Genomic DNA, 57,671 nt, shown 5'->3' with positions numbered 1-57,671 from the left:
GAAGATATACCCAAAAGTAATAAGCAAACAATGCCGCCAGCACCATGAGGGTGCCAAGAATAATGTACGAACGACGAGGCAGGTTAGAAAACAGTTTCATACTTAGGAACTTTGATTGAATCGCCTGTTTGCTTCTTTCAATAAATATATTCCGCTTTATGAATTAGTAGACTAACAATCTCTAATGTAACCCACTCAATCCAGAAACTTGGATAACTGCAATATCATAGCCCATATACTGTATTATTCCATGTATAAAGTGCTAAAATGACAGCCTGATCTCAGACTAGTTAAAAGCACTTAGCTGAATGTACGTAATTCAGCAGCCAATTTCAACTGATTAGTATTTACCATATTGCTTTATTTATTCCTATAAAGCCAATGCCTCTTCTTTGGAAGTGTTTATCATAGCAGAAGAAAGGTAAAACCAGCCTACCTCTCCTTATATCCAGACTTTACTCAGCCTGCAAGATGAGATGAGAAAGGCAAAAAGGAGTTTTAGTCTTCTACTTCACGTAGGGCTGTTACGGTCCGAAGCACTTCGTCCACAAACGCATGCAGATATTTGGGGATGGCATCTTTGTTGGTATCTATATAGTATTTGTGCATCGTGTTGCGGTGCACCGTTTCCACATAAATACCTCCCTGATCCATCACATCCGGCTCTCCGATTACCAGGCTGGTTTCGGCAAAGAGGTTTTCCGGTATATGCCTGATGAGGTCTTTGGCCAGTGCATATTGCTGCTCTGATACCGTGACAAAATGAATACCATAGGGAAAATCATTCACTTGGTAGGTGGGATATTGGGGCTCACTTGCTATATACAACTGTTTTTCATCAGGTCTCAGGCTGTAAATACTGACGCAATTGTCTGCACATTCTCCATAGTAAGTGCCAAAGGTCAGGTAATTTTCTATAGTAAGCCCACTGGCAGTCTCCTCTTCGCTACAAGCGCTCAACAGGATTACACTAAGCAGCAGAAAGCAGCACATCCATCTATTTTTCATTTTACTGAGATTATTTTTCACTTTAGACACGCTAAGTGTGGCTAAGGTTGGAAACAAAAAGGGAATAATTTGATTTCTTTTTCTCAAATTTCTTCTCCCCTGTCATCTCGCAGCAAAGTGCCTACCGTGGATCGGAGAGATCTTATTCGGCATGAAGATAAGTATTTGAAATTTCCAGGGGGTAAGGATGGCCTGAAACTCTTTCCCTTTTGATCATCCAAGCCTTTTTATTCCTCAATTCTTATAAGTATCGGTACATTTCTATATAACAAAACTTAAATATTACACGCTTCAAGATAAGTGTTATCTCAAATTAGGGGAATGCTGCCGGATCAGTATATTATAAATTTTTCAACAGATAAGGTATTTCATTAAATTTGATCACTTGAAATCCCAGAATTCATGCCATTTTAATGTTTAAATGCTTTTAATTCTACCCGATTCGTGGTATTTGAATGCTCAAATGCTTTGCTCACGTCAGAATTTGCTTCATTTGAGTATTCAAATGCGTTAATTCCTCAGCAAATCATTCCATTTGAACACCCAAATGCTCTTCTTTCCCTTGTTTTGGTAGCATTTGAACACCTCACTGCTTTTCTCTATTTCCTGAAATGCCCAATTGTCCACCTGAGTAACTGGCTCTTTTAGAAATTCCTCACATCACTCAATGTTAAATAAAAATAGTACAGTTATATATTAATAATATACTAAATTGTGTTGTATTTAAATTTATTCTTATATGACTGAATCTAATTTATTGTTTCTGGTGCCGCGTAGCATTTATGCCCTGCGCCAGGAAGCCGAGATCATGAAGCGGATGAACCAGCATGGCTGTGATGCCCGATTCATCAACGAAGGAGAAAAGATGCATCAGCTGGTGCAAAGCCTGGGCGAGCAGCAGGAAGATGCCCAGCGGAAGGCAAAGGAGGCTACCCAAACGCTCTGGGACACCCGCCAGTATATCCATGATCGTTATATGCTGCACCTGAAGCTGTCCAGGGTAGCCTTGAAAGATGATGCGGCCGCAGCCGAAAAGTTAGGCTTTAAAGGGATTCGCAAAACCAGGCTGAATGAATGGCTGCGGCAGACCAATCAGTTTTATCGTCACGCGCTGGAGTATGCTGATACCCTGGAGAAGTACAATATTCCCCGCCATGAGCTGGAAGAGAGTAAAACCCTCCTGGGCCAGTTAATAGCACTATCGGCTTTGCAGCAGAAAGCACAAAGTCAGGCGCAGCTCCTTACCCAGAAGAAGCAGGAGGAACTGACCCAGCTAGAGCGCTGGTACCGCAGGCTCATCCGGGTAGCACACATCGCCCTGGAAGATGAACCCCAGCAATTGGAAGCCCTGGGAGTGGTGGTCTGAGTTCCCATGCCACCGCACACCCTTTTATCCCTGAAGGGATTCAGCGCGCATTGACTTCTTCAGCATTTGATGGTGCGTAGGCTCCCCTCCCAGGGGATAAAGGGGTGTGCGAGGGGCAAAACTGATAAGCATCATGAATTTATTTAGCGCATTATGCAAAGAAAAATGTTTTACGGTGCCGGTCCTGAAATCTTTGCCAGAGCCAAAAAGCTCAGAGCGACATGCACTCCGGCAGAAATAGAAATGTGGAAGCATCTACGTGAAAGCCAATTGGGCTTAAAGTTTAGAAGACAGCATCCATTAGCCAATTACATTGCTGATTTTTATTGTCATAAGGTTAAGCTGGTGGTTGAGATAGATGGCTCCATTCATAAACTTCAACATATCAAAGCATACGATGAAGGTCGCACTTATGCGATAGAGCAGCTAGGCATCAAAGTATTGCGCTTTAGCAATGAGGAAGTATTTTCTGATATTGAAACAGTAATAGAGAAAATCAAAAATATAATGTCTGATCTCAGGCAAGAACCGGGCTAAGCTAAGCTGTTATTTTGAAGCTTAGAATCAGCGCTATTGATAGTATAGGAAGATAGCTACCCGTATATAAGACTGAAATACAAAAAAAGGTCTGCCGCAGCTATAAAGCCTTGACAAACCTTCATCATTAAACATCTATCGTTGATCTATTACATTGGCATTCTGCCGCCGGTAACTCCCATCACCTCACCGGTGATATAACTTCCTTCCTGAGAAGCCAGTAATACGTAAACGGGGGCAATCTCCGCGGGCTGTCCGGGACGTCCTAATGACGAAACCAAGCCAAAATTCTCAATCTTATCCTGGGGCTGTCCGCCGCTGGGCTGCAGGGGCGTCCAGAATGGACCGGGAGCCACCGCATTGACGCGGATTCCTTTTTCTGCTACCTGCTTAGATAGGGCTTTGGTAAAAGCCACAATAGAAGCTTTGGTTGGCGCATAATCCAACAGGTTGTCCGAAGGCTGATAAGCCTGAATGGAGGTAGTATTGATGATGGATGAGCCGGCATCAAGATGTGGCATGGCTGCCTTACATATCCAGAACAGGGAATACACATTTACCTTGAAGGTATTGTCAAACTGCTCGGTAGTCAGCTCATCAATAGACATCTGAGACGTCTGTCGTCCTGCATTATTGACCAATATATCCAGTCCACCCAGCTCATGCACTGCATCTTCTACCAACTGCTTGCAGAAGCTTTCATCAGCAAGATCGCCGGGTAGTGGAATCGCCTTTTTACCTTCCGCTTCCACCAGTTTGATTACTTCCTGCGCGTTTTCTTCTTCACTGGGCAGGTAGTTAATGGCAATGTCTGCCCCTTCGCGGGCAAAGGCGATCACCGTAGCACGGCCGATGCCCGAATCCCCTCCGGTGACCAGTGCTTTTCTGCCTTTCAGGCGGCCAAAGCCCTGATAACTACCCTCACCATGATCGGGCATGGGGTCCATTTTGTTGACTGAACCCGGAATAGGCTGCGGCTGGCGGGGGAAAGGAGGTTTGGGATATTGATCTACAGGATTTTGCTTCTCGTATTGGTTTTTTACTTTAGTATCACTCATCTTAAAAAATATATTTATGTTCAAAAAATAGCTGCATGCCTCATAGGACAGGTCAGCAAACTAATTTGTATAATACGATAGGACGATAATTGTTATCAGCATTTTCAAAAAAGGATGTATGTTTTTAAAATACATGTAAACGGCTGGCCTGATAATTCATTTTTCTCTATTTTGAGCCTATGAAAAGTAAAAAATTAGCACTCCCTGTCTTCAAAATATGCTTAAGTCTGATCTGCTGTATTTTTATCACCATTCCCATGCAAGCACAAACCTATGATGTATTGATTCGCAACGCCCGCATCATTGACGGGACCGGCAATGCCTGGTACGAAGGCGACATTGCCATTAAAAAGGACAAAATTGTCAAGCTGGGCGCATTGGGAGACCGCAAAGCCAAAAAGACAATTGATGCCAGCGGCTTGTATGCCGCTCCCGGCTTTATAGATGTGCATACCCATGTGGAAGAGAGCCTGCCGGAACGTCCTACTGCTGAAAATTTCCTATACGATGGGGTTACCTCCATCATCACCGGCAATTGCGGGGGTTCGGAAGAAGATCTGGGTGAATTTTTCCAGAAGATGAAGCAAAAAGGCATCTCGGTAAATCTCGCCTCCCTGGTCGGACATAATACGGTACGCAATGCGGTGCTGGGCTCTTCCAATCGTGCCCCTAGCGCCAAAGAATTAGGGCAAATGGAAGCTTTGGTAGCCAAAGCGATGGAAGATGGGGCGGTGGGGCTTTCTACCGGACTCATTTATGTGCCCGGCACCTATGCCGAGACTGATGAGGTAGTCGCATTGGCAAGGGTAGCTGCCAGATATCAGGGTACCTATGCCTCCCACATCCGCAATGAGGCCAATGAAGTATTTGAAGCCGTAGATGAAGCTGTGCATATTGGCAAAGAGGCTAATATTCCGGTAGAAATCTCCCATATCAAGATATCCAGTAAAAAAGCCTGGGGCAGAACTGACGAGCTGCTGCAAAAAATAGAAGATTATCGTGCTCAGGGCATAGATGTAACCGTAGACCAGTATCCTTATACCGCCAGTAGCACGCGATTAGGCGTATTGCTCCCTTCATGGGTCTTTTCGGGCGGTACCGATTCTTTGAGAGCACGACTGGCCGATGCTGAAATGCGCAAAAAGATCAAAGCAGAGATGCTGGAAACCTTGCAAAGTGTTGGCTTTGAAGATTACAGCTATGCCGTAGTGGCTAACTGCCCCTGGGAGGAGAAATACAGTGGCAAGAGCATAGCGGAGGTCAATCAGATGCTGGGCAATACTGCCGGAGCAGCAAATGAGGCAGAGACCATTATGGATATGATGGCTAAAGTAGAAGAAGGAGACCGGGTGCAGATGGTCTATCATAAGATGGACGAAAATGATGTGCAATACCTGATGCAATATCCCTTTACCATGATTGCCCGCGACGCTGGTGTGCCGGAAATGGGCAAAGGCGCACCCCATCCCCGTGCCTATGGTTCCTGCTCCCGAGTATTGGCCCATTATGTACATGAATTGGGTGTGGTAAGTCTGGAAGATGCCATTCGCAAGATGACTTCTTTGCCCGCCCAGCGTTTCCAGCTAAGAGACCGAGGCTTATTGCAGGAGGGCAAGGCCGCTGATATCGTACTCTTTGATCCGGAGAAGATCAAAAGCCCCTCTACCTTTGAAAGTCCGCATGCTTATACTGAGGGTATGGAGTATGTGATCGTCAATGGCAAGCCAGCGGTAGAAAAAGGCAAATACAATGGAGAAAGACCTGGCCAGATACTCAAAGGTCAAGGAGCTAAATAGTAAAACAGGGCTTATCAGAAAGATTTTAGGGTTTGGCTAAAGCGTAATCTTCTCTCTTTGCCATTTCTTTCTGTACTAATGCCTTAAGTTCCTGTTCACTCAGTGCTCCGGCATTTCTTTTTACCTCCTTTCCCTGATGAAATACAAGGATTTGCGGCAAGCCTTTAATTTTATAGCGTTTGATCAAATCTGCATTTTGGTCAGCATCTATTTTTCCTACAGCAATATGAGAGTTTTGTTGTGCGAAACTTTTCAAGGCAGGCTCCATCATCATGCAGGGACCGCACCAGGCTGCCCAGAAGTCTAAAACCACCCATTCATTCTCCTGCAAAGCCTGCTTGATATTTTGTGTATTGATCTGTAGCACCGTTTTGTCTTCCGCAGACACTTGGGAAGATGGCAGAAGCTTTTTCAACAACAGAAAGGGCAGCCGAAAGGCTGCCAGAAAAGTAGATAGAAAAAAAGTAAGATAGGCTATGCTCAACTTAAAGAAGTTTGGCAGGTTCTTTCGCGCCTGAAAGCGCTGTTCGGAAGTATTCTGGAAGTGTATGATTTTATCTCTAAACGAATTTGCCGTATACATGCTTGATTTTTTGGTTTCCAATCGTTTTCTTCTACCCTATTTGTATATAAAAAGGCTCAATTATTTCATAACAAATGGTTTTTTTTGAAAAACTCTTACAAAAGTCCACCGGTCACCAGCAAAGCTACAATTGTAGCTCTTGAAGATTATAGCGAATCTCTTTCACTTCCACTTTGTACCAATGGTAGTCGCCCTCCTTTAGTTTCCAATGGATACTTGCCCGGGCAGGCACAGCGACCCCCTCACATTCTTTAACTCCTTCCAGATGAATCACCCACCTTTCCAGGCTTGAACCACCTTTCTGATGGTAATAACGATCAGCTTCCACCCGAACTACATCCCCTTGTTCATTAAAAAAGAACAAAGCTTCGGCTGTGTTTTCTCCATAGTGCATGATGGCTTTGGCGGTCGTGGCATTTATACCTTCCCACGCAATATAATCACTCAGGGCAGCGGTAGGATACCATACCAGCTCACCCAGATAGCGCAACATAGCTCCCTGATCTATTTCTCCACCCTTCGCATCTTCAATTGGTACAAGTGAGAGTAACTTGATAAGCATATTTCCCTTCCCACTCGTATAATTATCCCGTGCGGCGATGGTCATTCCCATGGGCGCCTGCACTTCAGCCAGCCAGATAAAGCCTGCATCCTCTGTTCTGGTCCACTGCTTAGCTTCAAAGGGCGTCCATTTTCCCTCAGGACTTATGCGCATCTCCCCTGACTGCACAAAATAGGCTGATGTAATTGGATTTTTACCCAGCAGATGACTTCTTCTCAGCCATTTTTCCACAACCGGAGGTACATTGGCCAGCTGTTCGGCAGTAATCTTGCCTGTCTGCTCTGTTACCAGCGGAAAGAACCCTTTGACTTCCCTTTTGACAGAAGCATTAAACTGCCAATGGCTAAAACTCAGGACAATCCCAATCAGCAAAATGATATTCGCTACTGTTCCGAACTTGGCGTCTGACCAATAAAGGATGATGAGAACCTGAGAAAGTAAGAGAGCAAGTATACCAATCATCCACCACCATTCTTTTTTGAGCAGAAAAGCAATGGAAGTGACAATCAGGATTACCGCCGCCAATAGCCATGCGACTCCGGCAGCTCTGGAGATGTTCATACTCAGCTGACTGACTTCGGCAAGCTTAAAAGCTTTGACAAATCCCATCAGGTGGATCAATCCATGCAGTATCAATATGATGGCAAAAATGAGTCTCATAGCAGCAGAGTCTTTTACTTTCTTCTACGAAGCTACGGTATCAGAAAGAAGAAAAAAATGATATTCGTCAACCCTGCCTATGACATTTTGCTAGCCTTGTACCGTTCTAATACCCTGAGCAGATGCCCAGAGCCCCATATCCTGTTTTTGTAAAGCTGCCGCCATCAGGTCAGGAAACAAATCAGGGGAGCAGGCAAAAGCCGGAATACCGTGCTGTGCCAGAAATGCTGCATTTTGATGATCATAATAAGGTTTTCCATCATCATTCAAGGCCAGCAGAACCACTAACTGTACCCCAGCACCAGCCAGGGAAAGTACTTTCTTACGCATCTCCGTAGTATTACCACCTTCATACAAGTCAGTGATCAGCACCAGCACCGTATCGGCAGGACGTGTGGTAATCTGCTGGCAATAGCCGAGGGCAAGATTAATATCGGTACCTCCACCGAGTTGTACACCAAACAGCAGGTCAACCGGGTCCTGTAAATCTTCTGTCAGGTCCACAACGGCTGTATCAAACACCACCATTTTGGTACTGACCGCTGGCAAAGAAGCCATTACCGCACCAAAAATTCCTGAATATACGACGGAAGTTGCCATAGAACCACTCTGGTCTACACAAAGAATGATGTCTTTCATGGAAGAACGCCGCTTACGGCCGTAGCCAATCCTTACTTCCGGGATAATGGTTTTATACTCTTTCTGTAATGCTTTAGATTTTTGAGAATGGTAGCGTTCCAGTCAATTTCTGCATGGCGAGGTCTTCTGTTGCGTGCCGCACGGTTCAGGCTACCTGTGACAGCCTGTTGCATGGGTTGCGCCAGTTTCTGCATCAGTTGCTCCACTACTTTGCGTACTACTTCACGGGCAGTATCTTTGGTTTTCTCAGGGATCATCCGGCTCAGAGAAAGCAGGTTGGCGACCATGTGCACATCCGGTTCCACCAATTCCAACATCTCAGGCTCCATGAGAATACTTTTGAGGTTGAGTCTTTTGAAGGCATCCTGCTGCATCACCTGCACTACTGACTTGGGGAAATAGGTACGGATATCACCCAGCCAGCGGCTTACTTTGGGTGCAGAAGAACCCAGCCCACCGCTGCGTTCTCCTTCATACAGTGCTGCCAGCACCTGATCCATCTGCTGCAGATCGCCGCTCAGCTTGACATCTGTTCCATCGGCCTGATCACCACCCAGCATGAGGCGCCATCTTTCTAAATTTTTATCTTCCATCGTTTGATTTCATTAGCTGATGTTATTTCAATCCTAGCAGTTGTGCTACGGCTTGCATCGCCTGCTTTCCCCTCTGTTCATCTATGGCAATAACCTGCTCTACTTTAGCACTACTTCCTGCTGATCCGTGATGCTTGGCTTTCTCTCCCAGTTTTCTTCGCTCTATGGTAGAGAAAGTAGAGAAGTTTCTTCGCAACAGCGGCAGCAGTTCAATAAAAACTTCATCTTCCAAAGTGGATACCCAGTTATTGAGGATATTCCAAAGCCCTTCGTCCAGCAACAGAATGGTTCCGCTACCTTTGAGAAAGCCTTCCAGCCAGGCCGCCGTGAACCGGGGCTCCTGGGCTACCGAAAGCGCCATGCTGAATTTTCTTGCCACCTCATCTTCACTGTAATATTGTGCATCGTGCAGCAAGCGACAGGCTTTACCGGCAATGAGTGCATTGGTCTGGCTGCCTTCTGCAAGTTGGATCAGCGTCTGCTGCCAGTCTTTTTGTATTTCCTCTAACTGAAGGAGTTGAATGCTTTCATGTACGGCTGTCAGCTGACTGTACATCTCTTCTGCAGCCTCATCGTCCAGAGAAGAACAGGCGTTGGGTAAGCTGATACATATTCTGCTGACCATACTTTCTACAATTTGGCTCAACAATGACAGGTCTGATTGGCGCACGTTGCCATAACGGCTTACCTGTGCCAGGGGCGTAGTAGCTTTCATCAGCTCCAGCACATCTCCTGACACAGCCGCAGCCTCGTTGATGCTGTCCATCAGTTGGAGAATCACTTCAGGAAGTTCTGCGGGAATGGCTTCTTCCAGCAAAGCAGATAGTTCTGAAAGGGTGGTAGCTTTCTTCATCCGGTCTACCAGATAAGCGGAAGCGGCCAGTTCTACTGTATTGCCCCATACGCCCATCTCAATCAACCGTATCATCATCTCGGGAAACCAGCGAAGGCGCCACTGTTCTTTGAAGGTACCTTTGCCTGACACATATTCCTGCCTCCCCCACTCAATGTTTAGAAGACGCAAACGATGCAGTAGCATACTGCGCTCCAGGTCATTGGGTTTACGTAGATCAAGCACGTATACTTTGTCTTCGTCCTGAGCGGGGAGACGCAAGCTCTTTTGCTGTTTCTGAAAATCATGTTGCAGAGGAACGGCAGGCGATTCAGCAGGCACCTGTCCTATTCTGTTACTTACGATCAGCTCTTTCTGAATCAAAGCCAGCAGCTTTTCATCGCCAAAGCAGAGTACAGACACAGTGGCTTCATTGAGTTCCTGCAGGCCCGGATGAGGCAAATTACGAAGACTCGCCATCATCTCACTTAACCTTACGGCTTCAATCACGTGGGATACGGAGATGTCCAAACCTTCTTTGCGAAATACACGGGCCACTTTACTCAGCCAGCTTTCAGTGATGTCCTGCTGCTTTTTCCATAAATGATGGTACCATCCCGGAGAAGCCACTCCTGCACCATAACCACTGGCAAAGTCAGGCGGCTGTAGGTCCAGGGAATCCAGGTACAGTCTACTTTTACTTTGGCCAATCCTTTCAGCAAAAGTTTGTCTTCTCTCTGGGCAGTGGATTGCTGAAGGGCAGGAACATGCCATGCCCCACAGATGACCGCTATATTTTGAAAGCCCTCTTTCTCAGCCTCACGGATAGCCAGTCGCATATAGGCTTCGCGATACAGATCATTTTTACGGGTTTCCGGAAAAGCTTCGCGTAAAGCAGTGATTGCTTCGTTGACCGCGTCAAAACTATCACCAGCCTCCATCCTTCTTTCAAAGGTAGTCTCCCACCAGATTTCTGTATCCGAATAGCCCGCAGCTTCTGCCAGATAAGCGATAGGATGCTCGGCCACAACAGATTCTTCCTGAGCCGGTTCGGGCTGAATAGGTAGTTCATTCTCTTCTTCTGTTTTATCGGAGAATGTCAGTTTGTGAACCATCGGAAGATCTATAAACCTGAAAGGCAAGCCCTGTTGCTGTGCAAAGAGAATGGCCTGCCACTCCGGGGAATATTCCGCAAAAGGATGAAAAACTGCATGCTGAGGATTATCCTGCACATAGGTGAGCAGCGCTACCGGAGGTTTCATGGCAGGATCAGTAGCCAGCTTTAAAAGTGATTCGGCTTCAGGAGGGCCTTCTACCAGCAAAATATCCGGCTGATGGGTCACCAGAAAATCCCTGAGGCTACGTGCTGAGCCCGGTCCGTGGTGTCGTATGCCTAAATATGAAATGCTCATTTAAATCTGGTCTCGACAGGCACGATAGATATCTTTCCAACCCTCCCGGCCTTTCACTACGGTTTCCAAGTATTCCTTCCAGACCACCGCATCCTGCACCGGATCTTTGACTATTGCGCCAATGAGACTGGAAGCCACATCTTCCGCATTCAAACTCCCATCCCCAAAATAAGCTGATAAGGCTACACCACTATTGACCACAGAAATGGCTTCAGCTGTACTCATGGTGCCGGAGGGAGATTTGATTTTGGTTTTCCCATCCATGGTGATGCCTGCCCGGAGTTCTCTGAAGATGGTCACAATTCTGCGAATTTCTTCCAATGCCGGTGGCTCGGCAGGCAGTTCCAGCACTTTGCCCAGACTTTCTACCCGCTGTTTGACGATGGCTACTTCCTCATCCATACTAGCCGGTACCGGCAGGATTACCGTATTGAAACGACGTTTCAGAGCACTGGAAAGGTCATTTACCCCTTTGTCGCGGTTATTGGCGGTTGCAATTAGGTTAAAGCCTCTTTGTGCCTGGATCTCTTTGCCCAGTTCAGGAACGGGCAATGTTTTTTCTGACAAAATGGTAATCAATGTATCCTGCACATCTGCTGAGATTCGCGTTAGCTCCTCTACCCTGGCAATTTTTCCGGTCTGCATGGCCTTCATCAGCGGAGTAGGCACCACGGCAGCGTCAGAAGGACCTTCTGCCAAAAGCTTGGCATAATTCCAACCGTAGCGTATCGCTTCTTCCCCTGTTCCTGCCGTACCCTGGATCATCAGCGTAGAATTGCCACTGATGGCTGCTGCCAGATGCTCGGCTACCCACGACTTGGCGGTACCCGGCAAACCGTACAACAATAGCGCTCTATCTGTGGTGAGGGTAGCCACTGCGATCTCCATCAGCCGGCGTTCGCCTATGTATTTAGGCATAACCTGAAAACCATTTTTCAGTTTGCCTCCTATCAGATAGGTGACTACCGCCCAGGGAGACATATCCCAGTTGGGTGGCGCCTGCTGCTGATCCTGTTTTTTTATTTCTTCCAGTTCTTCGGCAAACTGTTGTTCGGCATGTTCTCTGAGTAATGTTGTCATATAAATTTGATCAATAGGGAGTTAAATTTTAAAAGCATTGTGGATAGAAGTACGCAGTTCCAGCGTACCGAAAAGTAATTCAATGGCTTCACGCCAGCTGGCTTTCCGTACCTGATCGGGGGGAAGAAAGCTGTTTTTTTCTTTCAGAATCTCGGGATGCAGGTACTTATGTAAAGCAGCCATTTTATCCCTTTCATAAGGATTGATACCACTTTCCATGTACTGACGATATAGCTGCTGTAAAGCTTTTCGGCTAAAGTCGGCTGTCCATGAAAAATCGCACAGCCGCAGATATTCCAGCAGGGATAAACCTGACCAGGAGGCAGGAAAATACCGTATCTTCTCCTGTTCGGTTAACACTCTGATGATTTCCTGAGACAGATACTGTTTGTCTTTGGGTAGGGTAATTTTGTTTTTTTGTAGATGCTCTGCAAATATGTTTGCCCAATGGGTATTCCTGTGCAAAACACTAGCTTCCATAAGGACAGGAATGAACTTGGTCAGCTTTTCTTCTTTCTGAAATGCCTGTAGGAGGGCTGAAGCTTCCATTTGAAAATGATTTTCCCAGTGGGCAGGATTAATCACCTCAATCAGCTCATAGGTATAATATTCTTCGTTGCTAAAATTTTTATCCAGGCTTTCCAGATTCACTCCGTATTCAGCCAGCTGACGATCCATAGATGTAGGTCTAAATGCTATAGCAGGACCTTTGAACCCAAAAAGTGATTTACTCTTTTTCACTTCCAGCATGGCCGAAGCCGCATGGAAAATCTTTTGAACGATGAAGGAGTCTTTCTGAAGCAGCAGCAAATTGAGTGCGGTGGATTTCACCTTTTTGCTTTTATCCAGCAGTGTTTCTTCCAAAAATGGTAAGTCATTGGCATTTAAGTTAATTTCCAGTAAAGTCAGAAACTCTGCCCGAAGGTCGGCACTTTCGCTTTTCCAGCTGGATTGTAAAAGGGATAATGCGGCCTGAGGATCTTTTTCCCTTAGGTTTTGAAGCAGGTATTTTCTTTCTTCTGTTTTGCCCTCCTCCCAGATTTGTTTATCGGTAGACAGTATATACGCCCAAGCGGGATTCATCTGAGCCAGCCACTTTCCTCGCTCACCCATCACCGCTTGTACAGATTGTCTTAGAGATAATTGATTTTTTCCCAGATTCAGGAGGCTGGGTAAGTGCTGAGGATATACAATATGCTGGCTTGCCATACAGGCTTCTAACCAATGCTGTACGAGGTCTGTAGATTTATCCTGTAATATGCGTTGCAAGAGCTGAGAAGCCAGTTTAGAACAGTATGCTCGTTGCTCTTCAGGGGCTGCTTTTATTGGCGTAGAGGAATGAGGAAATGTTTGTCCAGCTTCCTGAAAGCTGAACAGCAGTGCAGCGCTTTGAAGTAAAAAAGATTCAGCATCTTCTTTAGTAAACTTCTGAAGCTGTTCACTCACAGGCTGAGGCCAGTCAATACTATCTGTAGATGCCCTGCTGGTACCCAAAAGAGCTGTTTTAATCAGTTGGTCTAATGCTTTCATGCGTGGTTCAAGACTAAAAATTCATCATCCTGCCAGATCCCCAGGGGCAGCAAACTTCCCTCCTGATACATGCCTGCGATTTGTAAAGGCTTGCCTCCACTGAGCGCCATCAATAACCAGGCATGCTGGAAAGCAATTGATATGGGAAGCATTTTATGCGCTTTATCCAGCAGGAAAAACTGCTCATTCTGCTGGTAAGGAGTCATACCTTCCAGTAAAACAGGAAGCTGGGTTGTCCAGGGAAATGCAGTAAACTGATCGGTGATATGTTGTTCTAAGGCTGTCAATGAAGCTAATGCTCCCGGCCAAGTTTTGGTAGTCTGCGGATGCTGCTCCTTAACCAGCGCTCTCAAAGATTGTCTTCCCGGATAAAATACCAATGTAGCATCATACGTCATCCCTGACATCCAGGCTAAATCCGGCAGTTGCCCAGGTGCATAAAAGTTGATGATGAGTGCATATTTTTTATTTTGCTGGCTGTACAGCCAGGTACGCTGGATTGTCAGCCTATCTTCTATTTCCGTTTCCTGAGCCAGTACAAACCACTGATCGCGCAGACCTTCCTGCTGCTTAAGTTCATCTTTTTGTACAGACCAGCCAATCATGGACCGGATATCTTCCTGTAAATCCTGAGGAAGCTGTTCCAGGTTTTTAAATCCTTGTATCAGCAGGTAAATTTTAGATAAGCGTTTGAGCAATGTTTCCTGCCAATCGTGACCATAATAGTTGATCTGATCCAACGCCCTGAGCATATTGGCTATACCGGCCGCCTGTGCATCTACCATGCGTGCAGCGGGGGCTTGCCAGAAAGTATCAGCTTTTTCAGGAACATTTGCTAATCCCTGTCTGATAAGGTCCTGTAGCCAAAGCGAAACTTCTTCCAGGCCGGCGTGGACTTTTTCCAGGCGAGCTTCTGCACGTTTCGCCTGTGCTTTCTCGTCAACAGGTTTATCTTTCTTTTCTTTTTTCTGCTCTTCTTTTTGTTCGCGTTTGCTCAACCATTGTTCTACCCAATCGGGAGCCTCTTTGGATTGAAATTTTTCGGAAGAACGGGCATGGACAAGTGCCAGTCCCAAGCCATGTTTGCAGGGAAATTTCCGACTGGGACAGGAGCATTTGAAAGCAATCTGAGTAGTGTCAATAACTGCCTGATAGGGATTTTTTCCACTCCCTTTGATTTCGCCCCAGATTGCCTTTTCATTGTAATGCAGTGACAACCACTTTTCGACTTTCGCCTGGGCTTTACCTGCAGTGACAGAGGCCTGATCCGGAGCCATGGCCAATACCTGATCTTCGGTCCAATTCATACCTCTAAAATAGGGTGGACAACAAAAGTAAGGCGGCTAATAAATCTCTTTTTCTTATGTTGTAAGTGAGATGCTATTTAAACATAAAAAAGCCTGTCACCATTTGATAAAAACGAAGACAGGCTTGCAAAGTAAGAGTAACAAAATCTTAGACCTTATCTTTGGCGATCTCTACGCCTATTCCTTTTCCTTTGTGCGTTGCATGCTGTAGCGCATCCAGCACATCTTTTTCGTAGCTGCGGTCTACCTCAAAAAAAGAGAAATTATTCAAAATTTCTATCTGACCAATTTTTACATCATCGTCAGGCATATGTTTATTGACCATACCGATGATAACTTTGGGAGACATCTTATCTTTCTTACCCATGTTCATAAAGAAGCGGGAAAAAGTAGACCCATTGGTCTTAGCACCTTTTTTAGGCTTACGATCACGCTTTTCTTTGCGGTCTTTTTTTCCTTTTTCTGCGGAGAATGAAGCATTCAGGTCAGGAGAATTTTTATAATGCTCAAGCATCTGGTTGAATTCCATAGAAACGAAGTGCTTGATCAGATCATCTTTATCCAGCCAGGAAAGCTTGCTGATGATGGCAGGGAGAAACTGCTCTATCTCAGGGTTTACATCCACTTTCTCTACTTTATCAATAAGTGTAAAGAGCTGCTTTTCGCAAATATCTTTACCACTAGGTACTGCCTTCTGCTCAAATTTCTTATTGACCGTTCTCTCTATCTGTTTAAGCTTACCTTTATCTCTGCCATGTACCAATGTCAAGCAGATACCACTTCTGCCTGCTCTACCCGTACGACCACTACGGTGTACGTACACTTCCGGATCGTCAGGAAGGCTATGGTTGATCACATGTGTCAGATCATTAACATCCAGACCGCGAGCAGCTACATCAGTAGCAATAAGGAGCTGTAAGTTCTTCATGCGGAAGCGGTTCATTACTACATCACGCTGCGCCTGAGAGAGGTCGCCATGTAGAGCATCGGCATTATAACCGTCTTTCATCAGGTGGTCTGCAATCTCACGCGTATCATTACGAGTACGACAAAATACTATGCCATACATATTTGGATTGATATCCACAATACGCTTCAGCACCTCATAACGGTCTTTGGCATGTACTGGAATAAACTGATGCTGTACATTATCTGCACCGGCATTACGCTTGCCCACGCTAATTTCTTCCGGCTGATGCATATACTTTTCAGCAATTGCCATCATTTCTCTAGGCATGGTTGCTGAAAACAATAATGTCTGCTTATCCTGAGGCGTATTGCCTAAAATAGCATCCAATTCATCTTTGAAACCCATAGACAACATCTCATCGGCCTCATCCAGAACCAGGCGATTGATATTTTCTACCTTAAGCTTTTTACGCTTGATCAAGTCCAGCACACGTCCTGGTGTTCCTACCACAATCTGTGCACCGTCCTTTAGTTGTTTCATTTGCTTGGCGATGTCTACACCTCCATATACCGGCACCACATTGAGCCGCTTTAGGTATTTGGAGAAAGTAGCCAGGTCATTAGAAATCTGCAAGCACAGCTCGCGTGTGGGAGATAGTATCAGAGCCTGGGTTTGATCGCTATGCTCATCAATCAGTTGGATAATCGGTAGGCCAAATGCGGCAGTTTTACCGGTACCAGTCTGTGCAAAAGCAATCAGATCATTTTCAGAATTTAATACGAATGGAATGGCTTGTTCCTGTATGGGGGTGGGTTGTTCAAATTTTAATTCACTGAGTGATTGTAAAATTTCTTCGCGCAAACCCAGCGCTTCAAATCTTGTCATCAAAAGATAGTATGAGTGTGAACAGGCGCAAAAGTAGGCAAAAGAATCCGTCTTTTACGCACCACTGCACCTAAATATATCTCGTAGAAACGTAATACACTAGCATGCAGTTCCTGTAAGCTCTTTTATTTCCTAAAAACTATTGTCAATGAAGTCTGTTGGGATTATTGTATAGCAAAACATTTTTTCAACTTTCCAGAGCTACTTTTTATGCAGCAAAAGAATATACTGATCATTGGTTATAATGAATTCAACTTAGAGGAACTTAATACTATTGAAAATGCTGAGATCTACCATTTTATCCCTCTGTTTAAGTCTGGTATCCAGAAAAGTGAGGATATTCAGATAGAGAAATTAGTCAATGAGGCCCGGGAGGAATTAGAAAAAGATGATACCCCTATTGACGCTATCATCAGCTTTTTTGATTTTCCTTTCACTCTCATTGCCTTTTTACTCTGCGAAGAATATGGCTTAAAAGGACCAACACTTGTTCAGGGGCTTAAATGCGAACATAAATACTGGAGCAGGCAGGAGCAACAGAAAGCTATTCCTGAAAATATTCCAGCTTTTGATGCAGTCAATCCTTTTGAACCTACTCCATTTGAAGAACTTAATGTACACGCTCCTTTCTGGATCAAACCTGTTAAAGCCTTTAGTTCGCAGCTAGGCTTTAAAATTGAGGGTGAGTCTGATTACGAAAACTGTATGCCTACTTTCAGAGAAGAAATCGGAAGGCTGGCAGAACCTTTCAACTATTTTCTGGAAAGGGCGGGCCTACCTGAAGATATTCGCCAAGTGGATGGTAATTATTGCCTGGCAGAAGGACTTATTGGCGGACATCAATGCACTATATCCGGCTATGTATACGATCATGAAGTGTATAACTATGGCCTGATTGACTCGGTGAGATATCCTGATTCTCCTTCATTCTTTTATTACCTGCTACCAAGCACGCTCCCCGCACAGGTGCAAAAGAGAATGGTAGAGATTACAAGAAAGGTGATGCAACAGATAGGCTTTAATAATTCAGCCTTCAACATAGAATATTTTTATGATGAAGAAGATGACCAAATCTATCTGCTGGAGATTAATCCCCGCATGTCGCAGTCGCATAGTGATATGTATGGTAAGACCAGAGGACATTCTAACCATCAGGTGCTGGTCAAACTGGCATTGGGCAAAAAGCCACACTTTAAAGAACTGGAAGGTAAATATGCATATGCTGCCAAGTTTCAGTACAGGGTTTTTGAAGATGGAGTAGTTGAAAGTATTCCTGACAAAAAGAAAATCAGACAAATAGAGGAGCAGTACGATGATACGATCATCAAAATAGATGTACAGGAAGGCCAACGCTTATCAGAACTTCCTCTTCAGGATAGCTTTAGCTATGCTTTGGGTGCGGTGATGACCGGTGCTCAGACGAAAAAAGCACTACTTGAAAAGTATCATCATATCATAGAAACAATTGACATCAAAATAAAATAATCAGATTATGCAGGAAGTGAATGAATTCCCTTATGCATTTGAAGAAATAGAAAATACCTGGATTCCCATGCCCGACGGCACCCGTTTAGCCGCCCGTATGTGGATACCCGAAAAAGCTCATGAGCAGCCAGTACCCGCTATTTTTGAGTACATACCTTACCGAAAAAGAGATTTTAAGAGAATCAGAGACGAGATCAACCACCAGTACTTTGCAGGTTGTGGATATGCCTGTATCCGCGTAGACATTCGCGGCAGCGGAGATTCTGAAGGAGTACTTACCGATGAGTACCTGGAGGAGGAATTGTCGGATGGAGAAAATATTATTCAATGGCTAAGTGAGCAAAGCTGGTGCAATGGCAATGTAGGGATGATCGGCATCTCCTGGGGTGGTTTTAACGGATTACAGATTGCAGCGCGCCAACCTGAAGCGCTCAAAGCTATCATCACTGTCTGTTCTACCGACGACCGCTACAAAGATGATGTGCACTACATGGGAGGGTGTATGTTGGGGGATAATCTCTCCTGGGCATCAGTCATGTTTGCCAAAAACAGCCTTCCTCCTGACCCGGAAATTGTAGGTGACCGATGGAAAGCAATGTGGATGCAGCGGCTGGAAGGAAGTGGGCTATGGCTGGAGCAATGGCTTCGCCATCAGACAAGGGACGAATACTGGAAGCATGGCTCAATCTGTGAAGATTATAGCGATATAAAAATCCCCGTACTGGCGGCCAGTGGTTGGGCAGATGGTTATACCAATGCCGTCTTTCGTCTTATGCAAAACTTAAAGGTACCTCGCATGGGTTTAGTAGGTCCCTGGAGTCATAAGTATCCCAATATGGGTGTACCCGGCCCAGCGATTGGTTTTTTACAGGAAAGCATCCGCTGGTGGGATCAGTGGCTGAAAGGCGATGAAACGGGGATCATGGACGAACCTATGCTTAGGGTATGGATGCAGGAAAGCATGCCGCCCAGTACGCAATATAAAAACCGACCCGGATATTGGGTCGGAATGAATGAGTGGCCCTCTCCTATCATTGAAAACAAAAATTTTACCTTAAGCCAAGACCATCTTTTGCTGGAGCAGCATGAAGAAAAAGAAGAGCAGCCAGTTTCAGCTCCCATGAGCATCAGGTCTCCTTTGCGATTGGGGCTTTTCGCGGGTAAATGGTGTTCTTACAATGCACCACCGGATTTGCCCAGCGACCAAAGGGAAGAAGATGGAGGAGCTTTGGTATTTCAGAGCGAAGTATTTTCTCAGGATTTTGAAGTATTGGGAGCCACATCTCTTAATCTTAGCTTAGAAGCTGATGTGCCGGTTGCTTATGTGGCAGTGCGCCTCTCTGATGTAGCGCCTGACGGCAAAGCCACCCGGGTAACCTATGGTCTTAAGAACCTGGCACATCGCCATAGTCATGAAAATCCGGAACTCCTGGAGCCGGGAGAAAAGTATAATGTTAGTTTACAGTTGAACGAATGTGCTCATGTGTTTCCCAAGGGCCATCGTTTTCGTATTTCCATTTCCACTTCCTACTGGCCATTAGCCTGGACTCCTCCTGAAATCACCACTGTCAAGCTGCATGCTGAGGAAAGCCGTATTCAATTACCGGTAAAAATGAAAAGTGGCATTACTGAGCTTAAATTCCCTGAACCTCAAGGGGCTAAGCCTTCCTCAACTGTAAAATTGCTCCGCAATGGTGATGAAAAATGGCAGATTATCAGGGATTTAGTAGATGATAAGTCTACGCTCTGGGTCCTTAAAGACAATGGTACGCAAAGGATAGAAGAAATTGATCTGGATATGTCAGATTTTAGTGAAGAGAAGTACAGTATTGTCAATGATGATTTATCTACCGTACGTGGGGAAACACGTAGTCAAACCCTGTTAGAAAGGAAAGAATGGAAAGTTCGTACTAAGACTCATACCATACTCACTTCTGACAAAGATCACTTTTACATTCAGGCTACTTTAGATGCTTATGAAGGTGAGGATCGGGTATTTTCTAAGAACTGGCATGAAAAGATACCTAGAAAATTTCTTTAAAAGAGTCTCAGTAAATATTGTTAGAACTCCTAAGATGCAAATGAAAAAGGCTATCCGAAGATAGCCTTTTATGTAGGTTATGTAGTGTAAAATCTTAGGCGTAGTTGTTAAGCATCACCGGCATTACCAGCATCAGTATATCTTCGTCCGCCTCTGCATCCTTAGGAACAATCAGCCCGGCACGATTAGGCGCTGAGAGTTTCAGAATTACTTCGTCTGAATCCAGGTTATTCAGCATTTCTATAAGGAAGCGGGCGTTAAAGCCAATCTCAATGTCTTCTCCATCATGTTCACAATTCAATTGTTCGTTCGCCTCATTAGAGAAATCTAGATCTTCTGCTGAAATATGAAGCTCGTTTCCACTAATTTTCAGCCTCACCTGATGCGTGGTTTTATTGGCATAAATTGCAATACGCTTCAATGAGCTTAAGAATTCCAAACGATTGATTACCATTTCGTTTTTATTATCCTTAGGGATTACATTCTCATAATCTGGATAACGCTCATCAATCAGACGGCAGATCAGCTGGATATTGTTAAACTTGAAGAACACATTAGATGCATTGAACTGCACATTGACCGGCACTCTATCCGTAGGCAGCGTTGCTTTCAATAGACTCAGCGCTTTACGCGGAATGATAAGCGAAGTTTTGTTAGGCGAGTGTACATCAGAGCGCAGATAACGGATCAGCCGATGACCATCAGTGGCTACGAAGGTACTATTGTCATCCTTCAAATTAACATATACCCCTGTCATTGCAGGACGTAACTCATCTGTGCTGGTAGCAAAAAGTGTATTGCTCACCGCACTGGAGAGCACATCGGATGGGATTTCAACATCATAGCCATCCTCTACCTTAGCGATACTAGGGAAATCCGTAGCATTCTCTCCCGATAAACGATACTGCCCGTTGGCAGAGTGAATTTCTATATTATATGATGAACCATCAATAGTGAAAGTCACTGGCTGCTCTGGCAGATTTTTTAGCGTATCAATAAGAATACGTGCCGGAACCGCGATACTTCCGCTTTCATCTGCATCAACATCCATTTCAGTAATCATGGAGGTCTGAAGGTCTGAGGCAGTGATGGTCAACTTACCGCTATTCACCTCACATAGAAAGTTTTCCAGTATGGGCACAACCGGATTGGAAGCAATTACTCCGTTGATAGCGGATAGCTGCTTCAGCAAGGCGGAGGAAGAAACGACAAACTTCATAATACAAGAGTACTTAAAATCAACAAATTAACGGTAAGTTCTTAAACTAATATTTTAATGGGTAAATATATAAATTTATATGAGAAGATTGACCTGCCTTTCAAATTAAAACAATTGTCATCTTTTGTGCTTACTTTTTAAGATAAAAAAAGCCCGACAGTATATGCCGGGCTTTAATTTAACGCATTTAATAATTATTCACTTACAGAAACACGCTTAAATGCAGTCACTTTCATGCCTTTATTTACACTATCAAGATACTGGGCTACACTCATGCTAGGATCTTTTACGTAGGCTTGATTCACCAAAGTATTATCCTTGTAAAATTTATTCAGTTTACCCTGCGCAATCTTTTCAATGATATTATCGGGCTTTCCTTCCGCACGAGCCTGCTCACGTCCTATTTCCAGCTCGTGTTCAATAGTAGACTGATCAACACCATTCTGATCAAGTGCAACCGGGTTCATCGCAGCAATCTGCATACCTACATCACGTCCTGCATCTTCTGCCTCACCACCAGTATTCTCCAGAGCAACCAGTACGCCAAGTCGGCTACCCGCGTGGATATAAGACACTACCATTTCACCACTAAGTCTTTCGTAAGCACCTATATCAATTTTCTCACCGATTTTACCAACCAGTTCGGTTAGCTTTTCCTCTACGGTAAGCTCACCAAGCTTTAGCTTTTGAAGTTCTTCTACATTTGCCGGCTTTTCTCTGAATGCTACATCAAGGATAGCGGCTCCAGCCTGCTGAAATTCTTCATTTTTGGCTACGAAGTCAGTCTCACAATTTAGTGAGATCATTACAGCTTCCTTAAGATCATCACTTGATTTGACAAATACAGTCCCTTCATTTGTCTCACGATCAGAGCGAGAAGCTGATATTTTTTGTCCTTTCTTTCTCAGGATCTCTACTGCTTTGTCAAAATCGCCATCTGCTTCAACCAGAGCCTTTTTGCAGTCCATCATTCCGGCTCCTGTCATCTGGCGGAGCTTATTTACATCTTTTGCAGTGATAGCCATAACAGAATTTTTTTCTAGGTTTTATGAATTGTGTTAATTACTGTCTTTCTTATATAAAAAAAGAACATCGAGCTAAGGCCGATGTTCGTATGTATTAGATATTTTGAAGAAGCTTACTCTTTTGAGCCTGAATCTTTTGATTCCAGCTCTTCTTGTTCATCGGCTTTCTTCTTCTCGTTTTCCTCTTCCTTCAGTTTAGCTTCCTCTTTCTGCTGCTTACGTTCTATTAAACCTTCCTCTACAGCTTTACCCATATACTTCACAATGAGTGAAATAGATTTGTAAGCATCATCATTGGCAGGAATAGGATATTGAACTTCATTAGGGTCAGAATTGGTATCTACAATTCCAATTACAGGAATATTCAACTTCTGAGCTTCTTTGATAGCAATATGCTCACGCTTGATGTCCACTACAAATAATGCCGCAGGAAGACGAGTAAGGTCGGCAATACCACCTAATACTTTTTCAAGTTTGTCTCTCTCTCTGGACATCATCAGACGCTCACGCTTTGCCAGGTTCAGATAAGCCTCTTCTTTGGTAAGTTTATCTATAGAAGACATTTTACGCAATGACTTACGTATAGTAGCAAAGTTGGTCATCATACCACCCAACCAACGGTCGGTTACGAAAGGCATTCTAAGACGCTTGGCTTCTTCTGACACCACTTCCTGCGCTTGCTTCTTAGTAGCTACGAACATCACCTTACGACCAGACTTCACAATCTGCTTCATCGCATTAGCAGCATCTTCAAGGCAAACCAATGTTTTGTTAAGGTCTATGATGTGAATCCCATTTCTCTCCATAAATACATAAGGAGCTATTTTAGGATTCCACTTACGGGTAAGGTGTCCAAAGTGAACACCAGCATCTAATAGGTCTTTATATTCTAATTTTTCCATGCGAATGATTTTGTTGAGTTACTCAATTAGGAGCTCGTTAGGGCACAAACTCAAGTAACCACAAAAATAAAGTTTAAATAAAAATTATCGTTTACTGAACTGGAATGCTCTTCTTGCTTTTCTACGTCCGTACTTCTTACGCTCTACCATACGAGGATCACGGGTAAGAAATCCTTCTTTCTTAAGTGGTGGACGATGCTCGTCATCATTGGCTACCAAAGCACGAGAAACTGCCAGACGGATTGCCTCTGCCTGTCCTTTAACTCCTCCTCCACTTACAATAATCTTCAGGTCGTAACTTCCGTCCTGCTCAGTCAGCGTCAAAGGCTGTTTCACGATAGTTTGCAGGATTTCTGAAGGGAAATACTGCTCTACAGGCTTCTTGTTAATTACAATATTACCATTGCCGGGCTGCATGTACAGCCTGGCTACTGAAGTTTTACGTCTACCAATTGTATTAATAACTTCCATAGATGGGGTTCAAGCTTATAAGTGACTTAAATCTAATTTTTGAGGCTGCTGTGCTTCATGAGGATGCTCTGTCCCTTCATAAATATGCAGATTTTTGAAAACTTCTCTTCCCAAGCTATTTTTAGGAAGCATTCCTTTTATGGCCTTCTCTATCACACGAGTGGAAGATTTTTCCATCTCTTCACGAGGGGTAGAGAAACGCTGGCCTCCAGGATATCCAGTATGGCGGATATACTGCTTGTCATCTAACTTTTTACCAGTCAAACGCAGGCTGTCTGCATTAATCACAATCACTTTATCTCCACAGTCTACGTGAGGTGTAAAGCTAGGCTTGTGCTTTCCTCTTAAAATTTTAGCCACTTCACTACACAAACGACCTAGTGGAGCGTCACCGGCGTCAACGATATACCACTTCTTTTCTACAGTTGACTTGTTAGCCGATACCGTTTTATAACTTACAATATCCAATTTTATGTTATTTTTAGGTTTATCAAACCAATACTACTTCGCCTTTTTCTAAAAAGAACACAAAGGTAGCGGGTATTTCCATTAAATGCAACATGCCCTCAAGCTTTTCTATAGATTAGCTCAACTTTTCTAACTGTTTGAGGACTACAGCAAAATCCTTTGGGTAAGAGGCTTCTACAGAAACGTTATCTTTGTTTAATAGTTCAAAACTTATCGCCTGCGCATGCAAAGCTACTCTTTTGATCAGTGGTAACTCTTCGGCATCCTTTTTCAGGTTATAATTTTTTTTCAATTCCGACAAATAAAAAGGCTTACCCCCATACTGCTCGTCTCCACTTATGGGAGCTCCCATTGCCGATAAGTGAACCCTGATCTGATGCATACGCCCGGTCACCGGCTGACACTCCATTAAGGTGTGCTTTCTGTAAGCTTTTAGGGTGTTTGCATAGGTCAACGCCTCTTTTCCATCTCTTTTACTGATTTTTACTACACCCTTACTCGTTGCATGGATAGGTAGGTCAATCTTTAAATCATTGAAGTCGTGGATACCATCACAGACGGCATGGTATATTTTTTTTACCTTACGATGCTCAAACTGCATAGAGGCGGATCGGTAAGCCTCTGGGTTCTTAGCAATCAGCAATGCCCCTGAAGTTTCCTTATCCAGTCGGTGACAAACCTGTGCATCTGGAACATAATCACGAGCCATAGCAATGATACTAATATCATCATGACGATCATCCAGGGTTGATATAAATGCAGGTTTATTGATCAGTACATAATCTTCGTTTTCAAATACAACCAGATCACTAAAACTAACTTTATGTAACTGTTGAATGGCCTGTGCGGCATATGATTGACGTGATTCCATATCCATATGACTAAAAATGTAAGGTGAGGGTTACATAAAAAAGAAGAAACCGGTAGATAACTTAATTTTTAAGCCTGCTCTTCATCCTCAACATCTACGTAATCCTCTACTTTATCTTTATTACCTACCGGAAGCTTAAAGCTAAAAACCGATCCTTTGTCAACTTCGCTTGATACCCTAACTTTAGAATGATGCAGCTCTATGATGTGCTTTACAATGGCGAGTCCTAAGCCAGTACCTCCCTTATTTTTGGAACGGCTCTTTTCTACCCTATAAAAGCGTTCAAAAATCCGGTCAATATCTTCAGGGGGGATACCGCGCCCATAGTCCTTCACAAAAACAATTACGTTTCCTGCTTCGGCCTTGAAGTACACCTCTACTGAGCCTTCCTTTTTAGTATATTTAATAGCATTGCTGATAAGGTTCACCAGCACCTGATAGATGCGCTGATGATCTGCAAACACATAGGTGGCAGTTCTATTTTTGAGGATAAGCTCAATTTTCTTCTTTTCAGCCTCACTTTCAAACTGCTCAAACACCTCTCTTACCATTGCAGAAATATCAAAATGCTCATAATTCATTTTAATATCACCGGTTTCCATTTGCGAGAGAGTGAGCAGATCCTGAACCAGCATATCCAGTCCATCCAGACTTTTGCCTGCCTTCTTCAGAAATTTAAAGCGTACTTTTTTATTTTCAATCGCTCCATCCAAAAGGGTGTGTACAAAGCCCTGCGCAGCAAATATGGGAGTTTTCAACTCATGAGATACATTAGCAACAAACTCTCTTCTAAACTCTTCCATCTTTTTCAGGTCATTGATCTCCTTCTGCTTGTTGGCTGCATATTCAAAGATTTCTTCGTTGATCTGTTTCAGAGGATTCAGCGCACGTTTGCGCTCCCTTTCTCCAACGAACGAAAGATCCTTGCGCTTAAGTTTGTCAAGTACGTTATAGATCTTATTGATTTCTCTGAAGATCAAGAATTCCAGACTGATGTTGATAAGTATATAGGAAGAAGAAAAGGACAAGACAAAAGCTACAATAAGAGCAGTGAAGCTGACGCCTTCCACCAGGGACAAAAAGGCCGTGGTGACAATTGCAATTGAAATTCCCAGTAAAAAAGCAACACCTCTCGCATTGACCAACATATTATTCAATTTTGATCACTATTCTTCTACCCCAAACTTATAGCCTACTCCTTTAACAGTGACAATATACTGGCTACCCACTTTCTCACGGACCTTACGTATATGGACATCTACTGTCCGGGCAAGTACATACACATCTGCCCCCCAAATATTTTGTAATAGGTCATCACGACTATGGACTTTGTCGGGATTCTGGGCAAGGAAGTAGAGTAGCTCAAACTCTTTTTTAGGCAAGCTCACCTGCTCCTCATTGACCGTAACCATATAACTGGTCCTATCAATTGTAAGCCCTCCAATTGTAATTTTATCACTTTTTTGCTTTTTCTTGGCCTCCCTCCTGAACATCGCACTGATACGACTCATAAGTGCGCGAGGTTTGATAGGCTTAGTGATATAGTCGTCTGCTCCGGTATCAAAAGCAGCCACTTCAGAGTATTCTTCCGAGCGTGCTGTCAGGAATACAATATAGGTATTGTATAGATCCTGATTTTCGCGTAATTGTCGGCAGGTTTCCACCCCATCCTGATTGGGCATCATGATATCCAGAAGTATAAGATCTGGCAAAAAATTAGCGGCAATATCTACTGCCTTTCTTCCATTGGTAGCCGTCTTTACCTTATAACCTTCCTTTGCCAGGTTATACTCCAGCAGGTCTAAGATATCGGGTTCATCATCTACCACAAGCACTTTGTGCTGCTTGCTTCCCATAAGATTTTAGATAAAAGTTTAATTATCAACAATTTAGCTTAACTGCTAAAGTCATAATTTGTAGCCAAAAATAAAGACAAAAAACAGGAATAAAAAATAGGAAATTCTTTTGCAAATCAAGGCCTTCAGATTCTCAAAGTCTATGCTAATTTTTGTTAAATACTCTCTGTCATGGCAAATGGCCCAGCCTTAAGACTGGAAAGTATAAGAATAGTTGGCAAAGAAGTTCCAAAGTACCACTACTCCGATAGCAAAAAACTTTGCCATATAGAAGTTTTGTTCTTTTTTACTATGAAGAAAGAGCACAATTAAGTTATTAATTCCCAGTCCAATCGCACCGATGAGCATAAATGTCAAATATTGTTCAACTAAATTGGGATCGGTACTATGAAAAGTCCAGTGTCTGTTCAAAGCATAATTCATACTGGTACCCATGATAAAAGCGGTACTGTTCGCCAGGTATTTTCGCCAATGCATCTTTTCTTTTAGTACCCAGGTAATGAAAAAATCCAGAGACACGCCCAGTACTCCTACGATGCAAAAATGTAGAAACTGAATAAAAAGAGGATGGCCTAAAAAAGAATATATTTTAAATATTTTTATTAAAATTTATTAAATACAAATAAAAAAATACTAATAATTATATTTTTAATTAGTAAGATTTATTTTTTATTCATTAAAAATATGCTTAATGCAAAAAAATAAGTGAAAATAGTGAGCACTTACCGCCTCAATCGGTGAATATGCCTAGTGAAAGGAGACGCAAAAGATTCAGTAAGTTCGGAGCAAGTTTTTATCTTTGCGAAAGCTTAAAATTTTAGACTGAATTATATTATGTCGCTCTCTAGCAAATATAACCCACAAGCCGTAGAAGATAAGTGGTATCAGCAGTGGATGGATAAGAAGTTTTTCCACTCAACCCCAAATCCTGATAAAGAACCTTACACTATTGTTATCCCTCCCCCTAATGTGACGGGAGTGCTTCATATGGGCCATATGCTTAACAATACCATACAGGATGTACTCGTACGCAAAGCCCGTATGGAAGGTAAAGAAGCCTGCTGGGTGCCCGGCACCGACCACGCGTCCATCGCTACCGAGGCCAAAGTGGTAGCCATGCTCAAAGAAAGAGGCATCAAAAAGAGCGACATCAGCCGGGAGGAGTTTCTCAAATATTCCTGGGAGTGGAAAGAAAAGTACGGCGGAATAATTCTGGAGCAATTGAAAAAACTGGGTGCTTCCTGCGACTGGGACCGTACACGATTCACTATGGAAGATCATATGTCGGAGTCAGTAATTAAAGTCTTTGTTGATTTCTACAACAAAGGCTATATCTACCGTGGCTACCGTATGATCAACTGGGACCCACAGGGAAAAACAGCTCTGGCTGACGATGAGGTAATCCATAAGGATGTTAACTCCAAGCTTTATTATGTAAAATACCAGATTGAGGGTGAAGACAAATTTGTTACTATCGCCACTACTCGTCCCGAAACCATCCTGGGAGATACCGCGGTCTGCATCAATCCCGAAGATGAGCGTTTTCGTCATCTGAAAGGGAAAAGAGTCATTGTTCCCCTGGTAAATCGTTCCGTTCCGGTAATTGAAGATGAATATGTGAGCATGGAATTCGGTACTGGCTGCCTGAAAGTGACACCCGCCCACGATCCCAACGACTACGAACTGGGCATCAAGCACAAGTTGGAGACGCTGGATGTGATGAATGATGACGGTACCATGAGCGAAGCAGCACAGTTTTTTGTAGGTGAAGACCGCTTTATCGTCAGGAAAAAGATTGCCAAAGAAATTGAGAAACTGGGTCAGCTAGAGAAAGTAGAAGATTACAAAAATAGCGTGGGCTTCTCCGAAAGAACCGACGCAGTAGTAGAGCCTCGTCTTTCTGAGCAGTGGTTTGTGGCGATGAAAGAACTCACCAAACCTGCGCTGGAGCATGTATTGAATGACGATGTACAGCTACATCCGCCCAAATTCAAAAACATGTACCGCTCCTGGATGGAAAATGTACGCGACTGGTGTATCTCCCGTCAGCTGTGGTGGGGACAGCGTATCCCTGCTTATTATCTTCCTGATGGAGAATTTGTGGTGGCTGAAACTCCCGAAGAAGCCCTGAAACTGGCGCAGAAAAAAAGTGGCAATGCTTCCCTGAGTCTGGATGATTTACGTCAGGATGAGGATGTGCTGGATACCTGGTTTTCTTCCGGCCTCTGGCCTATCACCGTTTTTGATGGTATCCGTAATCCTGACAATGAGGATATTAATTATTATTATCCTACCAATGATCTGGTGACTGCTCCCGAGATTCTTTTCTTCTGGGTAGCCCGCATGATCATTTATGGCTACGAATATCGTCAGGAGAAACCTTTCCGCAATGTATACCTGACCGGAATTGTAAGGGATAGCCTCAGACGTAAAATGTCTAAGTCGCTGGGCAACTCCCCTGATCCGCTGGAACTCATTAAAGATTATGGCGCGGATGGCGTTCGTACCGGTATGTTGTTCAGTTCACCAGCTGGTAATGACCTACTGTTTGACATCAAACTTTGTGAACAGGGTCGTAATTTTGCCAACAAAATCTGGAATGCCTTCCGCCTGGTAAAAGGCTGGGAAGTAGAGGGTGAACAACCCAATGAACAAAATAAAACTGCTATTGCCTGGTTTGAGGCAAAATACAATCAGGCACTGATAGAACTGGAAGATCATTTTTCCAAATTCCGTATTTCCGATGCGCTGCAGGTAGTGTATAAACTGATGTGGGATGACTTCTGCTCCTGGTACCTGGAAATGATCAAACCGGAGGACAAGAAGATTGATCAGATGACCTACGATGCTACCATTCGTTTCTTTGAAAATATGGTCAGAATACTGCATCCCTTCATGCCATTCCTCACCGAAGAAATCTGGCATGAGATCAAAGAGCGAGATGAAAATGACTACCTGATCGTAGCCTCATGGCCTCAGCCCAATACTTCCGAAGATCGCCTTAGCGCCGACCAGACTTTAGTTAGCCATGGACAGGTGGCTATTGACATCATCAGTAATCTTCGTAACGTAAGAAGCAGCCGTGGCATTGCTAACAAACAGCCTCTAGAGTTCAGTGTGCGTACTGATTCTAAGCAAACCTTTGATCAGTTTGGCAGCATTATCCAGAAATTGGCAAATATAGAAAGCATTCAGTTTACCGATGATAAAATAGAAGGAGCTGCCAGCTTTATGGTCAATACGCCCCAGGGAAAGCCTAATGAATGCTTTGTACCTTTAGGCGACGCGGTAGATACGGAACAAGAAAAAGAAAGGCTGGAAAAAGAACTGGAATACAACCAGGGCTTTCTGGCATCGGTCAACAAAAAGTTGGGCAACGAACGTTTTGTGCAGAATGCTCCGGAAAATGTAGTGGCGATGGAACGCAAAAAGCAGGCTGACGCCGAAGCTAAGATCAAAGCGATTGAAGAGCAACTGACCGCCTTATCCTAAATCAAGGCTAAACCGTCATTTTACTACCAAGGCTATCCAATTAATGGGTAGCCTTTTCAATTAGTTAAGTCACTCCTTCTTATCTTAAAATTATTCCTCAAAACCTTCAAAAACATTCTTTCATAAATCATCGTTTTAAGCAATTATCATAGCTATGATCTAGCGCTTATAGTTTTATTATTGTCAATTTTTTGCAGGTCATAGCCAGATGCCACTTAAAAGTTAATGCCTTTAGGCATAGCTTAATTTTTTACTATATTTTTTTTAGCTATGGCAGAAATTCATGTCGAGAGAAAAACAAAAAAACCAGTCTGGCCTTGGGTAGTGCTCCTGATCATCGTACTGTTGATAGTGGTGGGGTGGATATTCTTTAATGACGCCTCCAACGATCAGCTTCCTGATGATGTAGAAATCAACTCCATTGAGCAAACAACACCAGAACGATCCATGGCTTATGAACTTAGGCCTTTCATTTTTTCAACTTAATTTTTTTCACCATGACTGAAGCAAGTTATCAACTCAGAAAATTGAGTAATCTTAAAGATTACCGTGTTGCCAAAGATGATCCTGATGTAAGAGGATGGTTTGTAGTAGGATCAGACATGTATAGGCTGGGACGCGTGAGCGATCTTATTCTGAATCCGGAGCTGCGAAGAGTTCGCTACCTGGAAGTTAAGCTGGAACCAGAAATTCTGGCTAACAAAGAGACCCGCCATATATTGATTCCCATCGGCAAAGCCCGCATAGACCGTGATGATGATATTATTGTCATTGATAGTCTGGATGTCAACAAAGTTAAATTTTATCCGGTATATAGTGGTGACCCTATCACTCGTGACTATGAACATTCTCTGAGAGAGGCTTTACACGAAGATAAACATCAACCTACCTCTCATCCCTCTACAGATAGCACCATGCAAATGCAGGATGAAGAACCCCTGCTCAAAATGCAGAGAGAAAGAGACATTGCTCGTTCAGAGAGAGATATTTTGCGCTCTGAAGTAGAAATGCTGAGGGCACAGCTTAAAAAAGCCCGCAAGGTGCTTGACGATGACTTTTATAATCATGAGAGTTTTGATGAGCAGAATTTTTATGAAAACCGCCACAAGCAGCATACCACGCCTGAAAGAACAGGAAATTTATAAATCACTGATTTAAAAAATTATTAATTACCATTATCACGCTCTGGACTTTTCAGAGCAAAGAAGGCAGTTCATACGATATGAGCTGCTTTTTTTATACCCATTCTCTTTTGATATAAGAGATTTTTACGATTGATAAACAAATGATTAGTAGGGATTTGAATAGTTTCTCAAAAAAAATCACGCCTTGATAAAAACAATACTCCGTAGAGATTTTGGGGTTGAAAAAAATTAAAAAAGTGGAAGTATAGTTTTAGGGTTGCGACACCTTAAACAACAACTTCCACCTATGAGCGTAGAGACACTCACAAGATTAATATTGAATAAAATGCCTGACATTGGCAATCGGACCGCCGATGCGGTGGCAACGAGATTTTATGATACATCTTATGCCTTTACTGCTGACCATTCGTGGTCGCCATAACTTTGAGAACTTTTCCCGTTATGGTTCATTTAACGAAGCGACCTATCGCGTACGTTATGAAGGCTGTTTTGCCTTTGAGCAGTTCAACGAAGAACTGATCCTATCCTTGCCCGAAGAAGAGCGCATCATCGCCTTTGATCCCAGCTATATATCTAAAAGCGGTAATCACACGCCGGGTACTGGGCACTTCTGGTCAGGGTGTGCCAATGCAACTAAGTACGGCTTAGAGATCAGTGGGCTTGCCAGCGTAGGTTTAGAGAGTCGTACGGCCATGCACTTGTACGCTAAGCAGACCATCGGTCAAGATCAGTTTGGCTCCCTTCTAGATTATTACGCCAGCATAGTCATAAATCAAGCGGATAGATTGAAAGCTGTTTCCGATATTTTAGTGGCAGACGGCTATTTTTGGCGCAGACCTTTTGTGGACGCAGTAACCCAAGCAGGCTTCATGTTCATCAGTAAACTGCCTAGCAATGCGGTATTGCAATATCCTTATTTGGGCCCAAAGCCTAAGAAAAGAGGCAGACCTCCTAAATACCAGGGCCGAGTGGACCTCCTCAATTTGGACAGTGCCCACTTTACTTTATGTTTACAAGATGACAACCTAACAGCTTATGAAGGTAAGGTCTATGTCAAGGCACTGGATCGTTTGGTCAAGTGCGTCATTGTGCATCTAGCCAGAAAGGATGGGACTTTGAGGGCCGAAGCTTTCTTTGCTACTGACCCTACTATGGACGGAGCCAAAGTATTGGAATGTTATCGATTACGCTTTCAAATCGAGTTCCTTTACCGAGATGCTAAACAACATACCGGCCTTATGCAATGCCAGGCCCGTAGTGAATCAAAATTTCATACGCATGTCAATGCTAGCCTCACTGCGGTCTCGCTGGCTAAAGCTGCACATGCCTGGCCGCAGGCAGGAGAGCAAAGAAAAGCCTTCTCACTCTCCAGCATCAAAACCCAATATTTCAATGAACATTTGCTAAACAGATTTTTTCGCGAGTTCGGGATGAATACCGAAACTCACAAAAATTCGCAGCAATACCACACTCTATATAACTATGGCTGCATTGCCGCTTAAAACTCTACATACTATTGTAAAAATTAATAAAAAATTATTTGAATAATTTTTCTTTTAACTACATTTACCAAGTTTTATAGGAAAGCTGACAATGCTTAGAAAGCACATTAATAGTTTCACCTTCATTTACCTTAGCCAAATATTATTTTGGCTTTTTTTGATTGGGGGCTTAGACAGACCACAAAACTCAATCAATGATTCCGCAGAAACTTATGTTGCTGAAGCTGATTTGTTTTTTCATACTTCACCTTCTGTCCCTTTACCTCCCGACATCAACACTTGTCTGGAAGGTGCTGAAGAGGAGGAAGACTCAGAGGATAAGGGTAAAACCTTCGCTACATCTTCTCATGTCAACTATCGCTGTCAATTTTCTTACAGTCTATTATCCTTAAAGCCCCAAAATCGCCCCTTTCGTAGTTCACTACTTTATGAGTTGAACTGCGTTCTTATTTGTTAGTCATTTTAATTTCTTAATAAATCCTTCTGGCAGTCCTTTAAGTCTGACCCAGTGCAAGATTTATCACTCCATTCCTTCTCAATATACCTCAGGAGTTCAGGATTTCATTTCCTGCTTTTGCCTGGACTAATCTGTATCCAAAACAGGATAACAAATTATTTATTAAAATGACTACTTCATTAAATAACGTATTCAAAAATGTAAAAAGAGATGCCCAGGCGGGCATTATCACTGGTGCTATGGCAATTCCTCTGAGTGCCGGAATCTGTCTTATGTCTGATTATCCTATACGTACCGGGCTGATTACTGTAGTATTTGCTTGTATCATCGGATTTATCTCATATCTGTTTAAACCAGGCAACTATGTAGGCGTACCAGGGGTAGCAGCAGGTCTGGCTCCTGCTCTGGCTTTAGGGGTACATTCATTTGGTATGGAAAATATGGCTTTTGTCATTTTTCTTACAGCTTCTATGCAAGCGCTCGCCTGGAAATACGAATTGCATAAGTATTTGCTGAGATATGTTCCTCATTACCTGGTAGAAGGTTTATTGGCAGGGGTGGGGCTGAAAATCGCGCTTAAATTTGTTCCCTTTTTATTTGATACCATTCATCATAAAATAAGTATCATGGACGGGGAATTCGTTACCATTGTATTCTTGTCTGGCATATCGCTGATGTTATTCATTTTTCTGTTCAGAAGATTCAGCAAAACATCTCCTGGCATACCATACTTTGCAATACTAATCGTAGGGATACTTGCCGCGTTATTTATTGACTTACCAAAGGTAAATGTAGACAATGTGCCTTTTAAACTTGCTTTACCAATCCCTCATTTTGAAGGCATGGAATCTTCTGCGATATTCTTTCTGCTTGCAAAAATGGTAGGCTTTTCCGCCATGCTGGCCACTATTGACATCATTGAGCAGGTAATGAGTAATGTTGCCATTGAAAAAATGGACCCTTTAAAGAGAAAGTGTAACACCAAAAACAGTCTCTTATCCATCTGGATTTCTAATATTGGCGCAAGCTTCTTCGGCGGTATGACTAACCTGGACGGCCTAGCCAAGAGTACTACCAATACCCTAGCCGGTGCTATCACCAAAGTATCAAATCTATTCGTAGCCCTGGTGGTATCTATCTTTATCTTTTTCCCCAATCTATTGAACTTCATTCCTGAATTTGCGCTGGGAGTGATCATGGTATTTACCGGCTGGAAAATGATAGCTGGCTTAAAGCATGTAATTCATGAAGGTGAGTACCAACTTATGCTGGCAATCATTTGTGGATTGCTGGTCTTTCAATTTGGCATATTTGAAGGTCTGCTCATTGCCCTGGCACTCAATGGGTTTATCAAAATCTCCAAGTACCTTACTGAAGAACAAGCCCATAAAAAGATTTATGCCCACATTCTACAAAGAGTTCAAGCTGATACACGACTGAATGAAAAAGAATATAAAGAGCAGACTCATACGAGTATGGTAGAATAGAAAATATTCATCCAGGCCTGAAGTTCTCTTATAAAAAAAAAGCGACACTTTATGCAAATTGTGTCGCTTTTTACTTTTTACCTACCAAGGCTTAGGGTTCACTTACCTCTACCCATTCTCCTTCCAATCCGGCATTAATGGTATTGTCATACATGGCTTCGCAGTAAATACTTGGCTGGTAAAAACGCCCTTCATAGCTGGCATTCAGCATGATGCGGAAAGTTTTTCTTTCACCAGCGGCTAAGTCAAAATAAGTATATACCCTGTCATCACGGATATCCTGATAATCAAAAGCTGACTGTTGGTTGAACTGCTCCATGTCCAGCAGCCGGGTGTTTAAAATTTCCCATCCTGACGGCACCAGATGAGACAGTACCAGTTGCTGGATATCGCCATTGGTACCGGGATTATGCACCATCACTTCTGCCACAAAATCGGTACCCTGCCTCAGGTTCTCAATCTCCACTGCTTCGCCATTGATGCCTTTGTAAACTACATTCATCTGCAAACCGTTATTCAGCGTCGTTTCTTCACCCAATGCAGGCTTCCCTCTGCTAATCACTCGGGCATACAACTCTCCTCCACCCTGGTTTACAACTTTTACACTATGTTCACTTCTTCCGTTCATGGCAATAGGGCGCTGTACTACCGATAGCTCCGACTGTAAATTAACCGGAGGCTGTCCGTCAATTTCAATGCTGGCATTGATACCTTCTCCCAACTCCATGCTCTCGGCAAATTTGGCCGTGGCCAGAAGTGCATAGGCAGTAGTCTGCGTACTCATCCAGTTTTCTTCATCGCTCAAAGCAGAAGAAATTCGGCGGAAAAGCGCTATTCCTTTTTCTCTCTGGTTCATCAGTGCCAAAGTCTCCAGAATCATAGCTTCATCCCTTAAGGCAGAGCCGTAGGTGCCTGCGGTTTCACGATATGTCTCCACTTCATTGCCCAAGCCGGAAATGAGAGATTCGGCCACTTCATTCTGTTCCAATAGCGCATAAGCTCCGGCAAGTCGCCATTGAGCAGCCAGGCTCAAATCGCTTAATTCTCTCATGCGGTTCATGGCTCCCTGTTCTTCCTGCCCGGCAAGCGCCAAGGTGTACAAACGATAAGCCTGTATCAGGTCTTCGCGAGCATATTGCTGGCTTCTGCCCCATTGAGTAGCTCTCCGTTTTTGGTAACTGATCCACGACTGAATAAGTCCGGCGGGCACAAAATATCCTTTCTGCTGAGCTTCCAGCAGAAAATGCCCGGCATAGCTGGTGCTCCATTCATCAGCATCATTGGAGCCCGGCCAGTAGGCAAAAGCTCCTTCATTGGTTCGGAAAGCGCTCAACCTTTTAATTGCCTGCTTAATATGCGCTTCAATCCTGGTCTGTTCCTCCGCCGACAATTCCTGCACATTGCTTAGATACAACTGAGGAAAGGCCGCAGAAACGGTTTGCTCAATACAGCCATGTGGATAGCTGATCAGGTATTCAAGGCGCTTGCCAAGATTAAGCGGTGGAATGTCGGACAGTTCTATCACTGCCTCATTGGTACCGGCCATACCGATGGTTTCAAAGCTGGCTTCCCAATTGTTACCTGCGCTCACCAAAGAACTCAGGGCTGTAGTGATCGGAGGATTGGGATTACGTACATCAATCTCTACATTGTAATCTGCTCTCACTGGTCCGGCAGCCGCATTGATTTCTACATTTCCTACTCCTACCTGGCTCCCTACCTGCAAATCAAAATCCACAATACGATCACCAGGATTAGCAAAGAACATTTCCTCCGAGCGTTTTCCCTGTAAACTCATCAAGTCACCGGTACCCACGCTCACTCTTACACTTTTAACTGAATTGTCCATCGCAAAAATGTCTACCGGCAACTTCAGGCTTTCACCGGGACTCAAAGCTCTGGGCATAGTACCCAGTACCATCAGCGGTTTACTTACCGGAGTGGTTTGCTCAGTATGGCCGTAGGCCCCTTCATAAGATGCTACGACCATGGTGCGCACGGATCCCACATAATTGGGCATACGAATGGTATGGATATTTTCTTCTCCATCTTCCAGAAAGAAAGGTCCCAGAAATTTTACGACCGGCTCAAAGCGGTTGGCACGGCGGCTTCCTTCTCCCCGTCCGGCTTCATCTCCGCCAATGGCCAGAATTCTTTCCAGTTCTCCTCCGTAAGCGCCAATCACATAATCATACATATCCCAGGTTTTGACACCCAGGGCCTCGTGGGCATAGAAATAATCATGGGGAGCGGGAGTCTCAAAGTTGGTAATGTCCAGCAGACCTTCATCCACCATCGCAATGGTATAAGCCATAGGTTTTTCGCTGGCTTCCGTAACCGTGATGATCACTTCTCCTTCCGGTTCAACTTTTTTAGGCATGCTGATGACCGGTTCCAGATAGGTTTCTGGATTGTTGACTTCCAACGGGATGACACCATACATCCTGATAGGCAGATCATTAGCAGTCTGTGCATGAGGCTGAAGCAGCGACACATGCACATAAATATTGGGCGTCATGTTCTCCTCAATTTCAAAAGTAAAAGGAGTCTCACCTTCTTCTTCCATCTCCACCCAGTAAGATTCCAGCACCTCTGTACCATTTTCTATGCTCACCAGTGCTCTGCCTTCGCCTTTAGCGGGAATGTTTACGGTGGCTTCCTCTCCTACTTCATAACTTTCTTTGTCTGCCGAAAAACTCAGCATGGCGGCAGCCTGAGGCGCATTACGTCCATCGCGACCGGCATATTCCGGCCAGTCCAGATAAATCACTTCACCGGTACAGTGCCCTGACTCAGCATCGCAGGCGCGCAGGTAGTAGCGTCCCCAGGCTTCTTCGTCTACGCTAAAGCTCCAGTCTGTTTTGCCGTTATTGACAGAAATCGTTTCCTGCAAAACAGGCTCCTGGTATTCGTTTCCTACGTAATTGGCGATGTAATCTTCCGACTGCTCCCACCACCAGCGCCAATCCAGTTTGTATAAGGACATTTCCAGTTCACGGCGGTTGAGCAGTTCGCCTCTTTCATCTACTACGACCAGACTTACCTGATGAGGCTCTCCGGTAAGCAATGCTCCGCCCATGCCTTCACCTTCGGGTACATCCATGCCTACAAAAGATGCATAAGGATAATAGGGTAGCGTGAAGCGGTCAATACTGAAATTCCCCCCTTCTTCGTAGACTCTGCCAAAGAAAGTGGCATTCAGTACGCCCGGTACTTCCTGTTCCAGATCCAGGTCTACAGTAAAGCTGGTACGGCCATTCTCATCTACTCTGCCATCAAAGACTTCTTTACGCTCAGCGGAAAAATTTCGCGCTTCATCCTCAAAAGTGTAGTTGGGATAATCTTCAAAGCTGGTCTGCCCGGGCGTAAGCTGCATCTCAAATACGGCACGTAAATTTCGAGCGGTCGCTCCGCTTAGCCAGCTTACATTCAGTTGCCCGCTGGGATTCGGATTGCGGGCGACGAACCTGTCCGTGCGGAAGTCCAGATCAATTTTCAGCCGATTAGGCCGAACGGTTTCTATGCGTAGATTTTTACTGAAAATAGCCCCTCCCACTTCTACATTAGCTGTCCAGTTGCCGGTAAGCGCATCTGCATCGGTAGCCGTACTGAAATTATAGATATCACCCACAGCTTTCGTTCTTACGATCCGCTGTACCATTTGTCCGCGAGGATTCTCCAGTTGAAAGATGACCGGATGGTTGGGAGGCAAAGTCCGGGCTTTATCTTCCAGCACAAAATTGATATGCAGTGAATCTCCCGGACGCCATACACCCCGGTCGCCATAGATAAAACCTTTCAAGCCATTGCGTACTTCCTGCCCTGACACTTCAAAGCTGCTGAGGGAAAGAGAGCTGCCATCATCCACTCTCAGGTAGCCACGCTGCTTTCCGTCAGAAGCGACCAGAAGATAGGGACGACGATCAGTGGGTATCAGCACTTCACCATCTCCATCGGTAGAAGCCTCGGCAATGAGGCGCTGCTGAAAATCATATACGTTTACATCTACTCCAGAAAGAGGGTCGGTAGTGCGCAGGTCGGTGACGGCCACATAGAGCTGGTCATTTTCTCCCCGCTTGGCAATGATACCCATATCGGAGGCCAGCAGATTAGTTTTGGCGCTACGGCGAAATCCGTAATAGGAAGGTGAACAGGGATTGTCTCTTTCTTCCCAATTGTAGTTAGGCGCATAATAATACTGGTTGTAGGCATCCCAGTAAATTTTGGAAGGATCATCCCAGTCTTCGGCGAGGTCATACTCTGTAAGATCATCATCGTCTTCTGTATCGCCTGTGACACAACTGTAAACCGACTGGCTGCGGCGAAAGCTCAAAACCACCTGATACAAGGCACCGGGATCTGTTTCAATGATTTGCGTCAGGTCCAGCGTAAAACGATTCCATTTGCTGAGATCCGTTGCGCCTGATGCGTTTAGTGGCACTTTTTTCTGGGCTACTGGACGGGCCACCCTTCGGATTTCCTGCTCTCCATCATACTGATTGACCTGAAAAAACTGATTGAGGTTGTCTTCAAAAATTTTAACGATGGTGACGTCAATTTCCTGCAGGTTAACTGCTTCAAAAGGCAGCATCATACCGTCAGTAGAAGGCAGGATTACTCCTTTGTTGACAAAGCGTACTGCTGGCTTGATAGGCTCAAATAACACATCTACTTCGGTAGTCTGCTCCAAACGCTCTCCATTGCTGTTTTTAATCCCTTCGTTGATGATTAGAGTAGAACGGCCGCTCATGGCTTCGGGAGGATATACCTGCAAAATATTGTTGTCAATGATCAGGCGCAGTTCCCCCTCTCCTACCTGCCGAATCTGGATCAGCCCTTCCAATTCCTGGTTCTCCTGCAAAGGATCAGAAAAACGCAATTCTACATACTGTTCGGGTTCTTCTATGATACGATGTCCGATCAGCGTAAACTGCCCCAGAGAGGGAATGGCAATTTCCTGTGCATCACTTTTATCCACCGCGATAGGCTCACCCGTGCTTGTCAGAAGAATGCTGGCTTCTCCTCCACTTAGTCTGCTGATATTTCTTATGGTAAACTGATGGCTGAGGGCATCATGCTGCCAGTCAATTTCCAGCGTATTCTCATCCTGAACGGCGGAGAGCATGTTTTCTACCGCGGCAGCCTCAGCCACATCGGCGGTCAAGAGTTTTCCCTGCAACACCGGGCTGGTAAGCTCTTCACGATCTTCGTAAGTAAGGCCGCTCAGTTCTACGGCATAATTTTGCTGCATGGTACGTAGTGCGTACTCAAAACTTTCCAGTTCGTCCGGTACATCAATCAGTTCTTCCAAAGCAAATTTTACCTGATATTTTTGTCCTGATTGCAGCCTTTGTTCCGGGATAAATTCAAGAGTGCTGCGATCTAACCAAAAAGTTTTTCCTTTGATAGAAGGATTGAAAGAAAAATAATCCTCATCCACCTCTTTGCCGAGTTGGGTAGAATCCGCCAAAGGCCGGTTAAACTGTATGCGAATAGATGACTCGGTGGAAATAATTCCGGCAGTGTAAGCAGAGATGTAGGCGCTGTAAGCTTCATCTACTTCTTCTGTGCCCTGAAAATCTTCATCCGAAACAAGCGATACTCCCCAAATCAAAAGAAAAACAAGCAAAAGGCCAGCACCTCCGATGATCCCCCTCTCTTTCCAGGTAGCTCTCACATACCAGGAATAAACCCAAGAATAGGCCTGACTGATCCAGTAAGAAATTTGATTAAGTAGTTGTAAAAGAAACGCTCTGACTTTGTTCATAATATCTGTGAAACGATATCAAATAAGCTAAATTTTATCACATAAAGAAGGATAATAAAAATCTCTGTCTATTCGTGTGCGTAAAAATAGGGATGGTTTTTTTGATAAAAAATTTTGAGGATGCAGGTGTAGGAAAGAAGGCCAATTTCATGACATTAGCCAATATGAATTTGTATATTTGAAGCTCGTAAAAAATTAAAAAGCTTTGAACCTTCTTGGTTCTTTTGTTGTAGAAAAGCTTGAGACGTTCTTTTAAAATATTTAAGATTACCCGCTTGGGTCTTGGACTCGTTTTCTAACTCCAACACTTATAACAATTCCGAGTGAAGCTTGCCATCAAAACCGGGCCTCACCCCTTACTTTTGTGAGGGGCTCTGGTGAATACCAGAGTTAACAGTGGATTGTTGCGATGGTCTAGCAGCTCAAAACCTGTCATATAGGGGGTTAGTAAAACCCTCCAAGCTCAAGTTGGGTATTTTTTATCAACTTTCTTCTCCTTCTCTCAGCCTTTCTGCTTCTGCCAGTGCTTCTTTTACCGTTACTCTTTTGCCATCAACTTTGGCAACGATGAAAGCATCCTGAATGCCCATTTTACGGATATCCTTTGCAAAATCCTGTGCCATATCCAGATCACGAAATTTGCCTAAAGTATACTGATCTATTTCTCCGGTGTAATCTATGTTGAGTTTGGCCAGACCATCCTTATACTTCTCTAAATCAAAATTTTCAAAGGCACCTATCTGCACTTCAAAAAATACGCCGGTGTAGTAGGGTGACAACTCTACCAGTAAGCTATTTACCCGATTGAGGCTATCAATTTCCGAGGTAAGCTTTTCATTTTTCAGCAGTAAATTTTGATAACGCTCGGTCATCTCAGGCCATCTTCCGAAAAAAGGAGGGTAGTATTCTATATAAATGATATAGCCCAGGGCAAGCAAGAGCAAAAACCCTAAGATACGCATCCAATAGATCAGTTGCTTATTGTATCTGCGCAAGGCAGTATTCTTCTTACTAAGTACCTGGTATTCTTCTGCCAGCGTCTCCATACTGTTTTTTGTTTGTGGTCTTTACGGACATTCTGAATTTTGCCCGAATAAATATTCGCTAAAAAAGCGTTTTTGGCTCTTTAATTTACATTAGCCGTATTTTATGCACAATTTGTTAAACTCCGTTTGAAAAATAAAGATAGGACTTTATATTTGTCGCACATGGTAAGAATTAACAAGACATACGTAAAAACTAACTGGTGGTGGCGCGCAAATCATTTTAGCGCGAACGGCTAGTTATTTAATGTCTTTATCTATAAAGCATGATTCATAGGCCTACTGTTCGCGCAGTAGGCTTTTTTTATTTTAAACAGAAAACCAATGCAAACAAAACCAAGCAAACACGCTTTTCATCTGGTGAGTGAGCACCGCAGAATGCTCGCCGATACCATTACACCGGTCAATATTTACCTGAAAATACGTGACCGTTATGATAATCCTATACTACTGGAAAGCTCCGATTACCATAGTAGCGACAACAGTTTCTCTTTTATCTGCTGTAGCCCTATCGCTTCATTTTCAGTAAAAAATAAAGTAGTAAAGCAAAAGTTCCCGGACGGCACTTCTACTGAAACCAAAACCGAAAAGAAGCAGGATGTTATTGAAATGCTGAGTCAGTTTGCCGCTGCTTTTAAGTTGGAAGACCATGAATATAAATTCAGCACCAACGGCATGTTTGGCTATATGGCTTATGATGCTGTGCAATACTACGAAGATGTGGAGATGGCTGCTGATTCGGAAAGAGACTATGGCATACCGGAAATTCACTATGCCGTTTACCGTTATGTCATTGCGATAGACCACTTCCGCAATGAACTATATGCCTTCCATCATGAAGTTTCAGGAGAAGAGTCCTCACATGATAAGCTGGCGGATTTAATTTCCCTGATTAACAATCGTAATATTCCCAGCTATCGCTTCCAGCGGCAGGGTGAAGAAAGCAGTAATTACTCAGACGAAGAGTTTCTGGAAATTATCCGCAAAGGTCAGGAGCATTGCTTCCGGGGTGATGTCTTTCAGATTGTGCTTTCCCGGCGTTTCCAGAATCATTTTAAAGGAGACGAATTCAATGTATATCGCTCGCTTCGCTCCATCAATCCTTCCCCCTATCTCTTTTATTTTGATTATGGCAGCTATAAAATCTTCGGTTCCTCACCGGAAGCGCAGATTGTGATTAAAGGTGGTGAAGCTAGCATCTATCCTATTGCCGGGACTTTCAGACGTACCGGGAACGATGCGGCTGATGCTGAACTTGCCAAAAAGCTGATTGACGATCCTAAGGAAAACTCAGAGCATGTGATGCTGGTTGACCTGGCTCGTAATGACCTGAGCAGACATGGCAATGAGGTGACGGTAGAAACTTTCAAGGAAGTGCAGTATTTCTCGCACGTCATCCACTTGGTTTCTAAAGTGACCAGTAAGCTGGCACCCGAAACTTCGCCTATACAAGTAGTAGCCGATACTTTTCCGGCAGGGACCTTATCAGGAGCCCCCAAGCATATGGCCATGCAGTTGATCAACAAATACGAAAGCACTAAACGAGGCTATTATGGTGGGGCCATTGGTTTTCTGGGGTTTGGCAGCGACCAGCAAACCGCTCAGTTCAACCATGCCATCATGATCCGTTCATTCATCAGCCAGAACAATACACTTTACTATCAGGCTGGTGCCGGAGTAGTTGCTAAATCTGTAGTGGAAAGCGAATTGCAGGAAGTCAATAATAAGCTGGCTGCGTTGAGAAGAGCCCTTGAAGTCGCAGAAAACATAACAAATTAAAAAATATAGTTAAAGGTTACAGGTTAAAAGTTGAAAGATGGGTAGCGCTAAAAAATTTGAAGAATTAGAGGTTTGGAATAAAGCATCTGATGTTGCTGTTGAATTTTATCAGCTTACATATAATCAACACTTTAGCCGTGACTTTTCTCTTCGTGACCAAATTAGACGTTCTGCTATTTCTATCTCCAGTAACATAGCAGAGGGTTTTGAGTATGGTAATAACAAAGATTTTATCAGGTTTTTGAAATATGCAAAAGGTTCAGCAGGTGAGTTGAGAAGCCAGCTTTTTGTCGTTCACAGGCTTGGGATGATTGATCATCAGCAATTTCAGGTCTTTGGTGAAAAACTAATTACGATATCAAAACAAATTTCAAGTCTGATCAAATATCTTCAAAATCACATTTAAATACTTCCAAAATCAACTTGAAACTTTCAACATTTAACTTTTAACCAAATTCATGAAAATACTAGTTTTAGATAATTATGATTCCTTCACCTATAACCTGGTGCATATCCTGCGGGAGTTGGGTTATGGCAATCAAATGGACGTAATCCGAAATGACAAGATTAGCCTTGAGGAAGTAGGCAAGTATGATAAAATACTCCTCTCTCCCGGGCCAGGCATTCCTGAAGATGCAGGCATCATGATGGATGTGATCAAAAAATATGCTCCTGAAAAAAGTATACTGGGCGTATGCCTGGGCCATCAGGGTATTGCCGAAGCCTTTCAGGCCAGACTCTATAACATGCCTACGGTGCTGCATGGCTATGCCGATAAAGTTACTCTACAGGACAAAGACGAATATCTCTTTGCAGATGTGCCCCAGGAATTTAATGTATGCCGCTACCATAGCTGGGCAGTAGAAGCAGCTTCTGTTCCTGAAGAATTAATCGTCACCGCTCTGGATCCAAAAGGAGAAGTAATGGGCCTGCGCCACAAAACTTTTGATGTGCATGGGGTACAGTTTCATCCTGAATCCATACTCACCGAACATGGTAAGCAGATGATCAAGAACTGGTTAGAACATTAAATGATCAAATTGTTAAATTATTGAATTGTTATTCGGATTAGTATTTAAACTATGGATAAGATGTATTTAAGTTTGAATGATATTGAGGCTTACCGAATAGCTTATCATTTGAGTAACAAAGTCTGGAATATCGTACTTCAGTGGGAACAATTCAGCAGAAATACTACAGGTCAGCAGTTTGTCAGGGCAATAGATTCGGTTTCAGCTAACATTGCCGAAAGATTTGGCAGATTTGGGAAAAAAGATAAGATTCGCTTTTATCGCTATGCTTCCGGTTCAGTGTACAAATGCCTGTACTGGAACGAAAAAGCCAAAGAAAGAAAGTTGTTGTCTCCGGAAAACTATGATTTTATCTTTCAGGAACTCAAAAAATTACCTAAAGCTATCAATGCGCTTATTAAGTACACCAATGAAAAATTATCCATATAAGGACAATAAAATCATTTAACTCTAAAAAAAGTCAATAATTCAACCATTTGACAATTTGGTCATATAGCCATTTAATCATTCAGCAATTCAATCCATGAAAGACATCCTCAACAAACTCATAGAATATAAATCTTTAGACAAAGACACGGCCCAGCAAATCCTTACCAAGCTGGCGCAGGGAGAGTATAACCAAAGCCAGATGGCTGCTTTTCTGACGGTTTTTCTGATGCGAAGCATTACCGTAGAAGAGCTGGAAGGCTTTCGCGATGCCATGCTGGAGCTTTGTGTACCGCTGCACATTGAAGAATACGATGCCATTGACCTCTGCGGTACCGGGGGAGATGGCAAAGACACTTTTAATATTTCTACCACTGCGTCTTTTGTAGTGGCGGGAGCAGGACAGCCGGTGGCCAAGCATGGCAACAAAGGTGTATCTTCCGTAAGCGGTTCTTCCGACCTAATCACTCACTTTGGATATGAGTTTACCAATGATGCTGATAAGCTTAAGAAAAGCCTGAAGGAAGCAAACATTTGCTTTTTGCATGCGCCGCTCTTTCACCCTGCCATGAAGAATGTAGGGCCGGTAAGACGTGAACTGGGTATGAAAACCTTCTTCAACATGCTGGGGCCTATGGTTAACCCTTCCTTTCCCAAAAGGCAGTTGGTAGGTGTGTTTAGCCTGGAACTGGCTCGCTTATATGCTTACCTGTACCAAAAAACCGACAAAAAGTTTGTCATTCTCCACTCTCTGGATGGTTATGATGAGATTTCTCTGACTGGTCCATTCAAGATGATTACCAATGAGCAGGAACAGGTTTTGCAGCCGGAAGATCTGGGCTTTTCCACGCACAAAGCAGAAGCATTGCATGGCGGTGAATCTGTAGAGGATGCCGCGCGTATTTTTATCAACATATTGGAAGGTAAAGGCACCAAAGCACAAAATGAAGCTGTGCTGGCCAATGCAGCTATGGCTATTCATTGCGGCAAACTTAGACTCAATCTGAAAGACAGTATCGCTGCCGCCCGTGAATCTCTGGAATCCGGAAAGGCATTGGAAACGTTTAACAAACTGATTGCTACACAGGCAACATAATGACAACATTTGTTTTCATTTTCACGATAAACATGAGGGCAATTCAACTTTTATGCTGTACTGGCTTAGCAATGAACTAAACTTTCCACCGGTAGAAGAAGCAGAAGACTGGGGAGGCCTGGCTTTGGGAGGAGATCTTTCTCCCGACAGACTACTTTTAGCTTATCGTTCGGGGATTTTCCCCTGGTATGACATTGGGCAGCCTATCATCTGGCATGCTCCCGATCCCCGCTTTGTCATGTTTCCTGATAAGCTGAAAGTTTCCAAAAGCATGCAGCCTATTTTTAATCAGCAAAGATTTAGGGTAACACTGGATACTGAGTTTAGAGCTGTAATCCGAAATTGCCAGAAAACCCGACGCAAAGGGCAACAGGGAACCTGGATTACGGACGAAATGTTGGAGGCATATTGCTATCTGCACGAGTTGGGCTATGCGCACTCCGTAGAAGTCTGGCAGAAAAACAAACTGGTTGGCGGATTGTACGGAGTTTCTTTGGGCAGTATTTTTTTTGGAGAATCTATGTTCAGTAAGCTTAGTAATGCTTCTAAAACCGGATTTATCACCTTAGTATGGGAGCTTCAGAAGAGAAAATTCAGCCTCATTGACAGCCAGGTGCACACGCCTCATCTGGAAAGTATGGGAGCAGAAGAAATTTCCCGTAAAAAATACATGAAACTGCTCAAGCAGGCATTAAAAGAAGTAACTCACAAAGGCAGATGGACCGACTGGATGAATGAAAAATGAGTTGCCACCTTAGCAGCAACTCAAGTAGAGAGGTATAATCAGGAGAAATCTTAACCTTCTTTTCTGTCTCTTCCCCGGCGATGTCCGCGCCTTTCGTGCATGTCTTCTTTAAGGGCAAGGTAATCTTTGATCTGTTCTTCTGACAATAAAGATTTTAGTCCTTCCTCCATTGTCTTCTGCTGCTCTTTTCTTAGAGCCATTCTCTCTTCCCTGTTGGACGCCTGCTCTGCTTTCTCTCTACCCTCTTTCATACTGTTGAGAAAAAGTGCTTTTACCTCAGTAGCCTGCTCTTCAGAGAGGCTTAACTTTTCAGTCAAATGAGCAGTCATCTTTTCTGCCCTGTCTTCAGGTGATCGCCCCCCTCTTTGAGCGAAAGCAGTGGCACTTATCAATATTCCAAAAGCGATTGCAATTAATCTTGTTTTCATGATTGTATATGTTTTCGTTTCTGGAACTTAGAGCAAGCTTACAAGCAAAGGTTTAAAACCTATCTCAAAATTTTTTCTAGCTAAAAAAACTTTTAACCTTCAGCTTTGAGCTTGTAACTCATTCACCACATCATAATGGCAAAGTTTCCTTCCATATGCTGGTAGTATAGTCTTGCCCTTAGTACATAGCGATGACCTTTAATAAGCCGGTAGCGAAGATGTGCATTATAATCTTTCCCGCTATCATCATCTGCACCACGATATCTCCATTCGCCCTCTTCATCTTCAAAGAGTACCAGAATAGTATCTGATTCACCAAAAGTACGGATGCTGTAGGTACGTGTTGTTTTAGGAACAATTACATAATCTACCTGGTCTCCTGCTTTGATACTGAGTTTTTTGGAATGGAAAGGTGAAAGTTCCTCCATCTCTTTTTCCAGAGGAGGATAAAATGTCCTGACCCATTGGATATCTCGTTCAGACAAGCCAGGGTCTGGAAATATTCCCTCCTCGCCATAAACTTCTGGGCGAAGAATCAGGCCGGGCCCGAAGGGATAATGCATGATAGAATTAGGATCCCAGTTGGAACCCTGTACCGTATCGGGGTCAAGCTTGCGAATAATGTTGTTATAGGTTTTATCTCTGGACCAATTGTTAGGCGGTTGGGCCAGCGCAGCATACACAGCCTCTTCATTCCAAACGATACCCGCATTAGGGTTTTGATGCTCGTGCGGCAAGCCTAGGGTATGTCCAATCTCATGCAAAGCTGTATCCAGGCCATCCTGACCAGATAAATTCCAGCCAAAATTCATGGTTCGCTGCCCGGCTCCAATATTCAGTACATAGGTTCCTAAATAAGACCAGGCTCCATCTCCCTGCATAAAACCAATTCTTACCTCAGCATCTTCCCGATTATCCACTTCCTGAAACTCCAGACCTATGCCTATCTCCTTCCATCTTTTAAAGGCTTCTCTAACTACATTTTGCTGGTCTTCCGGCCCTACCCAACTTCTCCAGATACGTTCTCCCCCCGGAGTAAATACATATTCACCATCCTCCTCCTGATCAAAAAAATAGTAATGAATCACGGTACCATTTACCCATTTATTGTCCGTGATGATAATAGCCGCGGCCCTAAAGGGACTGACATCAAAGTCAAAAACCCGAACCGGAGTCATCGGCATGGAACAATAATTTGTGGTAGGATTTTTTTTGGTGAGTTCCTCCTTTGATTTTGCTTTCTTTTTTGATTTGGCCATGGTTGTGCAATTTAGCTATGTATATCTTTAAGTGTCAATGACTTTATATAGAAACGCAATGCTTTTAGGTCTCATGTACGCAGAGCAATTATGAAAACAATAATTTAATAAGCTTCGGATAGCATTTGCTTGAAATACCATTAAAAAAGTAATTGCTCTTATCTGGATTTAAAAATTACGACAAAAAAATTTACTTCATTAATTACCAAAATAAAAAAAACACAATTCATGCTTAAAAATACTCAAGTAAAAACAAGGTTTTTAGGCTATTGATTAAAGTTAATTTTACATTTTCTTTAGAAACCTAACACCAGTGCTTCACTGACATTGAGAATAGAAATCCTTTTCTATGGGGCTAAAAGCATGTCTTCAGCAATTTTTTCAGTTGAATCCTATATTTTTTTACCCATACCTCACACAAACTTACATATGCAAGTAAAACTTGTTGTATTATTTTAATTTTTTATTAAACAAAATTTATATACATTTGTACTATATCAACATCATGTATAAAATATAAGGAATATGTTATCACAATTAGTTTATGTCAGCTTGAGAACACCAGCTTGTACTGAAGAAGAAATTCAGAAAATATTAGCTTCCTGCAAAAAAAATAACAAAGAGGAAGATGTAACCGGAGTTTTACTGTATTCAGATACACATTTCTTACAATACTTAGAGGGTGATTACAGGAATATCTCATCACTTTATGACAAAATCAAACTGGACAAGAGACATAAGAGTGCGCTTATGGTAAGTAGTGCTCCTATCAGTAAAAGATCTTTCCCCAGTTGGCAAATGGGTGCCAAAAAGTTTGACAAGCAGAACGTAGTATTTCAGTCTGAAATGAGTACCTCAGAGCAAGATGCTTTCCAAGCTTTGCTTAGCGGTCAGTCTGAAGATGGTCATCAGGCACTAGGCTTAATCAAAAAGTTCTTCAAATAAACTAAAGAGGCTCAATAATTTTTAGTACAAATATTTCCTCAAAAGCAAGAAGCGCGGTCATAAGCCGCGTTTTTTCTTTACCAGATGGTCAAACTTTTCCCTAAATGATGATCTCCCCTGCCGCCAAGCTGGTAGCTAAGCATCAGTTCACTGGTCTGCATGGCCAGCTGAGCTTTTCCAGTGGGCACTTCAAATGCATAACCCACCTGCAGATTTTGCAAGCGTAAGCCCAGGTTAAAAGAGTAGGCTAACTGGTTTCTGTAGCCTGCTCCTACCCAGAATTTATTTTGGAAAACACCTTTAAGCTGTCCCTCAGGGCTTCCTCCACGTTGCTGATCATATTGATAAAGACCATTCACCACCAGCCCAAACTGCTCAGAAAGCTGAGTTCTGTAGCCTCCCTGGATAATATGCTTATAGTCATAGACGATAAAGCTCATTTCTCTGTCCAGATTTCCCTGACCTTTGGTGGCATCGTGCAATGCATATCCCAGATAGAAATGCTCTCCGGCCAGCATCAGACCGAGATTAATATCCATACGTCCGCTTTTAGAATTTTGCATGTATTGCATTACGAACGGATCATTACTTTGCTCAAGGCTCATCTTATGGGCATTCATCCCTTCCATATTGTAAGTGATGCTGGTACCAGCCCTCAAACTAACGGACCTAGTAATCTTGAGGCTGGAGCTATAGCTGAGGTAGATTTGATGTTCAAAATAAGGACCGAAAGCATCTTTTAGGAATGATAGTCCAAACGCATGACTGGCTTTTGACTTAATTAATGCTTTATCTTCTTTCTCATCAATATTGTTTGCCTTCCATTCCTTCATATCTGACATATTAAGTTCGGTAGAAAGATAAAAAGTAGTGGGTGCTCCTTCTACGGACGACCATTGGCTGCGGTACAGGGAGTTAATCGCTGAACCTTCAAAGCCGGTAAGCGCAGGGTTAAAATACTGCTTGAAAAGAGGAAAGTTGGCGGATTGTTTTCTGCTTTGTGCCAGCAGATTCAGGCTCACCAATAAAAGTAGGCTTAGTACGTAGATTTTCTTCATGTTTTGGCTATTTGATGACGCTCAGCACGCCGCGTTTGCTCAGTTGAATATCGTTGATCGTAATGATGTAGTAGTAACTGCCTTTCTGGATGCTTCCGTTATTGCTTCCGTCCCAGCCCTGCTCAGGATCAGTGGTCTGGAAAATTCTTCTGCCCGAACGATCATATACTTCTATCAATACATCATCAAAAAACTTAAGGTCAGGAACCAACCATAGTTCGTTGATACCATCAGCATTGGGCGAAAAAGTATTGACAAAATTAATCGGCTCTGTTTGTTCGTAAGGCGTTTTGCTAAGTGTAAATACAGCTTCTATAGTATTGGAATATGCATCAGCACTTTGTACCCGGATAGAAAAGCTTTTTTGTCCTGACAGTCCGTTATCAGAACTTAGGAAAAGTTCATTTCCAAGAATTACAAATAGATCGTTATCTGTAGCTCCCTCACCTTCTACCAGCGCATATTGATGCACATCATCATCTGTATCTTGGGTAGTGAGGCTGGCAATGGCCTCATCCTGTGTAATAACCGGACTAAAGGTATTGGCAGAAAGTATAATCAGTGTAGGAGCACGATTTGGAGCAACTTCTAACTCAAGCTGGGCTTTGATGTTTTGGGTATTGGTACACCCTTCCAGTATTAGCTGACCTTCAATGGTATATGTTCCTGCTTCATGGGTATTGAAATCATCTGTAATCCAGCTTACTTCAAATGACTTCTGTGTTTTATCTGAGCAGTTGACAGTTACCGTTTCGGGAAACTCTACTGAGGCAATGCTTGTGGCAAAAGGAACTTGAATACTTGGCACAGACTCTACACTGACAATATCCACTATGGTTTTTTGAGGAGTAGCGTCATAAAGCAGAATCAGACTTTCGGAAGAAGGCAGATTTACGTTTCCAGCTACATCCTGCGTAACTGCCCCAGCAATGGCTATTGTTACTTCACCATCCTGCTCAGCTACAATTTGGGCTACAAAATTCTGATTGTTATCTGTTTGTAGCTGTGCAACTGTACCATTGCTGACACTAATATCTTCTGCTGAAAAGTCAGTAACTACTTCGCTAAAATCTATATTGATGTTAAAAGCAGCGTTGAACACATTTGCTGAGGCTGACAAACTCACTTCTGGCGCAGTGCTATCATAAGTTTTGCTCAACAATTCAGAAGCCAGATTAGGATTAGATGCTGCGTCTATTACTACACCATCAGCTATTTCCAAGCTTACTAGCCCATCTGAATTTGGCTGTATGCTCAGGCTATAGTGCTGAGCGCTTTTTAGCTGTAATTCCGAAGCAGTCGCGTTTTCTAAAACCAAATCATGGGTAGTAAAGTCACTTACAGCTTCGCTGAAATGTATGTTGACAATAAATGCCTCTTTGACTGGATCATGTTCACTGGTAGTAATGCTCACTGTAGGTCTGCTGCAATCTTTGTAAATCTCGTCAGTAGTTACTTCTCCAGTATTTCCTGAAGCATCCGTGAGACTTAGAGAAAGTATAAGTTTACCATCGGCAAGACTACTTACATCAACTGCACTTACTTTTTGTGTTGTTGTCTTGATACTATCAATCCCACTTACCAAAGTTGCTCCATTGCTAGTTTGTATGGAATACTCGTAAATGCTTCCCGGCTCAGCTCTCTCAATGGTAAAATTGAGCGTCGTCTGGTTTTCAAGATTAACGACACTTTCATCAAAGGAAACAGCGTAACCTTCGGGAGCGGTTATATCTACCACGGTAACAATGGCAGTAGCTCTACCCTGGTTTCCACTTTCATCTGTAGCAGTAAGCGTAACTGAATTTTCACCCAAATCCTTAATACCAAATTCTGACTTGCTTAGATTGAGGGTAAGCCTGCCAGAACAAGCATCTATAGAACCACCATCAATTTGCTCGGCACTGACACTGGCTTTACCCTCTTTATCTAATTGTATAGTAATGTCTTTGGTAATAACTTGTGGGGCAGTAAAATCATAAATCGTAACTTTGGCCGCGGCTGAAGATGAGTTTCCGGCATTATCACTTACTGTAAGGGTAACTGTATTTTCTCCCAGATCATCACAGGTAAAAGTTGTTTTATCTACCGAATAAGTAAGCTCACCACAATTATCACTGCTCCCTCCATCCAGGTAGTCAGCAATTAATTCTGCCTGGCCATCTTCATCCAGTATCAAAAAGTAATCTTTAGTACTCGCTTCCGGAGCTTCTTCATCAATTACTACATCATAAGTTATTGCACTGGAGTAGATCGCCCCTTCAGTGTCTGTCACTGTACAGCTTATGTTTTTGGGACCTTCTACTTCAAAAAGAGTTTTCAGCGCCTGCGCTTCATAAATTTGACCATCACCAATATCCCATTGATATGACTGTGCTTCTTTCAGCACCAAAACCGAAATATCATCCATTCCCCAGTTATCGTAGCTGGAGCCTGAATTGGAAGGCTGGAACCAGCGAAATCTCGTGCTCGTTGTCTTTGCCTCTTCCGGTATGACTACAGAAAATTGTGTCCAGCTATAGAGGTCTACACCCTCGGGAGATAAGGTACCAATCTGGTAAGGCACCCAGTATTTTATAGTGCTCCAATGTAATCCTCCATCGGTAGAATATTGCAGGTACACTCCTTCGCTGGGTTCATCAGGATTCTCGCAACCGCTACTGGGATCATCTCTTCCAAAGCGCATGCTGAAAGTAATTTGCCCTCCTATTTTTACATTAAGGTCATTGGTAGCTACAAATCGCTGTCCGTTACTATCATTAATGGTTGCCCAGAAATAATCAGAATTGTCAGGAGTATCGGAAAAGATGCCTGAGCAGGCTTGCCCGAGATTATAAGGGCTGGAGGACCAGTCGTCCGGCATACGTCCTGAATCGAATGAATAGGTTGTGCCTACCTCAATAAAGCCTGCTTCAAAGCTTACATGCTGATTGCCACAGCTTCCGCTTTCTTTATCGGAAGTAATGGTGAACTGCTGTGCTTGCAGCGATAGACTGGTTTGCCAAATGACAAATATTGCTAATATCCTGGTCAATGTACTTTGCATGAGCGGCTATTGGCTAGAGGAGGTAAAATTTGAAATCAGTGAAATAAGGCGCGGCTGACCTGGCACTGGCCAGTACCATCAGATGATTATTGGCATAGCTGCCGCAGTTTCCCTGCATCACTTCTCCCGGAGCCAGTATGATGCTGACATAATTTTCATCACTGTCACTTTCAGGACTGCTGTACCACTGTAGGTTGAGCTCCTTATCGGATTTATTTTCCAGGCGGATGGCGAAAAAGTAAAACGCGACACCGTTCATAATGTCATCACAATGCACCCGGCGGTAGCTGATACTGTAAGTTTCTTCTTCTTTGAAAGTAGTCCACTCATCAAGTGCCAGTAGATCGTGGGTCATCATAAAAAATGAACAGAGGCACAGCAAACAAATTCTTTTCTTACTCATCAACATGCATTCGTGGTTTGAAGTAGAGGCAATGCTGATTCAGCACTTTGTCTTTACCATAGTGCTCTTCAGCGCTTAATTTTAATGATTCCGAAAGTTAGGTAGGCAGCTTCTAAGTTGTGGTGCGATGGGATTGGCTAAGCTACGTTCGTATTGTTTTCTCTTTTTTCAAGGAAGCTCTCACTTAAACTGCAATATTTAGGAAGAAGACTGCGTATTCTTATTGTTTCATCTTTGTGCGTAAATTTGAACCAATAACCTAAAAATATAACGCATCAAAGTATGATTATCACTTATCCAAAATACCATTAAAAATCTGCTGCTTAATATCCATTTATGCTGATAAACTCTAGAAAGAGATAAGCGTATGCTTAAAAAATATGTACTTGGAAATGCAAAATCTTACGCATATTGATATTTAGTAGAAAGTAAAAATTTTGCGTAAAAGCTGCTAATTTCACCACCTTATCAAAAATATTAGGATGAAATACAGAAAAAAGCCGGTAATCATTGATGCCATTCAGTGGAAGGATGCCGATCACCAAACTGTAAAAGCCTGGTGTGAAAGTTTTGGAGATCGTTTTGAAGACCACTTTCTTATGGATGATGGTTTCAAAGTGAAAACCCTGGAAGGCAGTAGCTACAATATTAGTCCGGGAGATTATATCATCAGAGGAGTAAAAGGAGAATATTATCCCTGTAAGCCTGATATTTTTAAAGAGACTTACGAAGCTATTTAATCAGTAAGCTCATCCCTCTTGGAAAGACTCTTTTGGGTTAAACTATCTTCTCAATTTCCCCTTGCGTTTTATTTTCTAAGCTTCTATAACTAATTTTCCATCTTCCTTAATATTAAACTACTACAGCCGTCATACAGACATGAAACATATAGCCTCATTACTATCCTTTTGCCTCTTAATTTCTACTGCCCTATGGGCGCAGGCACCTGAACCTTATGGTCCTGTTCCTTCCGAGCGCCAACTGGCCTGGCAGGATCTGGAGTATTATGCCTTTGTCCATTTTAATATGAACACCTTTACCGATATGGAATGGGGCTATGGCAATGAATCGCCTGAGCTGTTTAACCCTACTCAACTAGACTGCCGGCAATGGGCCAGAATAGCCAAGAAAGCGGGTATGAAAGGTATTATCCTCACTGCCAAGCATCATGATGGCTTTTGCCTCTGGCCGTCGGAATACACCGAGCATTCAGTTAAAAACTCTCCCTGGAAGAATGGACAAGGGGATGTACTACAAGAACTACGAGAAGCCTGCGATGAATACGGGCTGGAAATGGGCATTTACCTTTCGCCCTGGGACAGAAATCATCCTGACTATGGCAAGCCTGAATATCTGACGTATTTCAGGAATCAGTTGAGAGAGTTGCTGACCAATTACGGAGATATATTTGAAGTCTGGTTTGATGGCGCCAACGGTGGCGACGGATATTATGGCGGTGCTAATGAAGAACGTAAGATTGATCGCAAAACCTATTATGACTGGGAAAATACCTACAGGATTGTAAGAGAACTGCAACCAATGGCCGTACTCTTTAGCGATGCCGGACCGGATGTACGCTGGGTGGGTACAGAAGAAGGATTTGCCAACAAAACCAACTGGAGCCTGCTGCGCCGTGACGAAGCCTGGCCCGGATGGCCCCGCTATCTGGAGCTGCGCTCCGGCCATGAGGATGGTACCCACTGGCTGCCTGCAGAGGTCAATACCTCTACTCGCCCCGGCTGGTACTATCATGAATCGGAAGACCATAAGGTCAAAACTTTGCCCGAACTGTTGGATATTTATTATCACAGCATAGGTCGTAACGGTACTTTTCTGCTCAACTTTCCGGTAGATACCCGAGGACTTATTCATGAACAGGACTCAGCCCATGTGATGCAACTGGCTGAGCAGATCAAAAAAGATTTTGCCAATAACCTGGCACTTGATAAATCTATAGAGGCAAGTCAGGTCAGAAATGGAGGAGATGCTTACGCTGCCAACAAGGTAAATGATGGAGATGAAGAAACTTACTGGGCTACTGACGATGGTGTAACTTCTGCTTCCCTCACCATTGATCTGGGTGAACCCACTTTTATCAACCGTTTTCTGGTACAGGAATACATTCCGCTGGGCCAAAGGGTGAAAGCTTTTACCGTAGAAGGTTTACAGGATGGTAAATGGAAGCCTATTGCTGAAGAAACCACCATTGGTTACAAACGTATTCTTCGTTTTCCTGATGTGGAGGTATCCAAAGTGCGTTTCACTATTGATGAATCCAAAGCTTGTCCGCTGATTTCCAACCTGGAACTGTACCGAGCCCCTAAAGTGCTGAGCGAGCCACGGGTTTTGAGAAACAAAGAAGGAGTAGTGGAGATCATTTCTCCCGATCAGGATGCCAAGGTATATTATACCACCAACGGTCAGGAGCCTACCGCCTCTTCTACCCCCTACACCGAAGCATTTGATTTTGCACAAAAGGGAACGGTAAAGGCTATCATCATAGATGCTCAAACCGGAAAAAGCAGCCCGGTAGCTTCAGTAGATTTTGACATCAGCAAGGCTGACTGGAAACTGATAAAGCCTAAAGGCAAAGCTGAAGAAGTGAACGCCATCTGGGATGGCAAAGCTTCTACCCAATGGGGCGTAGAAGATGTAGACTTTCCCGCTGAATGGATCGTTGATCTGGGAGAAAGCTATCGCCTGAAAGGTTTAACCTATCTGCCCGATCAGAGCCGGTATGCGACAGGTATTGTTTCCAACTATGAAGTATTTGTGAGTGAGGATGGCAAAAACTGGGGAAAGGCCCTGGCTGAGGGCGAGTTTTCCAACATTCGCAATAATCCCATAGAGCAGCAAATCAATTTCCAAACCAAGTCAGGTCGCTTTGTGAAATTTGTAGCTACCAAAATCACAGATGGACAAAATGGTGTAAAAGCCGCAGAATTGAGCGTGATTACCGAGTAAAAGGTAGTCAAAAAGTAAATTGATGCGTCTTGAAAATTTTGATGATCAATGCTTCATCTTTGGGGTCAAATACATATAAGCTGTTTAATCTTTGTCCATCACCTGCATCAAGATAGACAGAGAGCCTTATTTCTCCATCCAAATCACCTTGCCTTCGTTCTTTATGAATAATGGAGGGCACATCATTGATTTTTAATCTCTGAAAAAAGATTGTCTGCTCATTCTTGATAACGTTTTGAAGACTACCAAAACTAAGATATCCCTGATCAAAATAAATGGTATCTTCAGGACCAGCAATTCTACCAATGTAGGTGTCTATGCCCTGGTCTTCTATTAAAGTCCATCCTTCGGGTGTATTTAGGGTAAAGGTGCTGGCATTTACACGATTTGATAATTCATAAGATTCATCTTCTGACGAACAACCCAGTAATACGAAAAGCATTACAGTTAAGATGCTATGTAGAAAAAACTTCTTCATATTGACTCATTTTTGTCTGTAATAAAC

General features: G+C 43.4%; 49 protein-coding genes and 1 pseudogene (2 of these 50 only partly in view). 20 read left to right on the top strand and 30 right to left on the bottom strand.

Annotation, left to right across the window (positions count from 1 at the left end; all coding sequences use genetic code 11):
- Positions 1-100: the 5' end (the start) of a PDC sensor domain-containing protein gene (locus WJR50_RS13355; RefSeq protein ID WP_341293785.1), read on the bottom strand. It extends 4,010 nt beyond the left edge of the window; the window shows 100 of its 4,110 coding nt (coding positions 1-100); the start codon lies at positions 98-100; its stop codon lies off the left edge, out of view.
- A gap of 398 nt (positions 101-498) precedes the next feature.
- Positions 499-1,008, bottom strand: a complete 510-nt coding sequence (locus WJR50_RS13350; RefSeq protein ID WP_341293784.1) for a hypothetical protein — start codon at positions 1,006-1,008, stop codon at positions 499-501.
- A 739-nt stretch (positions 1,009-1,747) separates the two neighbouring features.
- Here WJR50_RS13350 and WJR50_RS13345 point away from each other — a divergent pair.
- Together WJR50_RS13345 and WJR50_RS13340 are read left to right on the top strand one after the other, a co-directional pair.
- A complete protein-coding gene (locus tag WJR50_RS13345; protein ID WP_341293783.1) occupies positions 1,748-2,374 on the top strand; it encodes a PQLLE family protein in 627 nt (208 codons plus the stop codon).
- Positions 2,375-2,527: 153 nt separating this feature from the next.
- Positions 2,528-2,911, top strand: a complete 384-nt coding sequence (locus WJR50_RS13340) for an endonuclease domain-containing protein (RefSeq protein ID WP_341293782.1) — start codon at positions 2,528-2,530, stop codon at positions 2,909-2,911.
- A 149-nt stretch (positions 2,912-3,060) separates the two neighbouring features.
- Here the strand turns inward: WJR50_RS13340 and WJR50_RS13335 are convergent, their stop codons facing one another.
- A complete protein-coding gene (locus tag WJR50_RS13335) occupies positions 3,061-3,969 on the bottom strand; it encodes an SDR family oxidoreductase (protein ID WP_341293781.1) in 909 nt (302 codons plus the stop codon).
- A 257-nt stretch (positions 3,970-4,226) separates the two neighbouring features.
- Between WJR50_RS13335 and WJR50_RS13330 the strand changes: the two genes are divergently transcribed.
- Entirely contained in the window at positions 4,227-5,765 is a 1,539-nt protein-coding gene (locus WJR50_RS13330) for an N-acyl-D-amino-acid deacylase family protein (protein WP_341293780.1), read from the top strand.
- 25 nt (positions 5,766-5,790) lie between these two features.
- Here the strand turns inward: WJR50_RS13330 and WJR50_RS13325 are convergent, their stop codons facing one another.
- From WJR50_RS13325 to WJR50_RS13285, 9 genes and pseudogenes are all read right to left on the bottom strand, one after another.
- Entirely contained in the window at positions 5,791-6,348 is a 558-nt protein-coding gene (locus WJR50_RS13325) for a thioredoxin family protein (protein WP_341293779.1), read from the bottom strand.
- A gap of 124 nt (positions 6,349-6,472) precedes the next feature.
- Positions 6,473-7,570, bottom strand: coding sequence for a DUF6544 family protein (locus WJR50_RS13320; RefSeq protein WP_341293778.1), 1,098 nt, complete (start codon positions 7,568-7,570; stop codon positions 6,473-6,475).
- Between the two features lie 90 nt (positions 7,571-7,660).
- Complete coding sequence (locus tag WJR50_RS13315) at positions 7,661-8,239, bottom strand: vWA domain-containing protein (protein WP_341293806.1); 579 nt, start codon at positions 8,237-8,239, stop codon at positions 7,661-7,663.
- Positions 8,240-8,241: 2 nt separating this feature from the next.
- Positions 8,242-8,802, bottom strand: coding sequence for a hypothetical protein (locus tag WJR50_RS13310; protein WP_341293777.1), 561 nt, complete (start codon positions 8,800-8,802; stop codon positions 8,242-8,244).
- Positions 8,803-8,824: 22 nt separating this feature from the next.
- Positions 8,825-11,046 (bottom strand): annotated as a pseudogene (locus WJR50_RS13305) (DUF5682 family protein).
- A complete protein-coding gene (locus WJR50_RS13300; RefSeq protein ID WP_341293775.1) occupies positions 11,047-12,126 on the bottom strand; it encodes an ATP-binding protein in 1,080 nt (359 codons plus the stop codon). It abuts the pseudogene before it with no gap.
- Positions 12,127-12,147: 21 nt separating this feature from the next.
- Positions 12,148-13,656, bottom strand: coding sequence for a DUF5691 domain-containing protein (locus tag WJR50_RS13295; protein WP_341293774.1), 1,509 nt, complete (start codon positions 13,654-13,656; stop codon positions 12,148-12,150).
- A complete protein-coding gene (locus tag WJR50_RS13290; RefSeq protein ID WP_341293773.1) occupies positions 13,653-14,963 on the bottom strand; it encodes an SWIM zinc finger family protein in 1,311 nt (436 codons plus the stop codon). The genes WJR50_RS13295 and WJR50_RS13290 overlap by 4 nt, the downstream gene beginning before the upstream one ends.
- 148 nt (positions 14,964-15,111) lie before the next feature.
- Positions 15,112-16,758 carry a DEAD/DEAH box helicase gene (locus WJR50_RS13285; protein ID WP_341293772.1) on the bottom strand — a complete coding sequence of 549 codons (1,647 nt, stop codon included), beginning with the start codon at positions 16,756-16,758 and terminating at the stop codon, positions 15,112-15,114.
- 210 nt (positions 16,759-16,968) lie between these two features.
- Between WJR50_RS13285 and WJR50_RS13280 the strand changes: the two genes are divergently transcribed.
- Positions 16,969-18,243, top strand: coding sequence for an ATP-grasp domain-containing protein (locus tag WJR50_RS13280; RefSeq protein WP_341293771.1), 1,275 nt, complete (start codon positions 16,969-16,971; stop codon positions 18,241-18,243).
- Between the two features lie 7 nt (positions 18,244-18,250).
- Positions 18,251-20,284, top strand: coding sequence for a CocE/NonD family hydrolase (locus tag WJR50_RS13275; RefSeq protein ID WP_341293770.1), 2,034 nt, complete (start codon positions 18,251-18,253; stop codon positions 20,282-20,284).
- A gap of 94 nt (positions 20,285-20,378) precedes the next feature.
- Here WJR50_RS13275 and dnaN read toward each other — a convergent pair whose 3' ends face one another.
- From dnaN to WJR50_RS13230, 9 genes are all read right to left on the bottom strand, one after another.
- Complete coding sequence (dnaN, locus tag WJR50_RS13270; protein ID WP_341293769.1) at positions 20,379-21,503, bottom strand: DNA polymerase III subunit beta; 1,125 nt, start codon at positions 21,501-21,503, stop codon at positions 20,379-20,381.
- Positions 21,504-21,697: 194 nt separating this feature from the next.
- Positions 21,698-22,528, bottom strand: a complete 831-nt coding sequence (gene tsf / locus WJR50_RS13265; protein ID WP_341293768.1) for a translation elongation factor Ts — start codon at positions 22,526-22,528, stop codon at positions 21,698-21,700.
- Positions 22,529-22,641: 113 nt separating this feature from the next.
- On the bottom strand, positions 22,642-23,430 hold the full coding sequence (rpsB, locus tag WJR50_RS13260; protein WP_341293767.1) for a 30S ribosomal protein S2: 789 nt from the start codon (positions 23,428-23,430) through the stop codon (positions 22,642-22,644).
- Positions 23,431-23,514: 84 nt separating this feature from the next.
- Positions 23,515-23,901, bottom strand: coding sequence for a 30S ribosomal protein S9 (rpsI, locus tag WJR50_RS13255; protein WP_341293766.1), 387 nt, complete (start codon positions 23,899-23,901; stop codon positions 23,515-23,517).
- A 15-nt stretch (positions 23,902-23,916) separates the two neighbouring features.
- Complete coding sequence (rplM, locus tag WJR50_RS13250; protein WP_341293765.1) at positions 23,917-24,369, bottom strand: 50S ribosomal protein L13; 453 nt, start codon at positions 24,367-24,369, stop codon at positions 23,917-23,919.
- 115 nt (positions 24,370-24,484) lie between these two features.
- Complete coding sequence (locus tag WJR50_RS13245; RefSeq protein WP_341293764.1) at positions 24,485-25,240, bottom strand: RluA family pseudouridine synthase; 756 nt, start codon at positions 25,238-25,240, stop codon at positions 24,485-24,487.
- Positions 25,241-25,308: 68 nt separating this feature from the next.
- Positions 25,309-26,388 carry a sensor histidine kinase gene (locus WJR50_RS13240; protein WP_341293763.1) on the bottom strand — a complete coding sequence of 360 codons (1,080 nt, stop codon included), beginning with the start codon at positions 26,386-26,388 and terminating at the stop codon, positions 25,309-25,311.
- A gap of 18 nt (positions 26,389-26,406) precedes the next feature.
- Positions 26,407-27,096, bottom strand: a complete 690-nt coding sequence (locus WJR50_RS13235) for a response regulator transcription factor (RefSeq protein WP_341293762.1) — start codon at positions 27,094-27,096, stop codon at positions 26,407-26,409.
- Positions 27,097-27,285: 189 nt separating this feature from the next.
- Positions 27,286-27,633 (bottom strand): GtrA family protein, encoded by a 348-nt coding sequence (locus tag WJR50_RS13230; protein ID WP_341293805.1) that lies wholly within the window; start codon positions 27,631-27,633, stop codon positions 27,286-27,288.
- Between the two features lie 297 nt (positions 27,634-27,930).
- On the opposite strand from WJR50_RS13230, the gene WJR50_RS13225 reads away from it, so the two are divergent.
- From WJR50_RS13225 to WJR50_RS13200, 6 genes are all read left to right on the top strand, one after another.
- On the top strand, positions 27,931-30,588 hold the full coding sequence (locus WJR50_RS13225; RefSeq protein ID WP_341293761.1) for a valine--tRNA ligase: 2,658 nt from the start codon (positions 27,931-27,933) through the stop codon (positions 30,586-30,588).
- Between the two features lie 270 nt (positions 30,589-30,858).
- Complete coding sequence (locus tag WJR50_RS13220; RefSeq protein WP_341293760.1) at positions 30,859-31,074, top strand: hypothetical protein; 216 nt, start codon at positions 30,859-30,861, stop codon at positions 31,072-31,074.
- A gap of 11 nt (positions 31,075-31,085) precedes the next feature.
- Positions 31,086-31,733: a PRC-barrel domain-containing protein gene (locus WJR50_RS13215; protein ID WP_341293759.1), complete on the top strand. Its 648-nt coding sequence runs from the start codon at positions 31,086-31,088 to the stop codon at positions 31,731-31,733.
- A 353-nt stretch (positions 31,734-32,086) separates the two neighbouring features.
- Positions 32,087-33,235, top strand: coding sequence for a transposase (locus WJR50_RS13210; protein WP_341293758.1), 1,149 nt, complete (start codon positions 32,087-32,089; stop codon positions 33,233-33,235).
- 157 nt (positions 33,236-33,392) lie between these two features.
- Positions 33,393-33,692 (top strand): hypothetical protein, encoded by a 300-nt coding sequence (locus WJR50_RS13205; protein ID WP_341293757.1) that lies wholly within the window; start codon positions 33,393-33,395, stop codon positions 33,690-33,692.
- Positions 33,693-33,859: 167 nt separating this feature from the next.
- Positions 33,860-35,179 (top strand): SulP family inorganic anion transporter, encoded by a 1,320-nt coding sequence (locus WJR50_RS13200; RefSeq protein WP_341293756.1) that lies wholly within the window; start codon positions 33,860-33,862, stop codon positions 35,177-35,179.
- 91 nt (positions 35,180-35,270) lie between these two features.
- On the opposite strand, the gene WJR50_RS13195 is transcribed toward WJR50_RS13200, so the two are convergent.
- Both WJR50_RS13195 and WJR50_RS13190 read right to left on the bottom strand, forming a co-directional pair.
- Positions 35,271-40,946, bottom strand: coding sequence for an alpha-2-macroglobulin family protein (locus WJR50_RS13195; RefSeq protein ID WP_341293755.1), 5,676 nt, complete (start codon positions 40,944-40,946; stop codon positions 35,271-35,273).
- Between the two features lie 482 nt (positions 40,947-41,428).
- Positions 41,429-41,992 (bottom strand): SPOR domain-containing protein, encoded by a 564-nt coding sequence (locus WJR50_RS13190; protein WP_341293754.1) that lies wholly within the window; start codon positions 41,990-41,992, stop codon positions 41,429-41,431.
- Positions 41,993-42,313: 321 nt separating this feature from the next.
- On the opposite strand from WJR50_RS13190, the gene WJR50_RS13185 reads away from it, so the two are divergent.
- The 6 genes from WJR50_RS13185 (at position 42,314) to aat (ending at position 47,066) form a co-directional block, all read left to right on the top strand.
- Positions 42,314-43,768, top strand: a complete 1,455-nt coding sequence (locus WJR50_RS13185; RefSeq protein WP_341293753.1) for an anthranilate synthase component I family protein — start codon at positions 42,314-42,316, stop codon at positions 43,766-43,768.
- Positions 43,769-43,805: 37 nt separating this feature from the next.
- Positions 43,806-44,174 (top strand): four helix bundle protein, encoded by a 369-nt coding sequence (locus WJR50_RS13180; protein WP_341293752.1) that lies wholly within the window; start codon positions 43,806-43,808, stop codon positions 44,172-44,174.
- Between the two features lie 52 nt (positions 44,175-44,226).
- Positions 44,227-44,799 carry an anthranilate synthase component II gene (locus WJR50_RS13175; RefSeq protein WP_341293751.1) on the top strand — a complete coding sequence of 191 codons (573 nt, stop codon included), beginning with the start codon at positions 44,227-44,229 and terminating at the stop codon, positions 44,797-44,799.
- A gap of 51 nt (positions 44,800-44,850) precedes the next feature.
- Complete coding sequence (locus WJR50_RS13170) at positions 44,851-45,228, top strand: four helix bundle protein (RefSeq protein ID WP_341293750.1); 378 nt, start codon at positions 44,851-44,853, stop codon at positions 45,226-45,228.
- Positions 45,229-45,322: 94 nt separating this feature from the next.
- Positions 45,323-46,321, top strand: coding sequence for an anthranilate phosphoribosyltransferase (gene trpD, locus WJR50_RS13165; protein WP_341293749.1), 999 nt, complete (start codon positions 45,323-45,325; stop codon positions 46,319-46,321).
- A 52-nt stretch (positions 46,322-46,373) separates the two neighbouring features.
- The gene (gene aat / locus WJR50_RS13160) at positions 46,374-47,066 is read left to right on the top strand and encodes a leucyl/phenylalanyl-tRNA--protein transferase (protein ID WP_341293748.1); all 693 of its coding nucleotides are present in this window, start codon (positions 46,374-46,376) and stop codon (positions 47,064-47,066) included.
- Positions 47,067-47,116: 50 nt separating this feature from the next.
- On the opposite strand, the gene WJR50_RS13155 is transcribed toward aat, so the two are convergent.
- Both WJR50_RS13155 and WJR50_RS13150 read right to left on the bottom strand, forming a co-directional pair.
- Positions 47,117-47,494 (bottom strand): DUF4890 domain-containing protein, encoded by a 378-nt coding sequence (locus WJR50_RS13155; protein WP_341293747.1) that lies wholly within the window; start codon positions 47,492-47,494, stop codon positions 47,117-47,119.
- Between the two features lie 122 nt (positions 47,495-47,616).
- The gene (locus tag WJR50_RS13150) at positions 47,617-48,753 is read right to left on the bottom strand and encodes a M12 family metallopeptidase (RefSeq protein WP_341293746.1); all 1,137 of its coding nucleotides are present in this window, start codon (positions 48,751-48,753) and stop codon (positions 47,617-47,619) included.
- A gap of 525 nt (positions 48,754-49,278) precedes the next feature.
- On the opposite strand from WJR50_RS13150, the gene WJR50_RS13145 reads away from it, so the two are divergent.
- Entirely contained in the window at positions 49,279-49,698 is a 420-nt protein-coding gene (locus tag WJR50_RS13145) for a BLUF domain-containing protein (RefSeq protein WP_341293745.1), read from the top strand.
- 77 nt (positions 49,699-49,775) lie between these two features.
- On the opposite strand, the gene WJR50_RS13140 is transcribed toward WJR50_RS13145, so the two are convergent.
- From WJR50_RS13140 to WJR50_RS13130, 3 genes are read right to left on the bottom strand one after another with little or no spacing between them, the layout of a single operon-like run.
- Positions 49,776-50,756: a PorP/SprF family type IX secretion system membrane protein gene (locus tag WJR50_RS13140; RefSeq protein WP_341293744.1), complete on the bottom strand. Its 981-nt coding sequence runs from the start codon at positions 50,754-50,756 to the stop codon at positions 49,776-49,778.
- Positions 50,757-50,763: 7 nt separating this feature from the next.
- Positions 50,764-53,799 (bottom strand): Ig-like domain-containing protein, encoded by a 3,036-nt coding sequence (locus WJR50_RS13135; protein ID WP_341293743.1) that lies wholly within the window; start codon positions 53,797-53,799, stop codon positions 50,764-50,766.
- Positions 53,800-53,812: 13 nt separating this feature from the next.
- Positions 53,813-54,157 (bottom strand): hypothetical protein, encoded by a 345-nt coding sequence (locus WJR50_RS13130; protein ID WP_341293742.1) that lies wholly within the window; start codon positions 54,155-54,157, stop codon positions 53,813-53,815.
- Between the two features lie 527 nt (positions 54,158-54,684).
- Between WJR50_RS13130 and WJR50_RS13125 the strand changes: the two genes are divergently transcribed.
- Both WJR50_RS13125 and WJR50_RS13120 read left to right on the top strand, forming a co-directional pair.
- The gene (locus tag WJR50_RS13125; RefSeq protein WP_341293741.1) at positions 54,685-54,942 is read left to right on the top strand and encodes a hypothetical protein; all 258 of its coding nucleotides are present in this window, start codon (positions 54,685-54,687) and stop codon (positions 54,940-54,942) included.
- Between the two features lie 139 nt (positions 54,943-55,081).
- On the top strand, positions 55,082-57,166 hold the full coding sequence (locus WJR50_RS13120; RefSeq protein WP_341293740.1) for an alpha-L-fucosidase: 2,085 nt from the start codon (positions 55,082-55,084) through the stop codon (positions 57,164-57,166).
- 7 nt (positions 57,167-57,173) lie between these two features.
- On the opposite strand, the gene WJR50_RS13115 is transcribed toward WJR50_RS13120, so the two are convergent.
- A complete protein-coding gene (locus tag WJR50_RS13115) occupies positions 57,174-57,644 on the bottom strand; it encodes a hypothetical protein (protein ID WP_341293739.1) in 471 nt (156 codons plus the stop codon).
- Positions 57,645-57,650: 6 nt separating this feature from the next.
- Positions 57,651-57,671, bottom strand: partial view of a hypothetical protein gene (locus tag WJR50_RS13110; protein WP_341293738.1) — the final stretch only. It continues 477 nt past the right edge of the window; 21 of the gene's 498 nt are visible here — the last part of the coding sequence; its start codon lies beyond the right edge, outside the window; it ends in the stop codon at positions 57,651-57,653.

The sequence above is a fragment of the Catalinimonas locisalis genome (genome assembly GCF_038039535.1).
Taxonomy (GTDB): domain Bacteria; phylum Bacteroidota; class Bacteroidia; order Cytophagales; family Cyclobacteriaceae; genus Catalinimonas.
The sequence above is the reverse complement of the archived record's forward strand: the minus strand, read 5'-3'. Positions and strand labels throughout refer to the sequence as shown.

Bases quoted from the DNA above. Each gene is read 5' to 3' on its own strand.
- WJR50_RS13350 (WP_341293784.1), bottom strand. From the start codon at position 1,008: ATGAAAAATAGATGGATGTGCTGCTTTCTGCTGCTTAGTGTAATCCTG.
- WJR50_RS13345 (WP_341293783.1), top strand. From the start codon at position 1,748: ATGACTGAATCTAATTTATTGTTTCTGGTGCCGCGTAGCATTTATGCC.
- WJR50_RS13340 (WP_341293782.1), top strand. From the start codon at position 2,528: ATGCAAAGAAAAATGTTTTACGGTGCCGGTCCTGAAATCTTTGCCAGA.
- WJR50_RS13335 (WP_341293781.1), bottom strand. From the start codon at position 3,969: ATGAGTGATACTAAAGTAAAAAACCAATACGAGAAGCAAAATCCTGTA.
- WJR50_RS13330 (WP_341293780.1), top strand. From the start codon at position 4,227: ATGCAAGCACAAACCTATGATGTATTGATTCGCAACGCCCGCATCATT.
- WJR50_RS13325 (WP_341293779.1), bottom strand. From the start codon at position 6,348: ATGTATACGGCAAATTCGTTTAGAGATAAAATCATACACTTCCAGAAT.
- WJR50_RS13320 (WP_341293778.1), bottom strand. From the start codon at position 7,570: ATGAGACTCATTTTTGCCATCATATTGATACTGCATGGATTGATCCAC.
- WJR50_RS13310 (WP_341293777.1), bottom strand. From the start codon at position 8,802: ATGGAAGATAAAAATTTAGAAAGATGGCGCCTCATGCTGGGTGGTGAT.
- WJR50_RS13300 (WP_341293775.1), bottom strand. From the start codon at position 12,126: ATGACAACATTACTCAGAGAACATGCCGAACAACAGTTTGCCGAAGAA.
- WJR50_RS13295 (WP_341293774.1), bottom strand. From the start codon at position 13,656: ATGAAAGCATTAGACCAACTGATTAAAACAGCTCTTTTGGGTACCAGC.
- WJR50_RS13290 (WP_341293773.1), bottom strand. From the start codon at position 14,963: ATGAATTGGACCGAAGATCAGGTATTGGCCATGGCTCCGGATCAGGCC.
- WJR50_RS13285 (WP_341293772.1), bottom strand. From the start codon at position 16,758: ATGACAAGATTTGAAGCGCTGGGTTTGCGCGAAGAAATTTTACAATCA.
- WJR50_RS13280 (WP_341293771.1), top strand. From the start codon at position 16,969: ATGCAGCAAAAGAATATACTGATCATTGGTTATAATGAATTCAACTTA.
- WJR50_RS13275 (WP_341293770.1), top strand. From the start codon at position 18,251: ATGCAGGAAGTGAATGAATTCCCTTATGCATTTGAAGAAATAGAAAAT.
- dnaN (WP_341293769.1), bottom strand. From the start codon at position 21,503: ATGAAGTTTGTCGTTTCTTCCTCCGCCTTGCTGAAGCAGCTATCCGCT.
- tsf (WP_341293768.1), bottom strand. From the start codon at position 22,528: ATGGCTATCACTGCAAAAGATGTAAATAAGCTCCGCCAGATGACAGGA.
- rpsB (WP_341293767.1), bottom strand. From the start codon at position 23,430: ATGGAAAAATTAGAATATAAAGACCTATTAGATGCTGGTGTTCACTTT.
- rpsI (WP_341293766.1), bottom strand. From the start codon at position 23,901: ATGGAAGTTATTAATACAATTGGTAGACGTAAAACTTCAGTAGCCAGG.
- WJR50_RS13245 (WP_341293764.1), bottom strand. From the start codon at position 25,240: ATGGAATCACGTCAATCATATGCCGCACAGGCCATTCAACAGTTACAT.
- WJR50_RS13240 (WP_341293763.1), bottom strand. From the start codon at position 26,388: ATGTTGGTCAATGCGAGAGGTGTTGCTTTTTTACTGGGAATTTCAATT.
- WJR50_RS13235 (WP_341293762.1), bottom strand. From the start codon at position 27,096: ATGGGAAGCAAGCAGCACAAAGTGCTTGTGGTAGATGATGAACCCGAT.
- WJR50_RS13225 (WP_341293761.1), top strand. From the start codon at position 27,931: ATGTCGCTCTCTAGCAAATATAACCCACAAGCCGTAGAAGATAAGTGG.
- WJR50_RS13220 (WP_341293760.1), top strand. From the start codon at position 30,859: ATGGCAGAAATTCATGTCGAGAGAAAAACAAAAAAACCAGTCTGGCCT.
- WJR50_RS13215 (WP_341293759.1), top strand. From the start codon at position 31,086: ATGACTGAAGCAAGTTATCAACTCAGAAAATTGAGTAATCTTAAAGAT.
- WJR50_RS13210 (WP_341293758.1), top strand. From the start codon at position 32,087: ATGCGGTGGCAACGAGATTTTATGATACATCTTATGCCTTTACTGCTG.
- WJR50_RS13200 (WP_341293756.1), top strand. From the start codon at position 33,860: ATGACTACTTCATTAAATAACGTATTCAAAAATGTAAAAAGAGATGCC.
- WJR50_RS13195 (WP_341293755.1), bottom strand. From the start codon at position 40,946: ATGAACAAAGTCAGAGCGTTTCTTTTACAACTACTTAATCAAATTTCT.
- WJR50_RS13190 (WP_341293754.1), bottom strand. From the start codon at position 41,992: ATGGAGACGCTGGCAGAAGAATACCAGGTACTTAGTAAGAAGAATACT.
- WJR50_RS13185 (WP_341293753.1), top strand. From the start codon at position 42,314: ATGCAAACAAAACCAAGCAAACACGCTTTTCATCTGGTGAGTGAGCAC.
- WJR50_RS13180 (WP_341293752.1), top strand. From the start codon at position 43,806: ATGGGTAGCGCTAAAAAATTTGAAGAATTAGAGGTTTGGAATAAAGCA.
- WJR50_RS13175 (WP_341293751.1), top strand. From the start codon at position 44,227: ATGAAAATACTAGTTTTAGATAATTATGATTCCTTCACCTATAACCTG.
- WJR50_RS13170 (WP_341293750.1), top strand. From the start codon at position 44,851: ATGGATAAGATGTATTTAAGTTTGAATGATATTGAGGCTTACCGAATA.
- trpD (WP_341293749.1), top strand. From the start codon at position 45,323: ATGAAAGACATCCTCAACAAACTCATAGAATATAAATCTTTAGACAAA.
- aat (WP_341293748.1), top strand. From the start codon at position 46,374: ATGCTGTACTGGCTTAGCAATGAACTAAACTTTCCACCGGTAGAAGAA.
- WJR50_RS13155 (WP_341293747.1), bottom strand. From the start codon at position 47,494: ATGAAAACAAGATTAATTGCAATCGCTTTTGGAATATTGATAAGTGCC.
- WJR50_RS13150 (WP_341293746.1), bottom strand. From the start codon at position 48,753: ATGGCCAAATCAAAAAAGAAAGCAAAATCAAAGGAGGAACTCACCAAA.
- WJR50_RS13145 (WP_341293745.1), top strand. From the start codon at position 49,279: ATGTTATCACAATTAGTTTATGTCAGCTTGAGAACACCAGCTTGTACT.
- WJR50_RS13140 (WP_341293744.1), bottom strand. From the start codon at position 50,756: ATGAAGAAAATCTACGTACTAAGCCTACTTTTATTGGTGAGCCTGAAT.
- WJR50_RS13135 (WP_341293743.1), bottom strand. From the start codon at position 53,799: ATGCAAAGTACATTGACCAGGATATTAGCAATATTTGTCATTTGGCAA.
- WJR50_RS13130 (WP_341293742.1), bottom strand. From the start codon at position 54,157: ATGATGACCCACGATCTACTGGCACTTGATGAGTGGACTACTTTCAAA.
- WJR50_RS13125 (WP_341293741.1), top strand. From the start codon at position 54,685: ATGAAATACAGAAAAAAGCCGGTAATCATTGATGCCATTCAGTGGAAG.
- WJR50_RS13120 (WP_341293740.1), top strand. From the start codon at position 55,082: ATGAAACATATAGCCTCATTACTATCCTTTTGCCTCTTAATTTCTACT.
- WJR50_RS13115 (WP_341293739.1), bottom strand. From the start codon at position 57,644: ATGAAGAAGTTTTTTCTACATAGCATCTTAACTGTAATGCTTTTCGTA.